Here is a 57,671-nt window from a genome sequence, read left to right on the forward strand (position 1 = left end):
ATTTGAAATAAATACTGCCCCTGAAGACCGACAATGGTCCGACACCAATGCATTTACAAACTTAGTTGCTGTAGTTGGTAATTCGACCTGGGAAGTAATGAAGGCCAAACGGGCCCTTGAGATTGAATGGGAAGAAGATTCTAAATTAGAGAGCAGTATCAATCATGAGGAAACCCTTAGCAACTTTGTCGAAAGCGGTAAAGCCAAAGCAAGCCGTAAGGACGGAAATCCTGCAGCTGCATTTGCCAATGCTGCTAAAGTGGTAGAACGTACGTTCAGTGCTCCTTTTCTGGCGCATAATACCATGGAGCCGATGAATTTCTTCGCCCATGTAACTACAGATAAAGCAGAACTGGAAGGTCCTATTCAGACCCCGGAGTTTATGAGCAAATCGGTGGCTTCTTTACTGGGTATTCCTGAGGAAAATATTTCCATCATGATGACCCGGATGGGAGGTGGATTTGGACGGAGGTTGTACGGACATTTTGGTCTGGAAGCTGCTGCCATATCTCAGAAAGTAAATGCACCCGTAAAGCTGGTATATACCCGTGAGGATGATATGACTCAGGGAACATATAGACCGGCTTATAAGGTTAGCTATAAGGCTGGATTAGATGAGAATAATAATTTGGTTGCCTTTCAAGTGAGAGGAGCCGGAACGCATGGTAGTCCTCTTTTTGCCAATCGTTATCCTGCGGGAGCTGTCGATAATTATATGGTAGAGGAATTTGCCAAAGATTCTAATATCTCTACGGGGGCATGGCGTGCTCCTCGCTCCAATTTTATTGCTTGTGCAGAACAATCCTTCCTGGATGAAGTAGCTGAAGCTGCCGGTAAAGATCCTATTGAATTCCGTTTGGAGCTATTTGATAGAGCGATCAAGAACCCGGTAGGTGAAAAGAATGATTATGATGCGGAAAGATATGCCGGAGTATTGAAACTGCTTAAGGAGAAATCCGGCTGGGGCAAAGAAACACCTGGTGTACATAGAGGAGTATCAGCCTATTTCTGCCATAATTCTTATGTAGCACAGGTTGTAGATGTAGTGATGGAAGATGGGCAGCCGAAAGTCCAAAAAGTTTGGTGTGCGGTTGATTGTGGAATCGTGGTGAATCCGGATGCTGCTCTGAACCAAATCGAAGGAGGTATAGTTGATGGAATCGGTCATGCGATGTATAGCGGACTTTCCTTTACAGATGGGAAATCCGATCAAAGCAATTTTGATAAGTACCGTTTGATTCGACATCGCGAGGCTCCAACAGAGATAGAGACCTTCTTTGTAGATAATGGTATCGATCCTACCGGATTGGGTGAACCATCTTTGCCACCCGTTGCTGCGGCATTAGCCAATGCCTTGTACAAAGCGGATGGAGAAAGGCGTGCTCAGCAACCCTTTATGAATGAAGAATTGAGAAACCGTTACAAATTGAACGTAACGGGTTGATCCTGATACAAATTATCAAAGCCCGGCAATATTGCTGGGCTTTGTTTTTTATTCGATAAAAGAAGGGAAGCGTAATCTTTTCTTTCTGTTTACATTCCTCAAAAGCTATGTCTACTACAAATCACCGAAGAAATTTTCTTCGGAAATTCCCATTTGCTTCTCCCTCAAAAGATAAAAGCATTAAACAGGTAGTCGCTGCCTGGCCCTTCATCAATGCGGGTGAAAAGTGGTCTCCGGAAGTGTTTGTGAAGCATGTGAAAAATCTCGGAGTATCCGGGGTTGAATTGCTGGATATTGAACACTGGAATTTACTCAAAACCCATGATTTGGTCTGTGCCGCTACTAAATCTCACGGTTTTGTAAGAGGGATGAATAATAAGGGACATCATCCCGAATGTTTTCAGGCCCTTGAGAAATCTATCAAGGCAAGTTCAGCTGCTGGCTTTCCCAATGTCATGACCTTTACAGGAATGGCAGATACTTCTCAGGAAAAAAACGGCAGCAAAGTCAGTCCAGAAGAAGGGATGAAAAACTGTATAGAGGGGTATAAAAAAATGGCAAGTCTGGCTGAGAAAGCAGATGTATGCATGATTTTGGAACCCCTCAACTCCAAAGTCACAGAGAACATGAAAGGGCATCCCGGATATCAGGGAGATCATGTGTCTTTTTGTATGGAGATCATCAAGGCTGTTGCTTCCCCATCCCTGAAACTTTTATTTGATGTGTACCATATCCAAATCATGGATGGAGATATAATTAGTCAGATTAGAAAACATATAGAGTATATCGGGCATGTCCAGATTGCAGGTGTTCCCGGAAGGGGAGAGGTAGGCTATCAGCAGGAAGTCAATTATGCGGCAGTTATGAGAGCCTTGCTGGAGGAAGGATATTCGGGTTATGTCGGTCATGAGTGGATTCCAACAGCTGATCCTCTGAAAGGCCTTAAGGAAGGCATTGGAATTTGCGATGTCTAACTTCCCTCTTTATTTTGTTACTCCTCATAAATTGCTTGTAAACATGCTACTACGAACTTTATTAATATGCCTCCTGGCTGCCTTCCTTTCTTCCTGTATTTCGAAAAAGGAAGCAGACAAGGAAATAGACAAGAAGCCTCCCAACATTCTTTTTATTCTGACAGATGATGTCGGTTGGTCGGAAATAGGTTTCAATAGTGAAACAAAGAAATACACCCCCAATATCGACAAGCTCCGGACAGAAAGTCTGAGTCTGACGCAATTTTATGTGCATTCGGTATGTGCGCCCAGTAGAGCTGCCTTTCTTACTGGTAGGTATCCATTCAGGACCTGGTCAGATTGGCGGTCGGAGGACTTTGGGAAACCCAGCTATTTGGAAAAGCTTGAACTCACTTTGGCCACTAATGAAGATGGGGATGAAACCCGTCGGATTCATGGCCTTGATACAGAAGAAAGAACCATAGCAGAAGCCCTAAAAGAAGTAGGCTATACAACTGCAATTACCGGAAAATGGCATGCAGGAGAATGGTTGCCTGAACATCTGCCAATGGGTCAGGGCTTTGATCATCAGTATGGGCATTACGCCTGGGGCATAGATTATACCAATTTTAGTATACCCCATAATTCGCCTGCCAGATATGCGGTTTATGATTGGCATAGAAATCAGCAGCCTGTCTATGAAGAGGGCTATAGCACAGATCTGATTGCTGAAGAAGTAGTCAATCTTTTATCCCGCCATAAAAACGAGCATGGAGAGAAGCCTTTCTTTTATTATGTACCCTTCAATGCAATTCATGGTCCTTTTGAGGAAATCCCCCGATATGTGGAGGAATATGGAAAACGATATGCTGCATTGAAAATCCTCGATGAAGCAGTAGGTTCAATCAATGCGGCTCTGGAAGAGCAAGGCCTTAGTGAAAATACATTGCTGGTTTTCGCCAATGATAATGGCGGGATTCGCGATACGATGAATGCTCCCTATCGCGGAACCAAAAACACCAATTATGAAGGGGGGGTACGTGTGCCCTGTTTGATGCGTTGGCCGGGCAAAATCAAGCCCAATAGCAGTAATGCCGGACTCATGCACATTACAGACTTATTTAGCACCTTCGCCAGCATTGGAGGAGCCAGCCTGGAGCAAACTCGACCTCTTGATGGAAAAGATATGAGTGAAGTAATTCTGGTGGGAAAAGAAAGCCCTCGGGAAGAGATCATTTTTGATGTTTCCGGATGTGTACGCTTTCCTGCCATTCGCAAAGGCAAATATAAATTGACCGGAGAGGAGTTATTCGATCTTGAAGCTGATCCTTTCGAAAAAATGGATATAGCTGCTCAGTTTCCGGATATAGTAAAGGAGCTTAAAGAAAGAGTAGATGCTTTTGGGAAAGAAAGGCCTCCCATGCCTGATATGAATTTGCTGATGTCGCCTGCTTTGCCCTGGGTATATGGGCAAATGGAAAATGAGCAAGTGCCAGATTGGCTCATAAAGCATATGGAAGCTATCCGTGCCAAACAACCTAAAACATGGGCCGAAGGAGAAACTCCCTGGCCTCAAGCTCCCAAGGATGGGAAGATCATTTATAAAGGAGATGGAAGATAGCTAGCACCAGGATTAATTTAAGAATTATGGAAATCCAGAGAGATCTTTCTTTACATCATGAACTCATATCTGATCTTTTCCCTAAAATTTCAGCTAAAAAAGCCTGGGAAAAATATAGACTCAGTGATTCTCAAATTGAGTTTTTCGAGGAATTTGGTTACCTGCCAAATATCAAACTCTTAGAAGAAAAGCAGGTCGACAGGCTAAAGGAAGAATTGGCAGAACTCAGAGAGCCTTCACACCCCGGGCATGATCTTTTTTATGAGTTTCATAGCAATGAATCCGAAGATCCGAATTCTGTCCTCTTCCATTCTCTCGGGCACTGGCGCATAAGTGCTGCTTTTCATGATGTTTTGTGGAATCCGCGTTTTGTAGTGGCTGCCAGCCAGTTGCTGGGAAGTCGGGCGGTAAGATTCTGGCATGATCAACTCTTTTGCAAACCGGCCTATCATGGAGGAGTGGTTGCCTGGCATCAGGATTATAGTTATTGGACACGGACAGGACCTATGCAACATTTGACTTGCTGGGTGGCTCTTGACCATGCAAACTCAGATAATGGCTGCCTCAATTATATTCCTGGAAGTCATAGATGGGAATTATTAGATCGGACCCGTTTAGCCGGAGACATGGATGCTTTGGAGAGATCTCTTACAGAAGAACAAAAAGCCCAATTTGGAAAAAAAGTTGCTATTGAGATGCCTGCGGGTTGTGGCACTTTTCATCATCCCTTGATGGTACATGGATCTTTCGAAAATAAATCCCCACGTTCCCGGCAGGCATTTGTCCTCAATGTGTTTGCAGATGGAACCACTTCTAAGTCAAATGAAGAATTGCTGGCTGGAGTTCCAGTTATTCAGAAAGGGAATAAAATGGAGGGGCAATTTTTCCCTTTACTCTATAATCCTCCCGCAGATGTCAGTAGCATGAAATAAGTTACTTTTTTGTATCCTTACTATTCAATATCTGATTATGACTTCTGAGCAAAGAACCCAATACCTCAAATATTTAAACGAAAGTTCGACATCTGTTTTGCAAGCCCTCGAAGCAATCCCTGCAGAGCTATTTACAAAGAAACCCAGCCCGGATAACTGGTCTGCAGCCGACGTCATGGAGCATTTGCTCAAAGTAGAATCTTTAATCATAGATAATTTAGCTAAGATTGGTCCGGATCCTATCAATTCTGCAATGGTGGTGACACTTTCTGATGAGGAGGTACTGAAAAAAGCCTCAGATATCGAAGAAAGGTCTCAGGCAAGGGAAGGTTCCCTTCCGTCTGGATTGTTCAAAAAGAAAGAAGAAGCTATCGAAGCTTTTAAAGAAAGACGCAGCCAAAGCCAGAAATTTATTGAAGAAACTGATGCAAATCTTGCCTCCTTTAGTTTCCCACATCCCCGTATGGGCCTCATGAGTGGAGGCAATTGGCTAGTGTTTGTTTCAGGTCATAGTCTGAAGCATGTCCCCCAATTGGAATCGATTTATAGAGAGTTGCTCGAAGGGAAATAAAGGAAAAGATATACACATCCACCTAAAATAGGACTTCGAAGAAATTTTCTTTTGTGGAGCACAAAAATAAGCCATCGCAGATTCCTGCGATGGCCCATAATTAAATGTTCTACCTGTCCTAATTTCCTAAGAGATTCCCGAGGACACCATCTCCCAATTCTGAGAAACTGAAGGGATTCATTTTGTCGATGAATTTCCTGTTGCCATCCATGATCAGGAAGTAGCGGTATTTTCCACTATTGTGGTTCTTTACATAACCTGCTCCTCCTATACTTGGGATAGATTTCACCCCATTGAGTAAATCATTCTTTAGCTGATTCAATTCCTCTTCACTAGGCAGATGATCCTTGATTTGCCTGGCTTCGAATACCAAATCACTTGCTGGTTGAATGTATTTCACATTATCAGCGGCTTTTAAAAGCAATGCTTTTTGAGATGCATCAATGACTGTGCGCGTAAATTTTACTTTTTGGGTACGACTCGATCCTACTGCGCACGGTAAATGTTTAAGCGTCGCTTTTACGGTAAAGCTTTTGTCTACACTCAAAACATCCAGAGCAGCTAAATCCCGTAATGCTTTTTCCAGTTGAATACGTGTCTGGGCATCATCTTGCAGCTCAACAGCAGCCTTCAATCGATCCAGGACCTGTATATATGGAGCTGCTTTCGAATCAATATAGTTGTATATCGTGGAGTAAATACTGGTCGTACAAAGCTTATACTTAGTTCCCAGGGCACTTTTAATTTCTTGCTTGGCTCGATCTTTCCCTGCCTGAACCCCTTTGTTGATCTCACTCTTTGCAACATTTACGATTCCCGGTAGTTTAGCTCTCAATCCTCTCAGGCTTACCTCTACTCTAAGGTTTTCCAGAGCGTTATCCAGTCTTTGTCTCGCTGCCAGGATTTCCTGAAATCCAGAGTCAATTTTATGATTTATGAATCCGTCCAATCCATTTAACAGATCATTGGGAGGAATAGCTGTCATATGGGTTTCGTCTTTCAGAAACAAAGCCTCTGCTCCCCATCTTTCTGAACTTTGCTGAACAAAGCCTGCCATTTGGAACGTATCTGTGCGGGCTGAAATTTTACCAGCAGCCTGGATGATTTTATTGGGAACTTCAATGCCTATATTTCCTTCCATCGTGATATCGAAATCTCCTGATTCCTTTACAAAACCTGAGGTTCTCAACTGTCCCAGAGGCTTGAGGGGAAGGAATTTTGGCCACCAACTCAGATCCGGTGCGAGTAATCCATTTACAAAGGCTTGTGCCTGTAGGCCACTATAGGTATCTGCCTGTACAGAGAATGCAGCACTGGCTTCGCCCATAGGAATTTCAAAGGTCACAAAACTTGCAACGGAAAGTGCCAGCTTGAGGCTTCCATTTAATCCTGCCTGATATTCCGCTCCCAGGCGACTTCCCAGCGGATCAGACGAAAGTAATTCACCATTGAATCCTACATTCTGAATGAAGACTACATCTTCTGCTTCAAGTACTTTAAATATCGGCAATGAAAAAGTGCCCTTCCTTACGGTATTTCCTTCAAAACTACTTATTACACCATTGATCGGCTGGAGTGCTTCGTATTTGATTTTTCCTTTAGCTGAAGCACCTACGCCAAATCCGCCCAGTGCATCATGTTTGGCAGAAAAATAGAAGAAGGGGTCTGAATAATCCGCGACATGTACAATTTCTCCTCCTACGGGTGCTTTTATGACAAAAGGCTTGGTTGCATTGGGGTCATCATTGGTACAAACATTCATTTCCAAATTTGCAGCAATTCTGAATACGAAATAGCTTTTCGATGCATCCAAAGGAAATCCCAGATAAAATTCCTCATTGATGTAGCGACCGGTATAGTATCCCAAATTGAATTGGAGCGGATCCTTGATTTCCATACAGGGATCAGGAGAAGGAATTTTTGCAGTACCTGTGATGTTGTCCAGGCTACCATCCGGTTTGAAGGTGACATTCAAGTCTGCATCCGTAAAATTAATGGCCTGTTCTCCTTCACCTACTTCCAGTTCTCCTTTTACGGTAAATCCATCCGTAGTTTCTACGACCTCACCGCTTCCTGTTACATTGTCCCTGCTTACGCCCTGGCCATCTGAAGGACCTTCAATGGTACAATTACACACATCGGGGCGGGCACAAGGATCTGCACAATTTGGGCTGTCTATGTCCGGGATCACATCATCTTTATTGCAACTTTGCAGCAAAAGGCCTGATGCCAGGAGCATCCCAATTATCATAAGCTTTCCGGAAAATGTGAATGCTTGTTGCAAGCTCTGAACAAATGCATAGCTTGAGCTAAGGGAATTTGTGTTGTGAATCTTCGGTCTGATTTTCATAATACTGTGTTTTAATCCAAATTATTAGAAAGTAGAAACCTGTTTCATGGAATGTATTTTGGTGTAAAGGAAAGCTTGAACATAAGCTTCCTCTCAAGCACTAAGGTCTATGCTTTGACTTGCAAATCTTTGTTCAAACTAGATTTTGGTAGGATCTACTGGTTGTTGGTAGATATGGCTGGAATTGTGTAAAGAGCAGGAAGGGGATTTTAGGCCTATCCGATTAGTTTTCGAGCCTTTAATCGATTCCTGCCTTCTCGTGAGACAGGAATTGTCTCTCCATTAGAAAGGGATAATTGACCACCTCCTGCTTGTTTTCCTGTTCGGAAAAAGCCAGGTTTAATGTATTGAGCAATGCAGGCAGGGTTGACGATATGACGATTATGGCAGCGAACAAACTGGTAGAGATCCAGCATTTCCTCCGCTTCTTTTAAACTCCTGGAAACCGCTTTATAGACCTTTTGGTCAATCATGTGCCAATTGGAAAGGTTGTTGTCAGACTCAACCCTGACGATATCCTGAACGGAAATAAAATCACTTCCCTGCATGGTGGGGATAGAAATTTTGGGTTGACTCAAGTATTGGAATAGGTTACTAATCCCTTCAGGCTTGGCCTGATTTGTTGACTTTCCCTCGATAATCTTTACTGCCTTTTCTACTGCCGAAATGAGTTGGAGATCTGTGGGAGGTTTGAGTAAATAATGGCAGGCATTGACTTCAAAAGCCCTTATGGCAAATTCTTCATAGCCCGTTACGAAAATTATCTCGGGAACTTCTTTTAAACTGTTAAAGACTTCTTTCGCCAATTCCAGCCCATTCAATTGAGGCATTTGGACATCTGTAAATAGCAAATCTGGACTTAATTCCTTGATAAGTTGCAAGCCTTCTATAGGATCACTGCTGCTTGCAATTATTTCTACCTGGGGGCAGCGATTCTGGAGTTGATCTGAAAGGGATTTCAGATGCTGAGGATTGTCATCGATCAGTATGCTTCTCAGGGAAATGGCCATGTAGATTGCTTTGTCCGACGAAAATTGATAATTTATCAGAAGCGACTTTATGATTTTCGTAATATAAACCTTTATCAGGCAGCTTCAAGTTTTGCAGGCTTCAAATTACTCATCTGATAAGCAAATCTCCTTGCCGCTAAGCATGAAGTCTGGCCTCAGGCATCTCTTCTTCTGGGTTGCCTATTTATTTTATGATACCATTTCCACGGGTTCCATCCTCGACGATTTTCAATTGGCATTTTCCCGCTCCTTTATCCATGGAATCTTCCTGGCAGCTATGGTATACCTCAATCTCTGGGTACTATATCCAGTCTATTTTAAGTCCAGAAAAATTCCTCAATACATTTTGTATTCTATTCTTCTGGCCAGTTTTGCATTTATCCTCCGAACTCAGATAGATGTCTACATGAGTGTACTTACTTTCGATAAAGAGCGAAAGAGTGCTATTTATGATCCGACTGCAAAAATTCTGGAAAACCTTATTGAGGTAGAATTGTATCCCGCCCATACTTACCAGCTGGATAGTTTGCTTGTCCTTAGGGGAAATTTGGAAAATAAACAGCAGATAAACGAAGCCATTGTTGCTAGAAAAGATAAGGTAGTTCGTGATTGTCTGGAGGCTAAACCTTATGAAAGGATTTGGGAATACGGAAGTTTCTACCTCATAGGCATGTTTCTCGGAACAGGAATTGTCTACGCCATATTTAGCACTTTGAAATTGGTCCAGGACAGCTACCTGCGTTTCGAACATCAGCAGAATTATCTGCGTGCGGAAAACTTGCGATTAAGAACCCAGCTGAATCAGCATTTCTTATTCAACGCTCTTGCAAGCATTCATCATCGATTTCAATCTATAGATGATAAGGAAGGAAGAGAAATGACCCAGGATTTGAAATGGATGATACAGTATGCGATTGAAAAATGTGAGAAAAGTGAATTTGTTTCACTGCATGATGAACTCTCTATGGCAGAAAAGTATATGGGCTTTCATAGCCATTTAGCCGGTAAGATCCATTTCCCTGCCAAAGAAGATGCAACCCAAGACTTGGCACTTATGCCTATGTTGATCAATCCCATTCTAGAGAACGCCCTCAAACATGGGAATCTCTATAAGGAGGATAGTTTTATTCGCTTTGAAATAGACAAAAAAGACGAATTTCTATATCTGGTATTGAAAAATAGCTTTGAAGAAAACCGAAGCAGCTTCTCTTTTCCTTCACGGACCGGTTTTGGTATAGGGCTGAAAAACCTGAAAAATCGATTGAAACTATTCTACCAGGAAGAAGGCGATTTCGAATTGACTTATGGGAAAGATGAGACAGAAATGATTTTCACAGTTAACATCAAAGTACCCCTACTTAAGATGGAGTCGCAGGAACAGGACAGCTAGCAGTCAATTGCCTTTTATCTCTTTAATAAAATCCAATTTACGGCTGGCATATTTTTCTTCTTTTACCAATGCTTTGAACTTAGCTATGGTTTTGAGTGGCCCATAATCCAGGCCCCAATTGACCAACCAGGCGGGAATCGATCCTGCTGGATCCAGAGAGAGAAAATACTCTGCTTCGATCCATCCATTTTTTTGGGGGGTGAATTTCCAGCTGGAGAGGGCATTTTGTATTCGAACGTAGTCCTCTGAATCTGGTAAAAAATTGGGTAAAGCTTTGCATTCTGAATGGGTAATGAGGCTGTTCTTTTCCTGATAGGTTCGACAGCTAAAAATGAGCTCTCTGTCGGTAAAGAGAAAAGGCATGGAAGTTCGATTCACGAAAACAAAGTTTGAATTCGTATTGCCCTGCAACACTTCGGCCTCTTCACACCGAAATACCCAATTGGGCATTTCTGCTATATCATTTACCACACTTACAGCAGCCGAAAGCTTGCATTCGATCAGAGTTGTAATTTTTAATTCCTTGATATCACTCGTCGGACTATCTCTGTAGTAAACCTGAATGTCATCTTTGTCTTTTTTTAGCTCCCAATTTTCCTGGGCAGGTAGCAAAAGACTAAAAGAGAAGGCCAGAATAAAAAGACTGAGTACTTTCATAGGGCTGAATTGTATTGCTATTACCTACTATTGCTAAGAGGCTAATCTCTTATCAATCTTAATAAATACTATCTTTAATCAAAATCTACCAACAGCACCCCAATCTATCGATGAGTAATTTCAAGGATATACTGCTGCATGATCCGGAAGCCCGAGTGAAATCCTACAAAAAAGGAAGTATCCTGCATGAGAAAGGGGAAATTACCAATAGGGCTTTTTACGTAAACAAGGGATTGCTGAGAAGTTATATCATTGATAGCAAGGGAAAAGAACATATTTTCATGTTTGCCTCTGAAGGATGGATCATTGCAGATATTGAATCACAGGAATTTGAACTGGCTTCGGATTTATACATAGATTGTCTGGAAGATTCCGAACTGGTGGTTTTTGATCGCACTCGTCTATTTTCTTCCGGAGCAAAAACGGAAACGTTCGAAGAGCATTTCAAACTTCTGTACCGACGAATGGGAGTGCTGCAAAGAAGGGTGCTCATGCTCATGAGTGCGCCAGCTCCGGACAGGTATAAGTATTTCTTGGATGCCTACCCCAATCTCCCTAATCGTATCCCTCAACATATGATTGCCGCTTATTTGGGTATAACCCCTCAGGCATTAAGTACCATAAGAAAAAAGCTTAGTCAGGCTGAATAGTAGCTGGAACGTTTGGATTTATTAATCTAGATGAATGCATGCCGCTAAATTGAGTATTAACTAGTACTCAGAATTTATCTGTATTATCAATATGTATTTCTTATGGTTAAAGAATATTCAAATGGTGAGATAACCATTAAATGGCAAGCAAAGAAATGCCAGCATGCAGGCATTTGTGTACGAACTTTACCTAAGGTGTATAAGCCCAAAACTAAGCCCTGGATAAGTCCGGAAAATGCTTCAACTGAAGAACTAATCAATCAAATCAACCAATGTCCCTCAGGGGCTTTAAGCTATTATAAAAATGATGGAGAATAAAAGCCTTGCAACCAAATGGCCAAAACTGGATTTCGCCCAGATGCAGGATACCCTGGAAACTTTGCATCAGTGGCTACAGATTGTTGGAAAAATTCGTTTGAAAACGATGCCCTGGCAGAATCATAGCTGGCATACATCCTTGTACATTAGCCCCAAAGGATATTCAACCCAGGGAATCCCATATCAGGGCGGTGTTTTTCAAATCGATTTTGATTTCAGGCAGCATAAATTGATTATTTCCTGCTCAAATACGGAGGATGAAAGCATAGATTTATATCCCAGGACGGTAGCGGATTTCCACAAAGAATTATTTGAGAAACTAGCCGCTATGGGGATAGAAGTAAAAATTCATCCCAGCCCAAATGAGATGGAGCCTGCCATTCCTTTTGCCGAAAACACCCTCAACAAATCCTATGATCCCGCACAGGCTGAAGCCCTTTGGAAAGCTATGCTCAAAGCCAATGGCGTATTCAATCGCTTCAGAAGTGAATTTATCGGCAAGGCGAGTCCGGTACATTTATTCTGGGGTGCCTTTGATCTGGCAGTGACTCGATTCTCCGGTAATCCTGCTCCCTTACATCCGGGAGGCATGCCCAATATGTCTCTGGAAGTCATGCAGGAAGCCTATTCGCAGGAAGTAAGTAGTGCTGGTTTCTGGCCGGGTTCCAAAGACGCTCCTTTTCCTGTTTTTTATGCCTATGCATATCCCAGCGGTGAAAACTTTGGGAAACAGCAAGTGCTACCGAAGGAAGCCTTTTATAGTGAGGATATGGGCGAATTTTTCCTGAAATATGAGGATGTACAAAAAGCTGCAGATCCAGAAACCTATTTGTACGATTTTCTGCAATCTACCTATGAAGCAGCAGCTTTAACTTCAAGTTGGGATCGAGTTAAGTTGGAAAAACAAGCATAAAGTACCCTCTTGATCCCCCTCTCATGCTTTGACAAGAGAGGGGGAAATTGATGAGTACATTTCTTTTGCCGCTTCTTTATTTACCTTCATATTTGACGCTTCCACCTACGATAGTGTAGACGATTTCAGTTTCAGGAATATCTTCCAAAGGAATCGTCATAATGTCCTGGGATAGCACTGTGATATCGGCCAGTTTCCCTACTTCCAGGCTGCCTTTAATATCCTCTTCAAAGGCTGCATATGCATTATCAAGGGTGTAGGATTTCAAGGCTTGTTCCCGTGTCATTCTTTGCTCAGGAGCGAAGATAGAACCATCTCCGAGTACTCGACTCACCGAACAATGAAAGCTTGCAATCGGATCTATATCTTCTACGGGAGGGTCCGTTCCATTCATTACTCTTATGCCACCGTCTATCATACTTCGCCAGAGATAGCCTCTTTCTTTCGTCCTACTTTCCCCTAAACGAGAAGCAACCCAGGGACCATCAGAACAAGCAAATACTCCTTGAATGCCCGCTATAACTTCCAATTCTTCGAACCGCTTGAGATCATCAGGGTGGATGACCTGTGCATGTTCGATCCGCCAACGCCAATCAGATTGATCTGCATGCTCCTTGAAGTTTGCTTCATAGATATCCAGCAATTCCCGGGTAGCTCGATCTCCTATGCCTTGAATAGCCATTTGGTAATCATGTTTGACCGCCAATTCTGCTGAACGTTTGATCTCATCTATGGGCGTTACATTGAAACCTGAAGAGTGAGGAAGATCCACATAGGGTTCCAGTAACCAAGCTCCATGTGTTCCCAGGGCACCATCCAGAACTTTTTCTCCTATGCAGCGATTGGTGAGATAGTTGTTTCCAAAGCCGATCATGCGAAATTCCGCTAGCTTGTCAGCCATAATTTCTGCCGGATCATGAATGGCCATATACAAACGGACGGGCAAATTTCCTTCAGCAGCCATAGTTCTTAAAAGGGCTACTTCTTCAAAAGAGGAACCCATATCCTGAAAGCTTGTGATCCCGTTTTCCAGGGCTTCCTGAGCAGCAAGGGCTACCTGCTGCCTATGCTCCTTTTCAACTTCCTCGGGAGAGCGACTTTTTTGGTAGGCATTGTAAACATCATCAATAAATTGGGCCGCTGATTCTCGCAGCATCCCTAAAGCTTTTCCCTCTTCATCCCGAACAATTTCTCCTCCCTCAGGATTTGGTGTTTCTTCCGTAATCCCAGCCATTTCCATCGCTTTTGCATTGATAAATTCTCCATGACCACTTGTATGAGAAAGCATAACTGGATTATTAGGACTGATTTTGCTCAAGCTATGATGATAGGGAAGTCCTTCAAAGGAAGGAACAGGCTTTTGCTCCCATTTCTCCTGATGCCATCCCCAACCCAATATCCAGTCTCCCTCATCTACTTCCTGGACCTTTTTTGCTACCATGTCTACTATCTCCTCCCAGGATTTTGCATAGCGTAAATCCAAAGCCATAAGCGTTTGTCCCAATCTCATATAATGCCCATGCCCTTCAATCAGTCCAGGAATTGCCAATTGTCCCTGAAGATCAATCATGCGGGTATCCGGACCTTTGTAGGCGCTTAGGTCCGACAAACTTCCTAGTGCAATAATTTTATCTTCGGCTGTGGCAATAGCTTCAACTTGAGGATGGGCGGAATCGACTGTAAGAATCTTCCCATTGAAAAGAATCAAGTCAGCAGTTTCTTTTTTTTCACAGCCAGATAAAAGGAGAAAGAAGAGGAGGGATAGTAGCAAGTTTTTCATTTGGTTTTTTATCAAATATAGGAAAAGGGATGAATCATCTTTAATCTGCCAATTTTGATATGCATTGTTATGGATAAAAAAATGGATGTAATTTTGCGTCAGGGACTCGATACTTGAGACGTATTTTTGGGTCCAAAATTAGCAACTTCAGAATGAAAGAAATTAAGCTAGCTTCCACGATCATGCTTGCCAGAGATCAGGGGAATTCGATAGAGGTACTTTTGTTAAAAAGGAATAAAGCGTTGGCTTTTGCCGGAGGGCTATGGGTCTTCCCCGGAGGAAAAATCGAGGAGGAAGAGAGGAATAGGAGTATGGATGACTTAGCAGCTGCGAAGTTGGCAGCAATTCGGGAAACCAAAGAAGAGACGCATTTGGATATTGAGTTGGAGGATTTGATTTTCTTTAGTCATTGGACTACGCCTGTAATAGAGCCAAGAAGATATGCCACCTGGTTCTTTTTTGGAAAGGTGGAGGAAAGTGATGGCGAAGTGATCATTGATGACAGTGAGATAAAGGATCACCTCTGGATCAATCCGGAAGCTGCTTTAGCTAAAGTTAGAGCCAGAGAGCTGGCCATGATGCCTCCGACTTTGATGAGCTTGCAATTGATCCGAAAGTGTAAAAGTGTGGCAGAAGTTCAGGCAAAATTGGAGAAAGAAGAGGTTGTTTATACCCTGCCAGTCTTGCAAAGAGTAGGCGCTACTATGGTTTGTATGTATGAAGGAGATGCTGGCTATGAAACGGGGGAAGCAGAAACAGCAGGTGCCCGGCATAGACTTTTACTGGATATGAAAGCGGGTAGTTATCAGTTTGAATTTGAAAATTGTCCCGGTGTCCTACCAGTTAATGGAGGTATGCATCTCTAACTTATTCTACAAAGATGCCTAAGAAAGCAAAACCTATCCGTATAGAATTAGCGCTCGGTATCATGTTCCAACATGTAAATTGCTACCTCATGCCGGGGGATGCGCTAAGCCTGATTGATTGCGGTCTTTATACCCAGGAGAATTGGTTCCTTCTTCAGGAGGAATTGAAACAGCATGGATATCAAATCTCCGATTTGGAGCAAGTGATCATCACCCATGAACATAGAGATCATATCGGGATGCTACCGGAAATTATGGCCAATTCAGGCGCAGAGATTCTCGCACCCAAAGCCATAAAGGCTTGGTTCGAAAAACCGATTGATATGAATAGAGAGGAGGTGCGCTTTAACAAAAGGCTGCTTGCTAAACTGGGTTTTCCAGAGGAAGTCTTAAGTAATGCGCATAAATTTTTTGATCAAAGAGAAATCTCTCGACCTATCGAAGAAGTATCTCGTATTCAGTATTTTGAGGAAGGTGATCGCCTTCAATTAGGCAATACAGAGTGGGAGATTTTACATACTCCGGGACATAGTCCAACTCAATATATCTTTCTGGAAGAGGGAGCCGAACGAGTTTTTGGAAGTGATATGCTATTGCCCATAGCACCTATGCCTATCCCTGTAGAGGGCAAAGGAGAAGATGATCCGGAATCGGGTGCTTTGGCAAGTTTGTTAAAGTCTTATGAAAGAATAAAGGCATTTGATATAGGGGAAGTATTTCCAGGACACGGGCCAATCTTCTCAGGGGCCAATGGCACAATAGATCGTCAATTGGCGCGGATTCAGATGCGAAAAGAAGAGTGCTATGAGGCTATAAAGTCTGGCTTTACTACTCCTTATCAGATCAATCGAAAAATGTATCCTTACCAAGAAACTCCTCCCGATTTTAGTGGACTATATATGGTGCTGGGATATCTCCAATTGCTTCAACTGGAAGGGCGGATCAGGAAAATAGAGGAAGAAAAAGGGGAGTTGTCTTTTAGCTCTATTCCCTAGCCAATTCAAAAAATCGCTCCTGGCTATTGAAGGCCGAAAAAACTCCCAAGGCATTTGAAATATTAGAAGGAGGTTCATTCAAGTCCCGTGAGTCCTGCTCTCGGTTTTCATAGAGATCAGCATATTCCTGATTGATGTGATAAACCTTTACTGAGTATCTCCCAAAAGATTCGAGGGTACCTCCCAAAAAACTCAAAGATGAATCATCTGTGGGTTCTGAAACAAAACGAAAACGAGCCAAAGCCTCGACTACCTGGCCAGGGAAAATAGGATCCAGACTATCACTTACACTTTCCACTACCATAAAATAAAGATCCCCATTGGGATTGTCCCAGCTGGCTTCAATGGAAGAATTTCTCAGGAAATTTCCTATAAATGCAACGATGGAGTCCCTACCTGCAGAAAAGGGTAAAGTCGGGACAAAAAGGGTGTCATCAGAAATTTCCAGACCGCTGGTTGGGCTAGGTACCTGGGTCTCTGCTTCTGCCAATATCCCATCGTATTCCACCTCTAATTGAAATACATCTCCGGTTTCTACCTGCAAATCGCTATCTGGATAATGGTAATAACCTTCCTCTCCCGAAGCAATCAAAGCATAACTTTCCCCCTGCTTTATGAGCCTTACTTCCGCATCATTTATGGGCAGAGAATTATCCTCATCCAGGGATAAGGGGAAAGTGGTTTTTATCCGAATATCATCTATGGGTTCTCCGGCATATAAAAAGGCTTCCACCACAAATTGATTGGCTGCAATATTATTCAGGTTTTCTTCTTCGCAGGAAAGGAAGAGAAAAGCTGAAATAAGGATATATATTGAAGAGTATTTCATATACATGATCTTAGGTTGAGAAAGCTTAGAATCGAACATCTGCAGATAGAATAATGGTTAAGCCCAAATATCTGATCTCAGAAATAACGGGTGGTGTTTGGGTGAAATCATACTCCCGATACCAGACATTTTCCCGATTGTAGAAATTGAATACAGATAAGCCAAAATCCATATCAAATCGACCCAGTTCATAAAGGTAATGCGTAGACAGATCGAGGCGATGATAGGCGGGCAAGCGTGATCCATTCTTAGCACCTACGCTGATATAATTAAACGTTCTGCCATCCAGGAGATCGATGGAATATTGCCCGGCAGGTTCGGTGAAAGGTTTCCCCGAGGCAAAGACAAAGGTGCCAGCAAAGCGCCAATCTTCATATTCATAAGAATGAACGGTTTTGAATTCATGTCTTTGATCATGAAGGGCTGAAAATTCGAAGCCATTATTTAGTCCGGGAAAGGTATTCCGAACCCTTGCCAGGGTATAACTTACCCAGCCGGTATATGCGCCTCTTTTCTTTTGGAGTAAAAACTCCATTCCTTCTGCAAATCCATTCCCGAGAAAAAAGAGTCGATCCCGGTCGATGTCTGCTCTCTGAAAACGCAGGGAAAACTCGGCCAGATTTGTGAGGTTTTTTCTATAAGCTTCTACATCAAAAATGAAATCATCGGTTTCATAAGAGGCTCCGATTACAAAATGTTCGGCACTGCTTACTTTCACCAAATCATCATCTGCCAATAACCAAAAATCCCGGGAACCTTCCGTTACATTCTCATTGACAATTCTGTTTACAAATTGAAAATGCTTGCCATAAGCTCCTTTCAGGCGAATTTGATCGCTGAGCTTGTACTCGAAAGAGAAACGGGGAGCCCAGTAAATCTCATTGCTGATGTTGTAATAGGTGCCTCGAATACCAGCATTGATAGATAATTTGGGAGAGGGCTTCCAAATATCCGATACATATAATGCTGCATAACGGCCTTCTTGTTCAAGATCCAGGATGCTTAAGGTGTCATCTCGAACAAATTCATAATCTACTTTTGCCTCAGTAAGTAAACTTCCAAATTCCAGTTTATGTCTGGCGTTTAGTTGAACTTCATTGTCCAGGCGAAAACTAAGGTCTTTCACCTCATTGTCTTCAAAGGTTCTGATTTTTCGGTCTACCACAACCGTGTCATTTTCCGGGATAGAAGCTAAAATACCCAGATCTCGATTGTATTTGCTGAAGTAGTTGGAGGAGGCGAAGAGCAGATTTGAGTACCATTTGGGATTCCATTGCCGGGACCACTTTCCGCTAAAACCTCTATTTCCCCAGTCACTTTGCTCATCCAAATCCAGATCAATTAAAATGGTCGGATTTTCTCCTCTTTCAATGGTAATATCATTGGACTCTATCAAATGGTCCGCACCTGAATAAAACGAAAATGCCAGGACATCTTTTTTCGTAGGATTGATGCTCAATTTGCTATTGAGGTCAAAGAAGTAAAACTCCGGTTCTATAGTAGTTACTTCCAATCCATCTATGTTTGGTAGATTTTCTGTTTGGGTAAAGACATCAAAAATCTCTTTATACAATTCGTTCTGAATAATGTCCGTATAAGATCTTCTTCCGTGTAAAGAGAAAGTAGCTTTTTTGAACAGAGGGATTTGAATTCCTGCTTTAGCATTTAGCAGATTGACCCCAAAGTTTCCATGCAGTTTATTGGGGTCTCCAGTTTTACCCGTAAGATCAACGACACTTGATAAGCGGCCACCATATTTTGCCGGAAAGGCTCCTTTATACAGCTGAACATCCTTTATGGCTTCGGCATTGAAGGCTGAAAAGAATCCAAAAAAGTGATCGACATTATAAACCGTCATGCCATCCAGAAGGACCAGGTTCTGATCCGGCGTCCCTCCTCTGACATACAGGCCAGAGGAACTTTCATTGCTTCCGCTTACTCCCGGGAGCAACTGCAATGATCGAAAAATATCTACTTCTCCTATGTTTGGGAATAGGGCTAATTGTGCAGGCGAGACTTGAATGGTGCTGATCCCATCCGATGCATTCATCACTTTATAAGACTGGGCAGTCAGAACAACTTCTTCCAATTCAAAATTAAAGTTAAGCTCAATTTCCAGATCTTTGATATCATCATTGCCTGCTTCTATCCCCACTTCCATACTTGCATATCCTACATAGGATATTTTCAGGATAAGGGCTTGCTCCGGAACATTGAGTAGAGAGAAATAGCCATCGACATTTGAAGAACTCCCTTGCTTTGTCCCCTTGATAATGATGTCGGCAAACGGCAGGCGTTCCTGGCTATCCTTTCCCAGGATTATTCCAGATATGTTTCTCTGGGCAGATAGAAGATATGGTAATAGCAGTAAAAACTGTAAGAGTAGTATTCGGAAATACATGCTTTCGAGTATTAGGTATGCAGCAGTTTTAATATATTCTAAAATGCTTAAAATGCCATTTGCTCAGGAAAATAAATGGAACCTTTCTGAGTTTATCTGAAAGTTGAAGCAATTCAAAGGTTTTCCCACCCAAAGGGTATTTTGAGTAGGAAATTAGTATTGAAAGTTCAATCCATTTTAAGCTAAGTAGTCATATGGTACTATATGATTCTTGCCTTAGTTGATTTATCCCTAGCTTGAAATTTATCATTTGCCCTAATTCTCCCACATGAAATTCAAGCTAGTTTATACCTCCTTATTTTTGTCCCTGATACTTATTTCACTTGAATCCTCAGGACAAGTTATACCCATTGGTGAGGGCAGTTATACCCTCAATTTTCCCGGGACAGATGCGGCCGGTAGAAATAGTTTTCCTTCGGGAACTCCTTATACTACAGGAATAGCTGCTACAAAACCGGTGCCTACCAATGACTGGTGGTCTCATAAAGTAAAAAATAGCCACTCCGCCAATCTGTTCAATTACCCCTTTACCATGAAAACTGTCAATAGTGGATTGGTTACGACTTATATCCCCTGGGGAGTTATAGATGATATTGAGCCAGTAACTATAGGGGTAAGTGGATTGCAAGCTGCTGCTGCAAATGTTTCAGATTTTTCTGATTGGACAGTGAGTATGGATTGGAAGGACGGGAGCCATCATTTCCAGGCAACTTCCGGCATAGGAATGCCTTTCATTTATTTCAACAAGGATTCCTCAGATATAGCGGAAGTAAAAGTGAGAGAAGGAACGGTTACAGTTCTAAATGAAATACTAATCATAGAAAATCTGCGAAATGGAGCTGACTTTGCCGTTTATGCTCCACAGGGAAGTATTTGGACCCAAAATGGGAATAGCTATACTTCCAGCCTGAACGGAAATAACTATTGGTCCCTGGCTTTTCTTCCTCAACAAGGAGCTAATCTTCAGGCTTCTGCAACTGCCTTTCAACAATATGCTTATGTCTTCCCCACAGATACGAAAGTATCCTGGAATTATGATGAGGCAAGTGCCCTCCTTACAACAGATTTTCTGATTGAAACGGAAGTAAAGGAAGGCACGGATTCCAGTATGCTGATTGGATTACTTCCACATCAATGGGCGAATCTTGCTCCTTCTGCTCCCTCATTTACATCCATTAGTTATCCGACTGTAAGAGGAGAATTAAAGATGATGGAGGCTAATGGATTTCAGGTGGAAAATAGCTTCCACGGAATACTGCCCACTTTGCCCTACCTGGATTACTATAGTCAGGGCTTTAGTCCTGCTGATTTACATAGCAAAATAAAACTGCTGGAAAATGATCAGTTGAATAGCTGGACCGACTCCTATAATGAAGGCCAGGAAATGAATCGCTTGATCCAGACCGCGAGAATAGCAGAATTGAGTGGAGATAGCATTGCCTTGCAGAAATTATTGACGACCGTAAAAAACCGATTGGAAGATTGGTTGGAGGTGAATGGAAGTGAAGTGGCATTCCTGTTTTATTATAATCAAACCTGGTCAGCCCTTTTGGGATATCCAGCCGGTCATGGACAAGATGGCAATATCAATGATCACCATTTCCACTGGGGATATTTTATCCATGCAGCGGCCTTTTTGGAGCAATATCAGCCGGGTTGGGCAGCAGATTGGGGAGATATGATCAATCTGCTGGTAAGAGATGCAGCAAGCAGTGATCGTGATGATGATCTGTTCCCCTTTCTCCGGAACTTTAGTCCTTATGGAGGACATTGCTGGGCAAATGGTTTTGCCAGCTTTCCACAAGGCAATGATCAGGAGTCTACTTCAGAAAGTATGCAGTTCAATTCTTCCCTCATCCATTGGGGAGAAGTAACAGGCAATGACTCTATCAGAGATCTGGGGATTTACTTATATACTACTGAGCAATCGGCAATTGAAGAATATTGGTTTGATGTAAACGAAAGAAATTTCTCTTCTAATCATCCGTATAGCCTGGTTTCAAGGGTTTGGGGCAATAGTTACGACAATGGTACTTTTTGGACCAATGATATTGCCGCCTCCTACGGCATAGAACTCTATCCCATTCATGGAGGTTCTCTATATTTGGGACAAGACACGAATTATGTGCGGAAACTCTGGACGGAAATTGAGCAAAATACCGGCATTCTCAATAATGTCCCCAATGTCAATCTTTGGCATGATATCATGTGGGAATACCTGGCATTTATCGATCCACAAAAAGCCATCGATTTGTATGACAGTTATCCCGATAGAGGCCTAAAATTCGGAGTTTCTGATGCACAAACCTATCACTGGCTTCATAGCATGAATGTGCTGGGAAATGTAGATGTCTCTTTAAGAGCTGATCATCCCCTGGCGGCTGCTTTCAACAAGAATGGAAACATTATTTATGTGGGACAGAATTATGGAACAGACAGCCTGAACGTCAATTTTTCAGATGGTTATAATTTGATGGTTCCTCCCAGAAGTATGGCGACTAGTCTGGACATATCTTTGAAAGGGGAAATCAGTTCAAGTTTCTCGGCTGCTTATCCGGGCGGTAGTGTAGACTTAAGTGTGGAGGTTTTCGGCGGAACAGCGACTAAAGTAGCCTTCTATGATGGGGAGACTTATTTGGGAGAAGTAAATCAGGCCCCGTATGTCTTGACAGCTGACAATCTTACCCTCGGAAGGCATCAATTTTATGCCCGAATCTTTGAAGCTAACTTCTTTAACATCAGCAATAGTGTGAGTGTAATTGTAGGAGAACAGAAGCCTTATGGTGGGGAAAATATTGCTATTCCGGGCTCATTTCAAGCGGCTCACTATGATGTCTTTGAAGGAGGTGTTGGAGAAGGAATAGCTTATCAGGATGCAAATGTTGTTAACGAAGGAAACTTTCGGCTGGACGAGTATGTGGATGCTGAGACAAATGCTGCTGAGGGGGATGTTGTAGGTTGGATTAGAGGAGGAGAGTGGCTGGAATATACGGTGGAAGTTCAGCAAGCCGGGTATTATGATTTAAGTTTTCGCTATGCTTGCGGGAATAATGCAGGAGGAGGACCTTTTCGGATGGAATCTGATGGCCAGATTGTGAAATCAGGCATAGGCGTTACCTATACCGGCGGATGGAATAGCTGGAGAACCAAAACCTTAGCAAATGTTCCGCTGAAAAGCGGCGAACAAGTATTGAGGCTCTATTTTGATCAGGGAGAATTGAATTTGGGGGAATTTGACTTCAGCTATGAATCTCCTCTGACCTATAGCCAGGCAGTTGCAAAAGCGGGCCCTAATCAAATCATTGTATTGCCACAAGACTCGGCCTTTCTGGATGGAAGTGCCAGTTTTGATCCGGATGGAAATAATTTGACTTATCAATGGACACAGCTTTATGGTCCCTCCATTCTTTCCTTTGATAATTCTCAGTCAGCTCAAACAAGAATAGATTCTCTCATTGAAGGGATATATTTGATAAAATTGAGGGTAGATAATGGTAGCTATTCGGATGAAGACGAAGTGTATATTATTTCAAGCTTATCGGATAATGTGCCTCCTACGGTTTCGATTAAGTCTCCTCTCAATAATTCCACTTTTATAGAAGGAGATCTCATCAGTATTTCAGCAATAGCCACTGACCTGAATGACAGCATCCAGTCTGTAAAATTCTTTGTTGATGGAGCAGAAATAGGGACAGATAGTCAATATCCTTATGAATATGATTGGACTTCGATCCCAGGCAATTATAGCTTGTCAGCCGTTGCCTTTGACCATAATAATGCCTCCGATACTTCAGAAACGGTAGTTGTTGAATTTACAGAAGCTCCTTCCTGTAATGGGACTTCCTGGGATGGGGATTTTAGTTATGAATTTTCTGATGATCCAGAAAATCCTACCCTGACTTTTATCCCATCGGGAGCGGGAGTTGGTGACCCGACTTGTATCCTGTATTATGGAACAGATCCCAATGGCCTGCCGGGCTATGGGGTTACACCTAATGTGCCTTTTCGCCTAAATGCAGCGGAAGGAAGTCTGATTTATTTCTATTACACTTATTCCTTTCCGGGGGCAGTTGAAAAAAATAATTCGGCCAATAAGGATAGCTATGTGGTAGGAAGTTGTAGAAGCGTTTCTGCAAAAGACTTTCAGGAGCTGGAATTGACCTATTATCCAAATCCGGTGGATGATGTACTGAATATAGAACTGCCTGAGGGAGAGAATGAGGTTATGGTCTATGATGTTAGTGGAAGCTTGTTGGATAAATCCAGGATCAGGGGAAGTCTCTATTCTTTTGATATGAGCGCTTATGCTAAGGGTATTTATTTTGTCAGAGTTATAAATAAGGATCGTCTGGCTACCCTTAAAGTGATAAAGTAGCAGATTTACAAAAATCAGCATGAAGCTTTAATTTCCCCTGAATGAGTACAAAAGTGCCCTTTAGCCCTTATTAGTATAATAGGATGTTTTATTCCATTTTTATACTAAAAAAAATTAGCGCGCTTTGAAGAACCTACTGCTTTTATTCATACTTATCGTCTCTATCAGCTATCAAAGTAAGGCCCAGGATTTACCTGCTGCCTGGAAGTTATCCGAGGATGGCCGAAGGTTGATCGCTGGAGGTGAGAATCAGGGGGGCTTTTTTAGCCCTGATCAAATTCAGGAAGTGCAACTTTCATTTGCTCAGGCGAATTGGTGGAATTTGTTAGAAGCAAATTATGATAGTGGAACAGATTTGCTGGCAACTTGCTGGATAAATGGGGTTCAATATGATAGTGTAGGGGTACGCTTTAAAGGTGCCACTTCATACCGAAGAAATAATACAGATAAGAAATCATTTAATATTACCCTGGATTACATCATAGATGGCCAGGACATAGAGGGGTATAATACCTTCAACCTCAATTGTGGCTGGGATGATAATTCCTCTATGAAAGAGGTATTGTATAATACTTTAGGCTACCGATATTATATGGGCCTGAAGTCAAATTATGCGAATCTGAGTATCAATGGTCAATATTGGGGCCCTTATCAAAGTGTTCAGCAATTTGACTCGGATTATATCAAAGAATGGTACCTAAGCAATAATGGTACAATCTGGCGAGCGGAGAGAACTGCAGGTACTACAGGCGGTGGAGGTGGGGGAGGACGCCCAAATTTTGGAGCTGGCCGATCCAGCCTCAATTATAATGGGCCTGATAGTAGCGATTATAATACAGATTACACCCTCAAACGCACGGAGCAAGCTGATCCCTGGGCAGGACTGATAGCTGCCTGTGATGTGTTGAATAATGAGCCCTTGATAAGCCTGGAAGAGGAATTATCCAAAGTTCTGGACATAGACAAAACATGTTGGTACCTCGCACATGAGGTTATCTTTTCTGATGATGATAGTTATATCAATAAAGGGGGGAGTGATTATTATGTCTATTTTGAAGCCGAGACGGGCCGGATCATTCCCATGGAATATGATGGCAATAGTGTCTTGGGAGCTAATAATTTGAATTGGGATCTTTTTTATCGGGAAAACGAAACTGACTTCCCTCTCATGAATCGTTTCTTGTCTATCCCTTCTATTCGGCAGCGCTACCTCGCTCATGTTCGATCGATACTTGAAGATTATTTTACTTCTAGCTATGCTGATCCTTTGATAGATGATTGGGCAGCTATGATTGACTCTTCCGTTCAGGCAGATCCAAAAAAGTTTTATACGTATTCAGAATATCAATCTGCTTTAAACTCCCTGAAACAAAGTATTGTGACAAGGAGAAATTTTCTTCTCAATGATGCTGAATTGACCAATATAAATCCTCTTTCTATTGACCAAGTCAGCTATTCTGTAAATGGACAAAATTGGCAGGCTCCGACTTCAACTGAGGAAGTGGATGTTCAATCCCTGATATCCGGAAGTAGTGGAGTTTCTTCTGTCTGGCTTTACTATGGAGAAAGCCTTAGCGGTTCCTTTGAGAAAATTGAGATGTTTGATGATGGATTGCACAATGATGGTGCAGCAGCTGACGGTCAGTATGGAGCCAGCATACCGCCGATGAGTTTGGGAACCTATGTTCGCTTTTATGTAGAAGCCATAGCAAATGATGCAGCCTCTACGAAGAGCTACGAACCCAAAGGGGCCGAACATGATGTATATATATATCAAGTACTCACAGAATCTGCCACAGACAAGCCTATCGTGATCAATGAGCTCATGGCTCAAAATGATGCAGCGGTTGCGGACTCAGCCGGAGATTATGATGATTGGCTGGAACTCTATAATACAAGCGGAACGTCTGTGGATTTAAGTGGCTGGAGTTTGAGTGATGATATAAATGAATTGGACAAATATGTGTTTCCATCCGGAAGCATACTGGATGCCGATAGTTATTTAGTCATTTGGGCAGATGAGGATTTGGATCAAGGAGACTTTCATGCCGATTTTAAACTTTCTGCAGATGGAGAAAGCCTGTACCTTTCCAATAATATGCAGGAATTGGTGGATGTGGTAAATTTCCCTTCAACAAATGCTGATATGGCCTATGCGCGCCTACCCAATGGCAGTGGCCCCTTTATTTTTCAAGCACATACAATCGGGCAATTCAATGGCTCTGCGAATAGTGCTACTGATTTGGATCCTGAGCTAGACTTCAAGCTTTATCCCAATCCAGCCTCAGATTTTATTAGGCTTGAGTTTGAAGTCGGAAATGAAAAGTTGTATACCCTGAAAATCTATAGCATTAGTGGGAAAGTGCTTTATGAAAGTCATGATCTTTTATCAGCAGACATAATCATAGGGCTTTCTGGTTTTGCTCAGGGGATTTATGTGATTCAAGTAGAGCTTGAGGACAGATTGTTCTCCAAAAAATTCATAAAACAATGAGAAGCTAAATGAAAACCCATCTGGATTTTACTGGAATTATTTCCGGGATTCAGAGTTGATTTTTGTGTTGAAATTTAGATTGTGAATTTTTAGCAAGGGAAAGAAACAGAAGAATCGATATAAGTGAATGGATAATCAGCTTGGCAGTTGCAGCTGGCCGCATGACCTTACCGAAAAATTTCTTAACATGAAGGTCAAAATCACATCACTTATAAAAGCGGTTTCCCATGAAAAAATTCATAGCCCTCCTCTGTTTTGTATTTGTTTGTAATTCGAGTTGGGCACAACGGGAGATTTCCCTATATGAAGGAAAGGCTCCCGGATCTGAAGATTGGACCTGGTCCGAGCAAGTCAGTACCCAAAATCCTTTCTATACAAAGTTGGTCTATAATGTTGCAGAGCCAACAATCACGGCCTATCTGCCTCCATACTATCTTGCTACAGGAACAGCAGTAATAATAGCTCCCGGAGGAGCATTTCATGTATTAAGTATTGAGAGCGAAGGCCATGAAGTTGCTAAATGGTTAAATAGTAAAGGAATTGCAGCATTTGTTTTAAAATACAGGTTAACAAGGAGTCTCACTGATAAACCTGTGGAGGAATTGGCGCCCTTGATGTCAGATTTCAAAAAACTCGATGAGAAAAATGCTCCGACAGTTAAACTGGCTCTTGCAGATGGATTAACTGCTATAAAATACGTTCGGGAACATGCCAAAGAATTTGATGTTAATCCCGACAAAATCGGTTTTATGGGCTTTTCTGCAGGTGCCACCCTTTGTATGTCTGTTGCCTACAATGCAAATGAAGAAAATCGCCCCAATTTTATAGCGCCTATATATCCTTATGAAAATGCCATCATTGGATCTGAAGTGCCTAATGCAAAGACTCCCATCTTTGTGGCAGTTGCTGGTGATGATCAATTAAAACTTATGCCGCACAGCCTGAATATTTACCAAAAATGGTTTGAAAAGGGGCAGCCAGCTGAATTGCATGTGTATGAGAAAGGAGGCCATGGATTTGGAATGAGGAAACAAAATCTTCCTACTGATAGCTGGCACGATCGATTCTGGGAGTGGTTGCAACTACATGGGTACCATAAAAAACTTTATCCCAATAAATATGAAAAACTCTATGGGCAAGAGGCAGTGGCCCAGGGGAAAATTGATCAAGTAAAGCAGATGCAAAATGATTATGCCCAATTGGCAAGGTATAAAGAAGCAAACTCAGCAATCCTTCCACGTAAAAATGGCGAAGAGCGGGTCGTGTTTTTAGGAAATTCTATTACAGAGGCCTGGGCCAGAGATGTCCCGGAATTTTTTGAAAAACATCCTTTTATTGGGCGCGGCATTAGCGGTCAAACCTCTACCCAATTGCTGCTGCGTTTTCGTCAGGATGTGGTCGAATTGCAACCCAATCTCGTCGTGCTTCATATAGGAACCAATGATGTTGCTGAAAATACGGGACCCTATGACCCTGAATTCACCATGAGTAATATTATCTCTATGGTAGAAATCGCCCGGGCAAACGGGATCAAAGTCCTGCTGGCTTCAGTTTTGCCAGCTACCAAATTTGAATGGAAGCGGGCTTTAGGAGATCGTTCGACTATGATCCTGGATTTGAATGATCGGATAAAATCCTATGCAAACAAAGAAGAGATCCCTTATGTAGATTATCATTCGGCCATGAAAAATGAGCAAAATGGGATGGATCCCGACATTGCAGCCGATGGAGTCCACCCTTCTTTGAAAGGATATGGCATCATGAAAAGCCTGGTCTTGCCGATAATAAATACGCATCTAAAATAAATGGTTCACATCCATAGGTTTTTGATTGAATTTTGACATATGAAATTGAATACTTCAATATTTATGAAAACGATCGTCGTACTGCTACTGGCAATTCTTTTCCAAATACAAACTCTTTGCGCACAAGAAATACAAAAGCAAAGAGTAATCATCCTAACTGATATTGAAGCCGATCCAGATGATACACAATCATTGGTTCGACTCCTGTTATATGCCAATCAAATCGAGATTAAAGGCCTGATAGCTACGACTTCCTGCTGGCTGACTTCAAGCATTCATCCCGAATCCATTGAGAAAATTCTTCATGAATATGGTGAGGTCCAGCCTAATTTGCTTCTGCATGAAAAAGGCTATCCGGAGGAAAAAGAATTGCTGTCCCTTGTCAAGAAAGGCCTTCCCAAATACGGGATGAACGGAGTGGGAGAAGGGATGGATTCAGAGGGCTCTGATTGGATAATAACAGAACTCGAAAAAGAGGATGAACGTCCTTTGTGGATTTCTGTTTGGGGAGGGGTAAATACCCTCGCACAGGCTCTTTACAAAATCGAAAAAACGAAATCTCTCAAAGAAGCCAATCGCCTCATCTCCAAACTGCGTGTCTATACCATTTCTGATCAGGATGATAGTGGCCTATGGATCAGGAACACATATCCTAAGCTTTTTTATATCGTCAGTCCAGGCGATCATTATGGGAGTGCTACCTGGACGGGAATAAATTCGGTCATAAGAGGAATTGATAACAGAAAGATTGCTAATTCCTGGATTGCTCAGAATATCCAACAGAATCACGGGCCATTAGGGGCCCTTTATCCCGATGTAGCCTGGGGAGTGGAAGGAGACACACCTGCTTTCTTATCCTTAATCAACAATGGCCTGAATAGTCCAGAGCATCCTGAATGGGGGGGATGGGGAGGCCGATATGAATTGTATAAGCCTGAATTTGATCCGACTAAAAAGGGAGGCTCCATTGTCGAAATAGGTTCGGAAACCCGAGCCATTTGGACGAATGCTATTGATAGTTATAGTCCTTATATCCACAGAGAATACGGAAGGACTGTGGGAAGAGATACTACAAATTTCGAGGGTTATAAAGAGACTTTGTGGCGTTGGAGGGATGATTTTCAGCTGGATTTTGCTGCACGCATGGATTGGTGCACAAAAAGCTATGAAGAAGCCAATCATCCACCTGTACCTCTTTTATCTCATCCTGAAGAATTCAGTGTCAAATCCGGGGAGAGCTTTTTCCTGAGCGCTTTTGATTCTCATGATCCGGATGGGGACAATCTGAGTTTTCTTTGGTTTCATTATCCAGAAGCGGGCTCCTACAAAAGAGAAATTAAGATGGGAGCCGAGAATGTGCATGGGGTTCATGTAACGGCACCAAAAGTGGAGAAGGAAGAGACTGCCCATTTTATCCTGAAAGTAAGCGATAAAGGGAGTCCGTCTATAACAAGATATAAGCGAGTGATTGTAACAATCACAGCTGGGTCATGATTTTCTTGCTAGGGATTAGAAAAATAAAGTGCCCTGCAAACCAAATAAAGAAATTAGGGAATAGCTCTGATAATTACCTACGTATTAAAAGCAATATCCCTTCATACAAATGGTATGAAGGGATATAAATCTTTGCTAGTACACTGGGAAGGATTCGAACCCTCAACCTCCTGATCCGTAGTCAGGTGCTCTATCCAGTTGAGCTACCAGTGCATGAAAAAGCTTCGCTTTTTCGTATAGGGATGCAAATATAATAGAGATTTTTTAAAATCTAAATTTTTCGCAATTAAATCTCAACGTGTCTCAAAATAAGGTCCACACAGTCTACGGTAGTTACCTCATCCGCCTCTGCTTCATAATTCAAAATGATGCGATGATTCAATACATCACTTGCGATTGACTTTACGTCTTCTGGCAATACGTAGTTTCTTCCTTCAAGGAAGGCATGCGCACGTGCGCCCAGATTCAAGGCCAAACTCGCACGAGGTGAGGCTCCATATTCGATATACTCAGACATCCGCTGCATGCCATAGTCTTGTGGCTGGCGCGTTGCCATGATGATGTCTATGATATAATCTTCGATCTTTTCAGAAACCTGAATCTCATCGATGATTTCCCTTATTTCCAGAATGTCTTTCTGACTCAAAACCGGATGCACTTCAACCGTATGTTTGGTCTTAGCCATTCTCCGCATGATGGTCTTTTCCTCTGCCTTGGTAGGATAGGAAACGAAGACTTTCATCATGAAACGGTCTACCTGGGCTTCAGGCAATGGATAGGTTCCTTCTTGATCTATGGGGTTTTGAGTGGCCAATACCAAAAAAGGTTCATCCAAATCGAAGGTAGAATCTCCAATGGTTACCTGTTGTTCCTGCATGGCTTCTAAAAGTGCAGATTGTACTTTGGCTGGAGAGCGGTTGATCTCATCTGCCAGGACGATATTGGAAAAAATGGGTCCTTGTTTTACTTCAAAAGAACCACTCTTCTGATTGTAGATAAGCGTACCAATCAAGTCCGCAGGTAAAAGATCCGGGGTAAACTGGATACGGGTAAAATCCATTTGCAAGGCTTTGGCAAGTGTACTTACTGTCAGCGTCTTTGCCAGACCCGGAACTCCCTCAAGTAATATATGTCCATTGGTAAACAAACCAATCAGTAGACGGTGGACCATCTTGTATTGGCCTACCACTACTTTATCCAGTTCCTGAACCAAGAGATTGACTTTTTCTAACTTGTCTGCAAGCATGGGCGCAGTTGAGCTTTGCATATGGTTTCTAAGGAGATTATTTGTTTGTGTTAAAGATGGACTAAGCCGGTTTTAAACTCACTTTAAACTGAGGCTAAATTACATATCATTTGGCACATTTGTTACTACTTTGTTTCTGCTGGTCTAATTTCTCCATAAACGGTTTATTATACCTCCTAAAAGCAATTGGCAGAGTGTTTGTTTTAATGTACATTTGAAATTGATGCAGAAACCTGGTGCCTATATAATTACCTTGCTAACGATTGGAATAAGCCTCTTATTTCAATCGGGCTGCGCCGATCGCATTCCTCCCAAGAGTGAACTTTTCTATAGCGTCTTCCTGGATGATTCCAGTACCTTTCGACATACTTTTTTAGGAGAAGCTATAAAAGAAGTCATGAAGCATGAAGAAGGGATGCGGCCGATTCATCAGGATGCTTTTGGCTTGAAATATGAGCTTGAACTTTCTCCTGATTGTAGAATGATGATTCACTATTTGCCGCAAAGCATGAAAAGTGGAGGAGCCGAATCCCGTAGAATTGCATCGATTGTGGCTAATGTCAATTTGAATTCAGAGGTTGAAACTGCAAGACTATACAATGAGATTGAAGAGCATTTTAATCTTTTGTATGGAAGAGAAAATTTGACTGGGAAATACGGAAATTACATCTGGAATTGCAGCAAAAATTATATCAGCAGCATGGAAGTTCGATTGAGTCTGGGAAATGACCAGAAAAATATCCTGATGAACTTTGTTGATACCCAAAGCGGGCAAATCATCGATAGCCTGGAAAACAAGAACCTCATGGTGAATCCCTAAGGAGATTCCTCTTATCAAAGCAAACAAGTATCGGACTTCTTAGTTCCATTTATTTATACCAAACAATAGCTATCCTTCAGTTTTAGGAAGAAAAGCATGAAAATCTATACGAAAAAAGGCGATAAGGGAAAGACTTCACTCTTGGGAGGCACACGTGTTCCGAAATACGATCTGTGTATTGAAGCCTATGGAACCGTGGATGAACTCAATTCCTATATGGGGCTAATTGGGGATCAGGAATTGGCCCTGGAGCATATCGGAATCATCCGAAATATACAGGACCGTTTGTTCCGACTCGGTTCTATTCTGGCCGCTGATCCGGAGAAAAATAAATTTAAGCTTCCTTCTATTGAGGAAGGGGATATAGAGATTCTGGAAAAATCAATGGATGTAATGACCAAAGATTTGCCGGAATTGAAAAATTTTATCCTGCCCGGAGGACATATGGCTAATTCTTTGGCTCATGTTGCAAGATGTATTTGCAGGAGAGCTGAAAGAAGGGTGGTAGAACTTAGCGAGCAAAGTGAGATTGATCCTTTAATCCTCATGTACCTTAACCGCCTTTCAGACTGGTTATTTGTCCTGAGTAGAAGCCTAAGTGCAGAAGCCGGTGCTGCTGAGGTCATTTGGAATGCCTAATTTGGCAGCATGAAAAGAGAAGTTAAAATTGGTTTGACCCTGATTTCAGCCCTGGCGATGTTTTATCTGGCATTGACCTGGCTGAACAGAACCCAATTATTCGCTCCGGAAGAAAAGAGCTATTTTCTACATGTTGATAATGTCAATGGATTGCTGGAAGGCGATCCTGTACTGATCCGAGGATATACTTCGGGCAGGGTATTGAACATTCTTCCCAAATCTGATAAGGTCGAAGTACAAATTTCCCTGGATTCTCAAATCAAACTCTTTGAGGATGCTGTGGGTGAAATTCAGATTAAGGAGATCATGGGGGGAAAGCAAATCGCCATTCAAACGGGTAAAGAAGGTCAGGTTCTCACAGATGGGGCAACTATTCCCGGACGTATATCCATGGATTTTAGTTCGAGTTTCTCCCGTTTTGGTAAATTGATGGAAGGGGTGGATGCTGAAAGAATGAGAGATGTCCTGCTGAAAGTTGATCGCCTGCTCACAGGCTTTGAAGAGCGTTTAGAAGGAGTTAGTAGCGAAAGGATAGACAATGCCTTCAGTCAAACAGAATTGGCTCTTAGCAGGCTGAATCGGACCCTGGCAGATATGAATGCTCAGCTGGATTTTCGAGATATAGATACCTTAATGGAAGGCTTGAAAACGGGAGTTGAGCAGGGAAATGAACTGCTAAGCCAGGCAAGTGAAATGACGCAAAGGATAGAAGATGAAAGTTTACCCAAAATCGAGCAAAGCTTGAATGATTTGCCCGAACTGATGGAGGGGGTGCAACATAGCCTGAATCAGGTCAATGATCTAATGGGTAAACTCAATAATGAAAATTCTATTGTTGGCAGAATATTGACGGATGAAGAGTTAAGCAGGCAATTGGATACCACTTTATTCAACCTGAATAAGACCCTGGAGCAAATCCATTCCAAGCGTGTGATCGTAGGATTGAAGCGAAAGAAGAAAGATTTGTAGGGGGACATAAACCACAACTGTCAGCCTGACTACAGTGGAAGAGTCTACAATACTTGCCCCAGGCCTCGGCAATTATCATTTTGAAGAAGTTATTGGACTCCTAATTAAGGTCCCTCGACGGAGCTTGGCATGACAAAGATTTTGTTGTTAAACATAAAAAAAGCCCTCAAAATGCTTGAGGGCTTTTTTTAATTCTATTTTCTCTTTACTGCAATTCTTCCAAACGCTTGAAAGCATCCAGATAATTGAGTTCAGCAGCGCGATTGAGGCTCTGCCTTGCAGTAATTGTATCTCTTGGATTATTTCTCAGGAGAAGTAGGTGAGCATAGAGGTAATGTCCTGCAGGCCAATTCTTTAAGGCAGCTTTTTGTGCAAACTTCAAAGCTTTGGTATTGTCCACATCTACTCCAAGTCCCATATGATATACATAAGCGAGAAGGTAAGCCCCGGAGCCATCCAATACCGTAGCTGCTTGCTCAAGTTGTATAGCACTTTGGCGATATAAGTAATCAGAATCCTGAGATTTGGCCTGGCTGTAAAAACGCTTTCCGTCTGAAAGGGCCTTACGCATACGGCTTTCATCTTCCGGACTTAAATTGGTGGAGTTGATTCCCGATGTAGGTGCCAAGCGCTTGCTTGAATTATCCTCGCCAGATCTACTGGTCCCTTGATTTTTAGGTTGAGTCTGTGTTTTGGGAGGGGTCTTTTTTACCTCTTTCTTAGGTTCAGCAGTCTTCTTATTGGCATCCGGATTCAAATCAAGGCCTCTGGAATTCTGGGCAATTTGATTAGGATCTCCTGCGGTTCTTCCTAAGGCAAGGTTACAGCTTCCAGATCTTCGGAGAGATTGGGTATAAATGCTGTTTCCCTGATCCAGAATTTTGCTGTCTGTATAGGTAAATGCCTTATTGAAATAAGCCAGTACTTTATTGCAATCTCTATCATCTGCATCGAAAAGCTCATTTCCCAACATCAAATATGCGAGTGCCAGGCTATCCTGAGGGATAGCTGGTTCAGCAGCTTCCCCTCTTTTGATCTTCGCTTTTTCATAATTGTCCAGCGCCAATTGATAGTTTTTCAATCGCATGGCTTCATGGGCCCACTCAAGGTATTCTTCCGGCGTGCTTTCCAGAGATGCCAGATCAAATCTTCGCTCTACGCCAGAATTTCTGGCAATCAGGGTTCTGATCTCTGTTTTTCGCTTATTGGCTTCTGCGATCATACTTGCAGCCTCAGATCGGGTCATACTATTACTGGCAATTTCCCGATCGATGTGGTTCAAGGCTGAATCAATTTGATCGAGAGCATTATGGTAATTTTTCTGGCTAATGAGCTGCTCGGCATTGGCCATATATTTCTCGTACTTATTCTCTCGGTTTCCAACCCAAAGAGCTACAAGAACCCATACAAATGCTACTGCAAGCACACCTATCACTACATTCGTCCAGAAATTGCCATTGCCTTTTTCTTCATATATATTTTCTGAAGCTGTCATAGTAGCAGCAGCCATTTCTTTTACTGGTTCAGTCTTGGCATCTACCGCATGTAAGGCCTCTCCAGCTTCTGTTACTACCATATTTCCCACGACATTATCCACCTGAATGAGGTAGCAGGAATAATTGTCTTTGGTAAATCCTTCGCTCAGGCTATTTATTTCCCCAGCGATAAACTCAGGCTCAGGCTTATTTTTGGCGCTGAACATAGCCGAAAGGGTAGTGCTACCTACTTGTTCGGCGATCCCTTTGGAACCCAAAAAGAAATAATCTTTTTCTGAGATATCATCATAGGAGATGTTCACACAATTGATCGTAGCAGGTTTATGTGAGCCTTCAATAAACTCATCATCTTCTGCCCCAGGCCCTGAATTATTGGACCCAATCAATTCGGACTTTCCATGACTATAATAATAAGCTTGTGAATCACCTACCCAGGCAAGACATACTTCACTTTTCCCAAAATGTAAGAGGGAAAGGGTAGCCTTCATTTGCTTTTTATCTTCGTGATCCTCCTTATAAGCTGTCAATGCAGCTTCAGCTTTCATGAGAGCTGCTTCCAGATAGGCTTTTTGTGTGTTTTCAACCGGAGGTGTACTTGCATAGAATTTAGCGAAAGAAAGGCCAATAAGCTTAGAGGCATTTTCTCCTGCATTGGGTCCTCCTTCTCCGTCGCATACAATGAACAACTCCTCTTCTACAGATGCCTTATCCTTAGTGGGCCAGATGAAATCCTCATTGAGAGATTTTCCACCGGCTTCATGCAAGGCTACCGGACGTTTAATTTGGATTTTCATTTATATTCTGCTTGTAATGTTGTGGTGCTAAATATAAGCCAAAATAATGAATATTTCACGGATTTGAGGATTTTCCGATCTTAATTTCCAGAATTATTAAGGTAATTTCAATGCTTGCAAAATCTTTATAAGACTGAACAGCATTGGAATATTTCATCTTTATGTCAAGCAATATCGAAAGAGTTAATGGGCCCTAATGCTATCAGAATTCGCCAAAAGAAACTATAGCCAATTTACTCAATCCAGAGAAAAGCCCCGGACTATTTACCACTGTCGTTTCGAGAGTTTAAACTATATTTAGAGGTAAACAATCCACTTTTTAAATAAAGGAGTCTGGTGCTCAAAACAATTTAGAAATGTAGGGCTTTGTTTTTGCGGATAAATAATCACAAATATAGTCTCTCGGGTATTGATGCTTTAAGCTATATTTCAATATTTTATTGTATTTATTATAACAACTTTTTCAAGTAAGACTAACCTTGCCCAATTCCCCGCAAATTTATTTCCAGGCTAATCAGCTAAGTGACCCGGATGGGGACAATATTTTATCTGACATTTCCGGATATAGATAGGTGGGATAAAGAACTTCGGATAATCGATATATCTGGACAGGAAGTTATCTCAGATAAAATTCCTGTACAAAGCCAGGAAATGATGATTAATACCCAAGAATTAGCAGAGGGGATTTATTTTGTCCGGATTGAAATGGGACTCAAACTTGGAACACATAAAATAGTTGTTCGCCATTAAACTCCCTTTGCATTTAGTATAAAATAGACCAGCCTCATCCCTAAAGATGAGGCTGGTTTTTTTTAGAATGCTTGTTGTTATTCCTAAAATTTCTTCCCTAGGGAAGATCTTCTATGGAATTGATCTTGTTCCGAAAGTAGGTGAGGGACTTACTTCTGGTATTGTCTCTTAGGTTGGGAAACTCAACCAGAATTTGTTGTACCTCAGATTCATTGAGCAGGCGACTTTTACCGGTATAGTTATTATGCACCGCCCAGCTTTCTGCAAATTTTCTGATATAGTACATGCCTTAATGATTTAGTATAAAACAAATAAAACGAATTCCTCTGAGCTGAGTTACAAAGGAAAGTTGAAATTTCTAACATCAGACAAATTTTATAGAAACATGAGTCAGAAAATGCAGTAAGGAATTGTCAAGTAAAAAAGTGAATATATAGAAGCTTTGCGATTAGGGGGAATGCGCATATGGTCATAAAAGCTTGATTAACAGTAGGGGCAAAGGATCGAATTAAATTATTTGACTATTCCGAAAAGTGGAAAAGATTGAATAATTGGTGAAGAAATAATTATGGATAAAAGGTAAGATGTAAGAAATTGGACTAAAAAAACAAGGAAAATCCTGCAGTCTAAACTCGCAGGATTTTCCTTTTACCAAAAACGAATGCCCCGTTAAAATTGGGAGTCGGCCCTTGGCTATTGAGCCAGAATCCAGCCGTTTTTCAGGACACCGTTTTGTTTAAGTTGTTTATTTCTCTCTGAGGCAGCTGCTCTGCTCGTAGCGCGGAATACAGATACCCGATAGTTTCCTCCATCTTTCTTTGGCCAGAGGATTTCAGCATTGATGCCTTTACGGGCCATGCTTTCTTTGAAATCACCGGCTTGTTCAAAATTATTGAAACTTCCTCCAATGATGTAATAGTTTCCTACAGGAATGGCCTGGCCCAGATCTTTGATCTCAGGTGAAGAAGCACTGATGACCTTGGCAGCATCATTGGAACGGCTTACCATAGCAGGACTTGCTCCTGCAAAAGCTCCATTTTCTGAAGTGAATATCCAATTGGAAGTTCCCCTACGCTTGAGAAGGGCACTATAGGTTTGTGCCATCTTCTTGGTGCTGGAGGGTAGAACAGATACCTTATAACTTCCTCCTTCTTTTTCGGGGAAAAGTATTTCAGCATCAAATCCATCTTCAATCTTTTTCAAGCGGGCTCTATCAGCCTGCTCATAGGTTTGGAAGCTTCCTGTTATGACATAATAAGTTGGGAGCCCATTTCTATAGGCAGCAGAGTTTTCACTTAGCCTTTGCGTGGCGCCTGATCCTCTCATAACTGCAGAGGGTACTGTCGGTCTGGCCATAGAAAGAATCCAGCCTCCATCCATTCCTTTTCGCTTAAAAGAAGTGGATACCTGACTTACTTCAGAGCGATTGTTGGAGCGATAAACAGATACGCGATATCTGGAAGATCTGTCGCGGGAATCAGGGAGAAGGAGCTCTGCCGGGCGATTATATTTCGCTTCTATCTTAACTTTGCCAGATAGTGCGGACTCATAGCTGTTGAAACTACCCACAACCAGGTAATAAGAACTCCCATTCTGGGCAAATAGGCCACTCACTGGCAAAAAAGCCAGGAGACAGCTAACAATAAAAATGCGGTAAATTTGCTTCCCTACGAACATGCTTAACGGTACATTCATGGTAATAAATGTTATTTAATAGATTGTCAATATCTATCATGTACTTTCGGAGGGAGCCTATGCTCAATGTCATGTTTCGGTGCATGACATTGTAAATATACGCTATTTTTTTAATTCTGTTTTTTATCCTCAAAAATCCAGGTGGATTTTTTTCCTTTTGCCTTCAACTTGTTGGCAAAACTCTCTACATCCGAGCGAGTAAAGCTTTTATAAACAGATACTCTATGCGTCAAAGATGAACCTGCAGCTGGAAATAATACAATGGCATCATAGCCTTGGGTTTTCCATTTTGACACGGCTTTGTTGGCTGAATTAAGAGATTTAAAACTCCCAACAATCAAATGGTATTGGGTGGCTTCAGTATCTTCATCAGCGCTTCTGCTAAGCCTTGCATTGGCGTCCGCAGGGATGTCATCCTGACCACGGCTTCTTCCGAGGGATGGATTATCAGTTGCGGGTCCTTCTGCAAGCAAATCTTCAATTGCAGGAACAACTTCTTCTTCCTGAGGGCTTGATTTCTTCTCAGGAATTTCACGGCTTGTAGATGTTGCTGGTTCAGTTTGAGTTGAACCGGCATCTTCAACTTCTTGAGCAGGAATCTGCTCCGCTTCTGTAATTAATAACTCTTCTTCTGTATCTGATCTTTTTTCAGCCGGACGACGAGCGGCAAGTCGATCTTCAACGCTTTCAGGAGCATTGAACCGAACTTTCACACCCTGGCTTAGGCTGGAACGGTGAACAGTTATAGGACTTTCACTAATAATGAAGGCACAAAGTGCAGTAAGAAGAGCAACGAGCAAGATAGACTTTAGTCCAGTTAAACTGAGAATTTTTTTGGACTCAGGACGGTCTGGTTTCTTCATGTCTGTGTTTTTGCGATAAGTCGCGATTTCAGTAGTGGGTTCTTTAATGTTGATTGGACTCAGGCCAAAGTAATCTTCAGATAAATTATTTGATTTATTTTCGTAGTGTTCAAATGTTAATATATGATTATCGCCTTTCTTTAACAAGCCAATTTCCGCGATTTCAAACTTTCCCTTCTGCCGTAGCTCATGCAGGATAACTTGCCTGATCTGTGTACTGATTTGCTCCGCGACTTCCTCCTCTAATTTAATCTTATCAGTAAAATAAGTTGATAATAATATAGTGGGATCAATTTCCGTGCTAAACTCAATATCTGTTCCAGGAGGATGCAAATGAAGACCAGATTCATCAATCCAGGAGCCTCGATTTATCTTGCGAAAAGTTCCTATATCAGGGATTGAAAATGCAGACAATTCCTGAAAGGCGCCTCTGAGATATATGTCGATATTAATATTCATAAGAGCAAAGGAAATTATCTAGAAAGAACGAAGAGATCCCGATAATATTATCAGGATCTCAGTTTTTTTTGAAAAATCGAATGTCTCGGAAAATTGAAAGCTTTCTCTTCTTATGTTATTCGATTTTTTCATCTTTTTATAATGACAGGGTGATACCCCCTCTAAAGTCTAATTGTCTCTCAGGATAATTATGCCAACGTTGGTAATTACTATTGAGTAAATTATACAAGTTTAAAAATACTGAGAAATTTTCATTTATTCTATAATCCGCACCAAAACTTATATCAACAAACAATCCATCACGTAATATTTCTCCAGTATCTGACAGTGCCATAGGTCGAGAACCATAGGTTGTCAGATTAGCGGTGACACTCAATTGATCCTGATAAAGGTACTTCGCAAATACATCCAGCCTTAAAGGAGCGGCATTATAATATTTGGGCAAAGTGTTTGTCGTATAGTTGTTTACGGTTACTGCTGCACCTGCTTTGAAGTCTTCTTCCAGGTCATAATTTACTTCAGCATGGAAACCGAATACGGTTACCAAAGAATCATAAACCACATCAAAAGTTGAGCCTTGTGCTGTGTTTACATATATGGGTTGGTCGGTAATTCTTTTGTAATAAATTCGACCAGAAAAATCAATTTCCCGGGCGATATTCCCCTTGATTCCACCATAAACATTCAATCTTTCTATGCTGGGCCTTAGGTTGATCAACCTTTGCATATAAGGATTTTGGTAGATCATATCATAGTAGGTGTTGTTGGTCATACCACTCAGATAACCTGCCTGGATGGCAAATCCATCTGGTACAATCTCATAGCTGACCTCTGCTACGATACCCGCAAAACCTACCGAACTTGTGTCAGCATTATTGTTGAAAAAGTTCAATTGAGGACCAATGCGTAGTTGGAGTTGATCGCCTTGTAAGGAGAAGTAGGGGAGGGCATCCAAAAAGATTCGGGCCTGATTGAGGTCCTCCGTCTTTCCGGTCATGAATTCAATATTGGTTTCTATACCTATTTTGGCTTTTTCTCCCAGAAAATATCCGGCATTGGGAGATAAATTCAGAATCAGATCCCGATTCCCATTATTTCCGTTAAAGAATTTTAGATTTGTTCCAATATCATAATCATAGACCGCTCTGGGGTCATAATTACTCACCACATTTCCTCCAATCTTTACTCGTGTAAATCCATTTCTTAAGGCATCCTCTCTTAATTCCTCTGTTGCAAAATCAGCCGTATCAGCATAATTGAAATAGGAGGTATTGTAAATATGGACTCCTCCATTTACGGTAGCGGCATCCGAAATGTACTTCAGTTTTGCATTTGCCTCATTCCGCCTGAATTTCCGCAGCGGTATTTGGGCATCTTTGTGTGCTGAAATATGGGTGAAATCAAAGCCATAGTCGACATTTTGATCTCGTCCATTATTGAGGTAGAGTTTGGCATAAGGGGTTACAAATCTTCCCAATCCCAGTTTCAGGTAATTGTTGAGCAATTGTTCCTTGCGTGTTCTGGGGAGTGGTTTGATCTGAGGAGGTGCAGGCTCAAAATCCGTCTGGATATAGAAATCCCTGGAAAAATAATTTTGAGGACCTGACTGGCCTTTTTTGATCTCCTGATAAGGAGGCGCTACAAAAGGCTTATTGCTGTCTTTTACATCTTCAACCCTTTCGTTTTCCAGGGTAAGGGTATCCTTACCGGCCAGAGGATCAGGTTGAGCGATCATTTGGTTGAGTCCTATGCAGCTGAATAGGATGAATATGCTAAGAATTCGAAAATTCATAATTCTGGTTTTGATAGATTAAGGCTTGGGTAGAGGATTAATTATTATTGTTGTTGCCACCGAGGTCTTCAACACCCCCTGAATCAAGGGCATTCTCTTCAGCCTCAATCTTATCCAATCGATCCTGGGCTGCTTTTTGTATATCGGGGAATCTATCCTCTGCGATCAAGCTTTCCAGGGTTCCTTTTGCCTGGAAGGTATTTCCAAGAGCCATATAAGCGTCAGCCGCAACCAAAAAGGTTCTGGCTTTCCATTCATTAAAGCTCGGATAGTTATTTTTCATATAGATGGCAGACTCTGTTACCTGGGTAAACTTGTCATCTGCATCCTGAAAGAATCGTTCTGCATCAGAATTGCCCTGGCGATCCAGAGATTCGGCTCTCCTATAAAATGCCTCACCCTGATCCAGCATAATTTTGGTAATCATGAACTGAGACTCTGCACCAAAGGCATTTTTAAATTCTCCTTCTATATCAGTGAAAGTATCCAGAGCTGCATTCATTTGCCCATCGAGATACTGGCTATTCCCTATGCCTACCAAAGCTTTGGTGCGTGAATAGGCGGATGCTTCCTGATTTTGGGCAATGCTGCGAAAAATATTGATGGCAAGACCGTAATCTTCCATGGCACTATAATTCTTGGCAATACCAAATTGAGCAGTTACCCGATTCTGAACTTCATCTGCAACGGTTTCCAATTCCTGGTAAAGGGCCAAACTGCTTTGGTAATCTCTCTGATTGAAGCGAATCTCTCCGGCTTCCTGTAGCGCCAGGATAGTGAAATCATTCTTGGAAGGAGTTTCGTAGACTCGCTGATAATCATTGAGTGCTTTGTTGAATTCTCCTAGTTCCCGATAACATCTTGCTCTAAATAAGAATGATTCATAATAATTAGGACCATTTTTATAATCCTTTATGTAGGTAGAAAACTGTTCAATGGCAGAACGATAATTCTGGGCAAAGAATCGGTCCTGACCTGTATTGAATACCAGGCCAGCGAGGTTTTCACTTACATCCGGATTGCTATTTCTGTAATCTCTGAGTATACGGTCGAATTCCCTTTCAGAAAGGAGGGCAGAAAGGTTGTCCAAAGCGACCTGGGCATTGTCCTGATCCTGCGGATAGTCGGTTACGACTCTTTTGAAATAGCGGATTGCCGCTTTTTCATCTCCAGAATTGTAAGAAGCCAGTGCCAATCTGTTATAGGCTGGAGCTGCCAAAGGACTTTTTGGATATTCATCAACCAGTTTCTTGGAATAATAGGCGGCTTTGTTATTGTCTTCCAGCCAGGTTCCATAGATTTCAGAGATTCTGTCCAAGGCATCATCTCTATAACTGGACTTGCGGAAACTCCTGATCAATCTGTCAAATTGTCCCACGGAACCCTGATAATTGTTTTGGCGGTAAAAGGATTCTCCCATTTGGTACATCGCATAATCCGCCCCTTTGTATTTAAAGTCTACTACGCGATTGTAATAGGTATTGGACTCTCTGTATTGTTTCAAAAGAAAAAGGCAGTCACCTGAACGAAGGAAGGCATCAACTACCTGGTCTTTCTTTCCATTACGTCCCGCATTGCTGATATAATCTTTAAATCCCTGGAGAGCGTTTCTATAATTTTTCTCTTTGAACCAGGTCCAGGCTACCCCATAATAGGCCTCTGCATAAAACTCATTCCTGTTTACATTTCTGGTTCTCAGAAAATCTCTAAAGGTATTGCGAGCTCCGGAGAAATCTCCCTGGCGGAACTGAGTTTCAGCCAGCCAATATTTAGCACTCAGGCTCATATCGGGATCGACATTATTGCTTATAGCTTTGCTAAAATACCTCCCCGCTTTTGGGAAATCCGGTCTTTCATATAGCTCAAGCCCATAAAAGTAAGTTACCGTTTGATAGGCCTTTTGGGCTCTGTCTGTTCTGGGGGGATAGTTCTCAAAATATTGAATAGATCGAGGGTAATCCCGGGTATATAAATAGGCTTCACCTATCATGGCTCGAGCCTCATTGGTATTTTCTGATCGGGGAAAATCCTGCGTCAGTCGAGTCAGGGATTGCAAGGCTTCCTGATAGTCTTCTGTTGCAAAACTCACTTTTGCCGATTGGAACAAAGCATCTTCTACAATTTCCGGATTGGCATAAGAGGTTTCCTGAGAAGCTCTTTGGAAGGCAAATTTGGCGCTAGCCTCATCTTTGGGATTCTTTTTCAGAAAACAGAATCCGAGATAATAAGAAGCGACTTGCTCCAGCGAATCCTTGGAGCCGAGGGCTCTTTCAAAATGTGGAACAGCCTCTGTAAATAAACTTTGTTTGTACTCACTATATCCAAAACGGAAATAGTCAGTTTTATTCATCCGACCTCTACTTTTTGTATAGCGTCCGAAATATTCTGAGGTCCTTCGGTAGTCTTTTCTTTCAAAAGAGGCATTTGCTACTACATAGAGGACCTGTACGTCCTTATTGGAAATCCTTCCCCGGATGAGCTCATCAGCCAAAACAAAGAGTTCGTCGTATCTCTTTAATTTTAGCAGAGAATTTGCCAGATATACGCGGGTTTCCTGTGCATATTTTTTTGAAGATTTGAGTTCGTCAAAAGCGATAACTGCTTCTTCCCAGTTTCTTTCTTTGTACAAGATTACCGAAGCATAGTAGTTGGCATCTTCCTGGTATTTGCCGGGTTTTCTTGCAGCCATTTGAAAGAAGCGAGTTGCATCTCTATTTCTTCCATCCATGAAATAGCTGTATCCCAACATAAATACTACCTCATCAAATCTTTCTTGATCGAGGCTACCACTTTGGTAGGCCTCAATTAGAGGCGAGATTGATGCCCCGTAATTTCTTCTTTCGTAGTAGAATTTTCCGAGGTAATAGCGCATCACACTGGATTTGGTGTTTGCGCCATAGGTGCGTAGGTAATTGGTCATTAAGACCTCTGCATCTTCTCTTTCGAGATGATATGCGCCGAGTGCCTGCATGTATTTTGCATTGGCGTGGAGGTCATTATAGCTTGCATTACGAATGTCTTCCTCAGCATTCAGGAAGGCTTCTACTTTTTTCTGGGCTGCTCCATATTTCCCTTTGTCAAAGAGTTCAACTGCATCATCATAGAGCGGTTGAAAAGGGTAAAAAGGAGAGAGTTGTGCCTCTGCCAGACCTACTGAAATCAGCAGAATAAAAATGCATACGGCATGTGGTAATCTCATGTTCTAAGAAACGTTTTTGAGTGTGGAATTAACGGATTAGTAGCAAAAGGGTGTAATTTATCAAGCTTAAGATTCTAGACAAAATTACGACCGGATCAAAATTAAATTACGGATGCTTCACCATTACGTTTATTTCGAGGGGAATTCAGGATCGTTTAAAAAGACAAGGAAATGTACAAAAGGTTGATTCGGTCCCCAATTTTTTTCGGTGAAGGGCACAAAGGTAGTGCCAACAAGCCGATATGAATCGGCATTGGTCAAATAATATTCGCATTTATGAAATATAAAATGCGAATGCTTGAAATTTTCTTGAAAACTATCCTTCCTGATTCAGGATATCATGCCCCATTTTAAGCTTTTTCGTCCACAAATAGGCTTCATTATGCTTATTTGGACTAATCTCAATAGGGACGTTGTCTACAATCTCTAATCCATAGCCCATCAAACCAGCTCTTTTGGTTGGATTATTAGTCATGAGCTTGAGTTTGCGTACCCCTAGATTACGAAGAATCTGGGCTCCCACTCCATAATCTCTTTGATCACTTTTGAATCCCAGCTCAAGATTGGCTTCAACGGTATCCCTGCCCATTTCCTGAAGTTTATAGGCTTTCAATTTATTTACAAGTCCAATCCCTCTTCCTTCCTGTTGCATATAGAGAACTACGCCTTTTCCTTCTCTGTCTACCATTTCCAGAGCTTTTGCAAGCTGAGGGCCGCAATCACAGCGACAGGAACCAAAAATATCTCCGGTGACACAGGATGAATGTACACGGGTCAAAACGGGTTCGTGCTCTTCCCATTCACCTTTTACCATTGCCAGATGAATCTCGCCTGTATCTAATTGTTTAAAAGCGACCATTTCAAAGTCCCCGAACTCTGTGGGCATCTTCACATCAATCTCACGCTTTATTAGAGATTCTGTTTCCAATCTATACGTGATCAGATCTTCAATGGTAATCAATTTAAGGTCAAATTTATCCGCAATAACTCTCAACTCCGGTAAGCGAGCCATACTCCCATCTTCATTCATGATCTCAACTATTACTGCGGCAGGCTCAAATCCACATATGCGAGAAAGGTCAACACCCGCTTCCGTATGACCTGCTCTTCTCAAAACTCCACCATCTTTAGCTTTCAATGGAAAGATATGGCCGGGTTTGGCAAAATCTTCTTTCTTGCTTTCGGGATTTAAAAGGGCCTGAACGGTTCGGGATCTATCTGCAGCTGAGATGCCTGTAGTTCCCCCATTTTTTAAATAGTCTACAGAGACTGTAAAGGCCGTCTGATGCGGGTCTGTATTTTTACCAACCATCATATCCAGGCCAAGGTCTTCGCATCTCTTTTCCTCCAGGGGAACACAGATCAAACCTCTGCCATGGGTTGCCATGAAATTGATCACCTGAGGGGTTGCAAATCGAGCCGAAATAACAAAGTCGCCTTCATTCTCCCGATTCTGATCATCAACCACAATGACCATTTTGCCATTTCTGAAATCTTCAATGGCTTCTCTTATAGTGTCTATTTTTATTTCCTGCATATGTGATTCAGCTTAGCCAAAATTACACAATAATTTGCCTATTCTTATATAATGCGTTTAAGTAATGAATGTTTCAAAAATCTTCCTTTTTAAGGAAAAATCTCGACCATTTTCCCATTTTTCAATCAGGGCAATCTTTTTTCAAAACCTCTGCCTTTTTATCCGATCGAATACAATTCCCTCATAGCAAGAGAATGGGCCACTTTTTTCTCAAAAAGTGCCTTTTAGGAGGACATATGGAGCTTTTTCTATGTTAAACAATATTTGTTTTTTGTTGAGAAAAAATGCAATATCGAGTACTAGGAGTATTCCATTGCCTTGGTAGAATGGAAAATGTTTAACAAATGGTCGTTCTAATTGCGAACTCATGACAACAATTGGTACACAATTTAATAAAGCAATACTTGAGAAGACGGCCAGTAGCCTCAAAGCCATTGCTCACCCCATTCGTCTGGCTATGATTGATCTGTTAAAAGACGGTCGCAGGATGAATGTTACTCAAATCTATATGGCGCTTGATCTGGAGCAAGCAGTTGCTTCCCAGCATTTGAGCATTTTGAAAGACCGTGGGATACTTGCTTCAAAAAGGCAGGGTAAGCACTCTTATTATTTTATAAGACATGCTGCTATCTCAGAGGTTATAGGATTGGTCATGGACGTTATTGAAGACTGATCATTCCCTCCTTAATGATTCTTTGGCTTTCCGGGCCTTCATTGAATAGCAAATCCAGGGCTGATAAGCCTGGCTCAAAGCCCTCAAAAACCTGAGGGTAGCTTTTTGCATTATACCAATCCGGACTATCTGAAGGCTGACTGCCAAAATCCCTTCTTAAATCCTTTTCCCCATAATAATTCTCTTCCTGATACTCATTCGTGTAACTGTAAGCTATACTTAAGTTGAGTTTCTGTAGGAGGAAATCCAGACAAGTTTGCTGAAATTCCAAAAGATAAACCGGCTTTGATTGATAAATAGCCTGAAGCTCATCTTCGTAATACAGGAAGTATGGAGAATTTCGGTATGCACTCAGCAAACTTATCCAGTGTTGCTTTTGCCAGTCTTCCTGATAGGAGATTTTTTTGTCTTTGATAGACATTTTCCTTCCTCGTCTGGCTACCGGAATGCTTAAGGGAAGTACTCGATTTGCTGAACGGATAAACATCCGGCTTGTATATTGCTGCTTTCTATAGTGCTGCCAGATTTCAATTAAGACCTCTTTTTTCCCTAAAACAGCCCCAAACCAGGGAATGGGAGGAAAATATGCAGCAGGTAGAACAATCATTCGATTTGAAATTCGTAGCTATGTTAGATGCCTGGCAAATAAAGCAAGGGCAAAATAAGCTATAATTATTCAGATTTGCTGTAAATTAGCCTTTGCACAAAATGAAAGATCAGAGGATTCGCTACATGCCCAAATACATCCTGCTCCTATTTCTTGCTCTTCCCAGTCAATTCTTTGCCCAGAATTCCGGCAAGATCAATTTCTATATGGACATCTGTCGATTTCGAGAGATTACCCGTGCAGGAAACCTGGTGGAACTCTACTTTTCCATTGATGGCAATTCAATTGTCAACAAAAAGGGGCCAGATGGGAATTTTCATGCTAATGTTGATTTGTCCTATTTCTTGCAAAAGGTAAATGGAAGAGATTCTATACCTGTAGGCGGAGATAATGTGAATATGGATTGGCCGGATGGAAGGTGGCCGGAAGATACCTCTCAAAGTACGCTCGCGAACTCTCTTTATCTTACCCTGCCAAAGAGACTCAAGCCCGGAGAATATGTTTTGAGGGGTTTTGCGGAAGATAAAAATTCCAGTAAACGCTCCTATCAAATGTCCACCTATAGTTTTGAAGTACCTGAATATCCTTCCCTGGGATTTTCATTTAGTGATATAAAGTGGATATCGGCCCGAACCAGTGGAAGAGGTTCGGGAAGTGATCGGGGAGGAATCCCACTCATCAATAATGACATTTTTGTGAATCCGGATTCCCTGGTATTCTTTCAGCAGCTTTACAATATGAATACCCTGGTAGGCAATAATAAATTTTTTATCAGATGCCGATTGATGCGTGATGACCAATATCTGATGGGCTATCGAGCGGAGATTCAATCCAGAACCCCCTTTCCCTTTAGTATACCCGGTCAAACGCGAAAGGGATCCTCCAATGCTTTCCTCAACCAATTGAATATCCGCAGTCTGAAGACGGGTTATTACTATCTGCAGGTTGAGGTACTTGAAAATGAAGACGATAAAATTCCCATCCAGCGATACCGAAAGAAGTTTTTTGTCCATAATTCCCGGATTGACCTTGAATTGGGAGCTTTTAGTAGAGAGACGGATATCTTTAACGAATATGATGAAGAAGAACTGGATTACTTCCTAAGTACCCTTGTACATACTGCCAATAGTCAGGAAAAAAACTTCATCAAAGTGCTCAATGACTATGAGCAGAAAAAGAATTACCTCTATAGCTTTTTTGAGAAGAGGCGGAAAGCAGATCAAAGTGTATTGGCCTTATGGGAAAAACATTTACTGACCCTTAAATATGTCAATAGCAAATATCCTTCGAAAAGCAGAGAGGGATGGGAAACGGATCGCGGACGTATCACCCTTAAGTATGGAATTCCCAGCGATATAGAAGTGAGAACCGACGAGAGAAATCTTCTCCCTCATGAGATTTGGAAATACGATCGTCTAGGGGTTCAAACCAATGTCATTTTCGTTTTTTATGAAAGTGATTTAACAAGCGGAGAATATTTCCTCTTGCACTCTTCTAAATACGGAGAAAAAAGCAATGCTCAGTGGAGAAGTCTGCTGAATATTCAGAATGCGACAGGGATTCGGAATTGATTCTTTGCTCCTTTTCGTGTACTTTATATTGAACGTGTGTTTAGCATGATTCAATGAGCCTTTATGCCAGAATACTGTCCGCACTGCTTAGCATTCCTATTTATTTGCTAAGTCTACTACCACTCTTTGTCCTTTATCGAGTGAGTGATTTCATCTTCTTTATTTCCTTTAATTTCTTCCCCTACAGAAAAAGGGTTTTGCTAAATAATCTCTTGAATTCTTTTCCAGAGAGTGATAAAGCGGAGATTATGGCTTATGCAAAAGAATTCTACCGACATTTCTGTGATTTATTTGTCGAATGCTTAAAGGCAATTTCCATTTCATATCCTTCCTTAAAAAAGCGAGTAAAAATTCTGAATGAAGAAGTGCTGGAGGAAGTCTTAAAAAAGGAAGAAGGCTTGATCTTTATTTCCTCTCATTATGCAAACTATGAATGGAGTTTTTGCAGAGTGGGAATTCTGTTTAAAGAAAAATTTGTGGGTGAAACTCGACTGAATGGCCTGTATAAGAAATTCAAAAACCGGGTATTTGATAAACTGGTTCGGCTTCATAGACAAAGGTGGGGGTGGAATTTGATTCCGATTTCGGCCAGTAGTTTTTCCATCTTTCGTCTCCTAAACAAGGGGGAAATCCTTGGATTGCTAATTGATCAAAGCCCTTCTCGAAGACAAGCCAAATATTTCACTCCTTTCCTCAATCAGCTGACTCCTTTTTCTACCAGTACAGCGAGATTATGCTTTGCAAGTCAGGCACAATTGATTTTTGTTCATACAGAAAAGCTGGGCCGGGGTAAATATCAAATAACTTTTAAAAAGCTGGATAGGGAAAAATACGAGCAAGATGAAAATGCTGTACAAAGATTGACTGACGAGATTGCCCGGCTTCTTGAAGAAAAAATTCAGAAAGATCCTCCATATTGGTTGTGGACCCATAAACGGTGGAAACATAAATTCCGTAATTCGGATAGCTTGTCAGAAAGAGCCCTAAAAGAATTTCATAATCGTTTGTCATAGGGCTATTTATGTTCTAAATTCGAAAAAAATAAAAGAAAAAGACCATGTTTAATTTGTCGGATATGATGGGGAAATTTCAGGATATGCAAAGTCGCCTGAAAGAAGTGAAGGAAAGATTGGATGATATTACGGTGGAGTCTGAAGCCGGAGGAGGGATGGTTCGCGTTACCGCAAATGCAAACCGTAAAGTCCTGAAGATTCATATTGATCCGGATGTGATTGATAAAGAGGATCCAGAGATCATGACCGACTTGATTACTGCAGCCGTAAACAAAGCCCTGGAGAAAGCAGAAGCTCGGGGTAGGGAAGAAATGGAGGCTGCTACAAAAGGAATGCTCCCCAATATTCCGGGTCTTGATCTGGGTCGTTTTGGATTATCATGAATCAAGCCAAAGTCAGCATTGCCATCCTCAACTGGAATGGCAAGTCCTGGTTAGAAAAATTTTTACCCTTTGTTCAGGAAAGTAGTTATCCCAATCACGAGATCATTGTGATTGACAATGCTTCAACGGACGATAGTATCCCATTTCTTAAGGAGAACTATCCGAATGTAAAGCGTTTGATTTGGGACAAAAATTATGGCTTCGCCGAGGGCTACAATAAACTGATCGAACATGTCGATGCGCCCTATGTCATTCTCCTGAATAGTGATGTGGAAGTACCAAAAGGCTGGATCGAGCCCCTGGTCCAACGCATGGAATCTGATAAAGAACTCATTTCCCTTCAGCCCAAGATTCTGGCTCATTATAAAAAGAGCTTATTTGAATACGCGGGAGCCTGTGGAGGCTATATGGACTATTTTGCCTATCCCTTTTGCAGGGGAAGAATATTTGATACAGTTGAGGAAGATAAAGGCCAACACGATAGCTTTCAGGAGGTGTTTTGGGCCACGGGAGCCTGTTGTATTCTACGGACTGATTATGTGCGAAAAACAGGCCTCTTTCAAGCAGAATTTTTTGCCCATATGGAGGAAATAGATTTTTGCTGGAGGGCGAAAAATTTTGGATACAAAGTCGGCTGTGAGCCCGCTTCCATTGTTTACCATGTCGGGGGAGGTGCCTTGCCGCCAAGTAGCCCTTTTAAAACCTACCTAAACGTCCGAAATAGTTTGGCGGCTATGTTGCTTAACCTTCCCGCTTCTCAGCTTGTACCTAAAATTTTCGCACGTTTATGCCTGGATGGGATATGGAGTATAAAGGCAATTCTCGGCGGAGATGTGAAAGGAGTCCTTTCTGTACTGAAAGCCCATTTTCATTTTTACCAGAAAATTCCATTCTGGTTAAAACGCAGAAAAGAAATTTATAAAGAATTTAAGCCTATCCAGCAAAGGATTGGCTATCATCCCAAAAGTGTGATCTGGCAATATTTTATCAGAGGAAAAAAGACATTCGGAAAGCTATAAAAAAAGGCGCTGTTCGTACAGCGCCTTTTTTATTTATTTCTTTTTACTCGCCCGCTTCTTTTTGGGCTTGTTTTTACTTTCTTCCAGTAAACGTTCGCAATCCTCAAGGGTAAGGTTATCTGCTTCTACATCCTTGGGAATCTTGACATTTTTGCCATGGATCTTGATGTAAGGGCCCCATCTTCCCTGCAGGATAGCCGCATCATCATTAAATTTCTTAATGACTTTTTTGGCTTCTGCTTCTCTTTTCTTGAGAATAAGTTCGATGGCTCTGTCCAGTAAGACCGTGTAGGGGTCGTCTCCTTCTTCCAGAGAGGCAAATAAACCACCCAACTGTACATATGGACCAAAGCGACCAATATTGGCCTTTACAGGCTGTTCTTCGAACTCACCCAAAACTCTTGGGAGTTTAAAAAGTTCAAGGCCTTCTTCAATACTGATGGTTTCAAGTCGCTGATTGGAGCGAAGCTTTGCATAACGAGGCTTCTCTTCATCGTCCTGACTACCAATCTGGATCATCGGTCCAAATTTGCCGAGTCTGGCGATTACTTTCCTGCCGCTTTTGGGATCAACTCCCAATTCTCTTTCTCCGCCTGCTCTTTCTGCATTCTTGGCAATATCCTGTGCCAGGGGAGCAAAATCTTTATAGAAAAGCTCCAGCATTTTCTGCCACTCCTGCTTTCCGTCAGCAATATTGTCAAATTGCTCCTCGACTTTGGCGGTAAATTTATAATCCAGAATTTCAGGGAAGAACTTCACCAGGAAGTCGTTCACAACAATTCCCAAATCTGTAGGGAAGAGTTTGGATTTGTCAGCTCCAGTCCTTTCCTGGACTACTTCTTCGCTTAAGTCTCCCTCTTTCAGGATAAATTTATTGAGATCGCGAAGAACTCCTTCACGAGACTCTTTGCTCGCGTATTGCCTACGTTGAATAGTTGAAATGGTCGGAGCATAGGTAGAAGGTCTACCGATTCCCAGCTCTTCCAATTTCTTAACCAGGCTGGCCTCTGTATATCTGGGTGCAGGTCTGGAATATCTTTCCAGTGCTTCCATTTCAAAAAGACCCAGTTCTTCTCCAATAGAAAGGGGAGGAAGAACCTTGCTGTCTTCATCTTCTACCTCATCTTCCTGATCCTCATCTGTGGATTCCATGTAAACTTTTAGGAAGCCATCAAACTTCAAGACCTCTCCGGTGGCAACAAAAATGGCATCATTGCTTGAAACTGTGATATCAACCGTAGTCTTTTCCAATTGCGCTTCAGACATTTGAGACGCAAGCGTCCTTTTCCAGATCAATTCATAGAGACGCTGTTCATTGCGCTCCATATCTGAAACTTCGGTGAGGGAAAGATCTGTTGGGCGAATAGCTTCGTGAGCTTCCTGTGCCTTTTTGTTTTTATTCTTAAACTGGCGAGGCTTGCTATATTCCTCTCCATAGGATTTGAGAATAACTTCTTTTGCCTGCTCCTTGGCTACCTCCGAAAGATTTACCCCATCTGTTCTCATATAGGTGATGCGACCCGCTTCGTAGAGCGTTTGGGCAACTCTCATCGTTTGAGCTACAGAAAAGCTCAATTTTCTACTTGCTTCCTGCTGGAGGGTTGAAGTAGTAAAAGGAGCAGAGGGATTTCTCTTGGATGGCTTTTTAACCAGATTGCTAATGCTATAGCTCGCACCTTTGCAAGATTCCAGAAATGCTTTCGCATCATCAAAGGTCGCTAGTTTTTTAGCAAGAACACCTTTGATTTTGGTTCCGGAACTCAAGGTAAATACAGCACTCACCTTATAGGTGCTTGTAGGTTTGAAAGCGATGATCTCTCTTTCCCTTTCAACAATGATCCGTACTGCTACCGATTGAACACGGCCTGCAGAAAGTCCGGTTTTGATCTTTCTCCAGAGAATAGGGGAAAGTTGAAATCCAACTATTCTATCGAGAATTCGACGGGCTTGCTGTGCATTTACCAGATCCTGGTTGATCGATCTGGGATTTTCTATAGCTGCTGTAATAGCAGGCTTTGTAATCTCATTGAATACAATGCGATGGGTTGTATCAAGATCCAGTTTTAGCGCGTTAGCCAGGTGCCAGGAAATCGCTTCTCCTTCCCGGTCTTCATCCGTTGCTAACCAAACCGTTTCATGTTTCTTGATAAGGTCCTTTAATTCCTTGATAACAGTTTTCTTATCAGGGATTACCTCGTACTTTGGGGTGAAGCCATTTTCAACGTCAATGGCATCATCTCCCTTAGGCAAGTCTCTTACGTGTCCGTAACTGGCTTTGACTGTAAACTCTTTGCCAAGATACTTTTCAATGGTTTTTGCTTTTGCCGGTGATTCGACTATCAATAAGTTTTTGCTCATAACCAACTCTGCGGATTCTCTATATTTTGCTGCAATAATAACAATATCTGTGAAAAGAAGATTGTTAATTCTTAAATTTCACCCCGATGAAGCTTACAAATGGCTCTCTTCGTTAGTAATTTTCAAAATATGTCCAAAAGCGGTGCCAAGTCCATCGAGGTAATTAACGCAAATACCGATGAGTTGTTCAATTCGGTATTTATTATCCGAACAAAAGTCTTTGTTGATGAATCAAAAGTTGATCAGGAAGACGAATATGATGGTTTCGATCATTTATCCAATCACTACCTGGCTGTGGTAAATGGAGATCCTGCGGGTGCTGCTCGTTGGAGAGTGACTCAAACTGGAGATCGAATCAGGCTCGAACGGATTGCTGTTCTCAAAGAGTTTCGAAGAACAGGAGTAGGAAAAGCCCTGGTCGAAAAAATGATTTCAGATGCCCCCAAAGGTCTGGAAGTCTTCGTACATGCTCAATCTACTAATCAGGGATTCTTCAAAAGTATGGGCTTTTCAAGTAAAGGAGAAGAATTTGAAGAAGCAGGAATTCCTCATTTTGAAATGATTCTATCCAAAATGTGATAGTTGGCAGTTCTGTATTAGTTAAAATAAAACATATAACTTACCTTTACGTTAGATAAGTCCTATTACTTAACCCAAAGAATACATGCAGCCGCAGGAATTATTGAAACAGGTAAAAGAGCTCCACCGAATCATGGGGGAAGCTAAAGTCATTGTTGAGGGTATGCAGGCAAAATTACCAGAACTAGAAGAGCCTGCAATGAGTGCCCAGTGCAGTGTAATTCGGCATTTTCTCCATCAAACCGAACGTCAGGAAGAGCTCCTGAAGGACATGCTTACAGCTAAAATGGCCAGCTGAAGTATGCATGTTAAGTCTTTATAAATCCTCCGCCGGCTCAGGGAAAACGCATACCTTGGTACTGGAGTACCTGAAAATAGTGCTGGCAAGACCCGAAATCTACCGCAGTATCCTAGCTGTCACCTTTACCAATAAGGCGACAGATGAAATGAAAGGAAGAATTATTTCTTCTCTTTCTGATCTTTCTACCCAATCCGATGAAGCCCTGCTGAAAAATCCCATGTTTTTGGGCTTGCAGGAATACTTCTCTACTACAGATCAAAAATTAGCTCCTAATTTTTCTATTCGGAAAAATGCACGTAAGGCACTGAGTCTCATCCTAAATGATTACTCGAACTTTTCCGTGAGTACCATAGAAAGTTTCTTTCAACGCATCCTTCGTGCCTTTGCCCGGGAACTAAATATTCCTCTGGGCTATGATGTAGAAACCAAAAATAGCCTGGTTCTGGATCAACTGGTGGATGGAATTCTCATGGATGTAGGGAAGAAGGAAAAGCTTAGAAAAATTCTGGAAAGCTTTGTAGATCGAAACCTGGAAGAAGAAAAAACCTGGAACCTGGAAGGTTATATTCGAGAAGTTGGTAGCGAGATTTTTAAGGAAAAATACCAGGCCCTCGATAATGAAAGAGAAAAGAGTGATCCCGAAGAGGAAAATTACATAGAAAAGACCCTGGACCTGGCGAATAAAATTCGTGCGATAAGAAAAAGGTTTGAAGGGGGAATGGAAGAATTGGGCAGACAGGGACAAGAGCTTATGCAGTCCCATGGGCTAAGTGTGGAAGATTTTTCCTATGGGAAATCTGGAGTAGCCAACCATTTTTTTAAAGTTCAGGATAATAAGCTCTCCGTCAGTAAAAAATATGAACCCACGAAACGAGCTCTCTCAGCCAGAGAGGATATAGAAGCCTGGATCCCCAAAAAATCAGATAAGCAGGAGCAATTACGAGCTTGTGTCCAGGGAGGTTTACTTGATGTACTGGATAATATGATCATGCTCTTTGAAAATGAGTATGCTACCTATAATACAGCCTTACAGGCCTCTATGAGTATCTATTCTTTTGGACTCCTCACAGAGTTGAAAGAAAGACTCACAGCTTACAGAAAAGAAAATGGCCAATTGATCATTTCAGATACAGGCCTGCTTTTGCAAAAAGTTATCAAAGATCCCTACCATGCTCCCTTTATTTATGAAAAAGTAGGGACTCGATTTCAGCATTTTCTCCTGGACGAATTTCAGGATACCTCCAATATGCAATGGCGGAATATGATGCCTCTTCTGGCAGAAGCTCTGGCATATGACAACTTTAGTATGCTGGTGGGAGATGCAAAACAATCGATATATAGATGGAGAAATGGCAATATGGACTTGCTCCTGAACAAAGTGGAGAAAGATATTAAATCCATTGTCAATCAGGACGTAACTACAGAGAATCTGGATAATAACTGGCGGACAGCTCGGGAGATCGTGGAGTTTAATAACTGGTTATTTCTTTCTGCGGCAGATTATCTGGCCAAAGACCGGGAAGATCCGGCTTTTGGGCAAATGATGCTGGCAGCTTATGGAGGAGTGACTCAGCATCCCAAAAAAGAAAAATATCCAGGCTATGTCTCCGTGGAATTTCTGGAAGACTTATCCAAAAGAAGAGATGATCCTGGTCCAAAGTGGGAAGAACAGGCCGAAAGGCGATGCATGGAACTGATTTGGTCTCTGGGGAATGAAGGCTTTGAGCCTCATGAGATCACCCTTTTGGTGCGCAATAATATCCACGGCACCCGACTGGCAACTTATCTGCAAAGAGAAAGTGCCAGAGAAGCTAAACCCATCAAGGTGGTTTCAGCAGACTCCCTCCTGATTGCCAGTGATCCCAAAGTTCAGTTTCTCTATGCCCTGCTTCAATACCTCAATTATGAATCTAATGAGGTGAATTCTGCAGCGCTTTCCTATTACTACAACCTGGTAGTAGAAGGAGAAGCTTCTCATCATGCCGTATTCCTCAAATCAGATGAGGAAATCCTGCCTGAATTTGAGAAGTACAAAAAGGAACTGAGAAGAAAATCCATATACGAATGCATAGAAAGGCTTTGTAACCTTTTCTCTCCCTTATTGGATGCCAATGCTTATATCCAGGGTTTCAAGGATGCAGCTTTGAGCTATGCAGCCGAAAATGATCCGGGGATAAGTTCCTTCCTCGAATGGTGGGAGACTGAAAAAAATAGCCGGGCCATCGCGAGTGCAGCTAGTAGAGATGCGGTCCAGATTATGACCATTCATAAATCTAAAGGCCTGGAATTTCCCATTGTTATCCTTCCTTATGCAGAATGGGAAATGCCTCCCAAAGCTCGGGGATATTTATGGGTAAACCCCCAAAAAGCTCCTTATCAAAGTTTTGAATTCTTTCCCATGAAGCTTTCGGGTCAATTGGAAAGCAGTTGGTTCAAGGAAGAGTATCAACAAGAGGAACAAAGTTCTTATTTGGATAATCTGAATTTGCTTTATGTTTCCTTGACTCGTCCCAAATACAGACTCTATCTTCTGAGTAAGGCTCCTTCCATTGACAAAAGAAGTGGACAGCCCAAAATGCCGACAGACTTCAAGAGTATTTCAAAACTATTATATCGAATTTTAAAAGAAGATCCCCTGGATGGATTAAAAGAAGATGAAGATTTCCATTTTAGTTACGGTCAACTAATGGGACGAGAGGAAATTCGCAGCATTGAAGGAAGCAAGGAATCTTCCTTAGGGAAATCCCTGGAGATGAAGCGAAATGAGGAAAGCATTCCCAATTGGAATGATATGCTTAGGATTCGCTTTAGCAGCAATCAATTTCTCAATACAGAAATCCGAAAACGAGACGAAGTCATCAATCGGGGAGAATTGCTTCACGAAGGTCTGGCATTTATAGAGGAAAAGGGCGATTTGGATAAAGCCGTTCGGAAACTGGTACTGAGAGGAATGCTAAAAGAAGAGGAATTTGAGAAAGCAAAAGCCGAATTGCAGCAAATCATCAGCAATGATAAAGTCAAACACTGGTTTGAGGGAGCCTATGAAGTGAAAAATGAAGC

At 41.8% G+C, this 57,671-nt stretch carries 43 protein-coding genes and 1 tRNA gene (2 of these 44 only partly in view); 27 read left to right on the forward strand and 17 right to left on the reverse strand.

The features are described 5' to 3' along the window. The 5 genes from R8P61_09650 to R8P61_09670 all read left to right on the forward strand — a co-directional run. On the forward strand, window positions 1–1,444 hold the 3' portion of the coding sequence (locus R8P61_09650) for a molybdopterin cofactor-binding domain-containing protein (GenBank protein ID MDW3647318.1). 767 nt of this gene lie to the left of the window's left edge; the window shows 1,444 of its 2,211 coding nt (coding positions 768–2,211); its start codon lies off the left edge, out of view; it ends in the stop codon at window positions 1,442–1,444. Window positions 1,445–1,551: 107 nt separating this feature from the next. Beyond that, a complete protein-coding gene (locus R8P61_09655) occupies window positions 1,552–2,418 on the forward strand; it encodes a TIM barrel protein (GenBank protein ID MDW3647319.1) in 867 nt (288 codons plus the stop codon). A gap of 43 nt (window positions 2,419–2,461) precedes the next feature. Further along, window positions 2,462–4,018, forward strand: a complete 1,557-nt coding sequence (locus tag R8P61_09660; GenBank protein ID MDW3647320.1) for a sulfatase-like hydrolase/transferase — start codon at window positions 2,462–2,464, stop codon at window positions 4,016–4,018. A 26-nt stretch (window positions 4,019–4,044) separates the two neighbouring features. Then, the gene (locus tag R8P61_09665; GenBank protein MDW3647321.1) at window positions 4,045–4,950 is read left to right on the forward strand and encodes a phytanoyl-CoA dioxygenase family protein; all 906 of its coding nucleotides are present in this window, start codon (window positions 4,045–4,047) and stop codon (window positions 4,948–4,950) included. Window positions 4,951–4,987: 37 nt separating this feature from the next. Next, window positions 4,988–5,521 carry a DinB family protein gene (locus R8P61_09670; GenBank protein ID MDW3647322.1) on the forward strand — a complete coding sequence of 178 codons (534 nt, stop codon included), beginning with the start codon at window positions 4,988–4,990 and terminating at the stop codon, window positions 5,519–5,521. 118 nt (window positions 5,522–5,639) lie between these two features. Here the strand turns inward: R8P61_09670 and R8P61_09675 are convergent, their stop codons facing one another. Both R8P61_09675 and R8P61_09680 read right to left on the reverse strand, forming a co-directional pair. Further along, entirely contained in the window at window positions 5,640–7,871 is a 2,232-nt protein-coding gene (locus tag R8P61_09675; GenBank protein ID MDW3647323.1) for a hypothetical protein, read from the reverse strand. Window positions 7,872–8,086: 215 nt separating this feature from the next. Further along, window positions 8,087–8,881 (reverse strand): response regulator, encoded by a 795-nt coding sequence (locus R8P61_09680; protein MDW3647324.1) that lies wholly within the window; start codon window positions 8,879–8,881, stop codon window positions 8,087–8,089. 142 nt (window positions 8,882–9,023) lie between these two features. Here R8P61_09680 and R8P61_09685 point away from each other — a divergent pair, with 142 nt between their 5' ends. Beyond that, window positions 9,024–10,271 carry a histidine kinase gene (locus R8P61_09685; protein ID MDW3647325.1) on the forward strand — a complete coding sequence of 416 codons (1,248 nt, stop codon included), beginning with the start codon at window positions 9,024–9,026 and terminating at the stop codon, window positions 10,269–10,271. 3 nt (window positions 10,272–10,274) lie between these two features. Here R8P61_09685 and R8P61_09690 read toward each other — a convergent pair whose 3' ends face one another. Next, the gene (locus tag R8P61_09690) at window positions 10,275–10,928 is read right to left on the reverse strand and encodes an START domain-containing protein (protein ID MDW3647326.1); all 654 of its coding nucleotides are present in this window, start codon (window positions 10,926–10,928) and stop codon (window positions 10,275–10,277) included. Between the two features lie 110 nt (window positions 10,929–11,038). On the opposite strand from R8P61_09690, the gene R8P61_09695 reads away from it, so the two are divergent. The 3 genes from R8P61_09695 (at window position 11,039) to R8P61_09705 (ending at window position 12,809) form a co-directional block, all read left to right on the forward strand. Beyond that, entirely contained in the window at window positions 11,039–11,578 is a 540-nt protein-coding gene (locus R8P61_09695; GenBank protein ID MDW3647327.1) for a Crp/Fnr family transcriptional regulator, read from the forward strand. A 102-nt stretch (window positions 11,579–11,680) separates the two neighbouring features. Beyond that, window positions 11,681–11,896 carry a (4Fe-4S)-binding protein gene (locus R8P61_09700; protein ID MDW3647328.1) on the forward strand — a complete coding sequence of 72 codons (216 nt, stop codon included), beginning with the start codon at window positions 11,681–11,683 and terminating at the stop codon, window positions 11,894–11,896. Then, window positions 11,883–12,809 (forward strand): DUF5996 family protein, encoded by a 927-nt coding sequence (locus tag R8P61_09705; protein ID MDW3647329.1) that lies wholly within the window; start codon window positions 11,883–11,885, stop codon window positions 12,807–12,809. The genes R8P61_09700 and R8P61_09705 overlap by 14 nt, the downstream gene beginning before the upstream one ends. Window positions 12,810–12,885: 76 nt before the next feature. Here the strand turns inward: R8P61_09705 and R8P61_09710 are convergent, their stop codons facing one another. Further along, a complete protein-coding gene (locus R8P61_09710; GenBank protein ID MDW3647330.1) occupies window positions 12,886–14,589 on the reverse strand; it encodes an amidohydrolase in 1,704 nt (567 codons plus the stop codon). Between the two features lie 152 nt (window positions 14,590–14,741). Here R8P61_09710 and R8P61_09715 point away from each other — a divergent pair, with 152 nt between their 5' ends. Together R8P61_09715 and R8P61_09720 are read left to right on the forward strand one after the other, a co-directional pair. Further along, window positions 14,742–15,455 carry an NUDIX hydrolase gene (locus tag R8P61_09715; GenBank protein ID MDW3647331.1) on the forward strand — a complete coding sequence of 238 codons (714 nt, stop codon included), beginning with the start codon at window positions 14,742–14,744 and terminating at the stop codon, window positions 15,453–15,455. 14 nt (window positions 15,456–15,469) lie between these two features. Next, window positions 15,470–16,450 carry an MBL fold metallo-hydrolase gene (locus R8P61_09720; GenBank protein MDW3647332.1) on the forward strand — a complete coding sequence of 327 codons (981 nt, stop codon included), beginning with the start codon at window positions 15,470–15,472 and terminating at the stop codon, window positions 16,448–16,450. Here R8P61_09720 and R8P61_09725 read toward each other — a convergent pair. After that, window positions 16,440–17,279 (reverse strand): DUF4249 family protein, encoded by an 840-nt coding sequence (locus tag R8P61_09725; protein ID MDW3647333.1) that lies wholly within the window; start codon window positions 17,277–17,279, stop codon window positions 16,440–16,442. The genes R8P61_09720 and R8P61_09725 overlap by 11 nt on opposite strands. Before the next feature lie 25 nt (window positions 17,280–17,304). Further along, window positions 17,305–19,680 (reverse strand): TonB-dependent receptor, encoded by a 2,376-nt coding sequence (locus R8P61_09730; GenBank protein MDW3647334.1) that lies wholly within the window; start codon window positions 19,678–19,680, stop codon window positions 17,305–17,307. Between the two features lie 268 nt (window positions 19,681–19,948). Between R8P61_09730 and R8P61_09735 the strand changes: the two genes are divergently transcribed. The 4 genes from R8P61_09735 (at window position 19,949) to R8P61_09750 (ending at window position 29,848) form a co-directional block, all read left to right on the forward strand. Further along, window positions 19,949–24,055: a glycosyl hydrolase gene (locus R8P61_09735; protein MDW3647335.1), complete on the forward strand. Its 4,107-nt coding sequence runs from the start codon at window positions 19,949–19,951 to the stop codon at window positions 24,053–24,055. Between the two features lie 124 nt (window positions 24,056–24,179). Next, a complete protein-coding gene (locus R8P61_09740; GenBank protein ID MDW3647336.1) occupies window positions 24,180–26,549 on the forward strand; it encodes a CotH kinase family protein in 2,370 nt (789 codons plus the stop codon). Between the two features lie 227 nt (window positions 26,550–26,776). Beyond that, window positions 26,777–28,354, forward strand: coding sequence for a GDSL-type esterase/lipase family protein (locus R8P61_09745; protein ID MDW3647337.1), 1,578 nt, complete (start codon window positions 26,777–26,779; stop codon window positions 28,352–28,354). A 63-nt stretch (window positions 28,355–28,417) separates the two neighbouring features. After that, window positions 28,418–29,848 carry a DUF1593 domain-containing protein gene (locus R8P61_09750; protein ID MDW3647338.1) on the forward strand — a complete coding sequence of 477 codons (1,431 nt, stop codon included), beginning with the start codon at window positions 28,418–28,420 and terminating at the stop codon, window positions 29,846–29,848. Window positions 29,849–29,987: 139 nt separating this feature from the next. Here the strand turns inward: R8P61_09750 and R8P61_09755 are convergent. Both R8P61_09755 and R8P61_09760 read right to left on the reverse strand, forming a co-directional pair. After that, window positions 29,988–30,061: transfer RNA gene (locus tag R8P61_09755), tRNA-Arg, on the reverse strand. 73 nt (window positions 30,062–30,134) lie between these two features. Then, window positions 30,135–31,115 carry an AAA family ATPase gene (locus R8P61_09760; protein MDW3647339.1) on the reverse strand — a complete coding sequence of 327 codons (981 nt, stop codon included), beginning with the start codon at window positions 31,113–31,115 and terminating at the stop codon, window positions 30,135–30,137. A gap of 202 nt (window positions 31,116–31,317) precedes the next feature. On the opposite strand from R8P61_09760, the gene R8P61_09765 reads away from it, so the two are divergent. From R8P61_09765 to R8P61_09775, 3 genes are all read left to right on the forward strand, one after another. Next, window positions 31,318–31,914 carry a hypothetical protein gene (locus R8P61_09765; GenBank protein ID MDW3647340.1) on the forward strand — a complete coding sequence of 199 codons (597 nt, stop codon included), beginning with the start codon at window positions 31,318–31,320 and terminating at the stop codon, window positions 31,912–31,914. A 96-nt stretch (window positions 31,915–32,010) separates the two neighbouring features. Next, on the forward strand, window positions 32,011–32,553 hold the full coding sequence (locus R8P61_09770; GenBank protein ID MDW3647341.1) for a cob(I)yrinic acid a,c-diamide adenosyltransferase: 543 nt from the start codon (window positions 32,011–32,013) through the stop codon (window positions 32,551–32,553). A gap of 9 nt (window positions 32,554–32,562) precedes the next feature. Beyond that, window positions 32,563–33,522: an MlaD family protein gene (locus R8P61_09775; protein ID MDW3647342.1), complete on the forward strand. Its 960-nt coding sequence runs from the start codon at window positions 32,563–32,565 to the stop codon at window positions 33,520–33,522. A gap of 205 nt (window positions 33,523–33,727) precedes the next feature. Here the strand turns inward: R8P61_09775 and R8P61_09780 are convergent, their stop codons facing one another. After that, a complete protein-coding gene (locus R8P61_09780) occupies window positions 33,728–35,812 on the reverse strand; it encodes a protein phosphatase 2C domain-containing protein (GenBank protein ID MDW3647343.1) in 2,085 nt (694 codons plus the stop codon). A 531-nt stretch (window positions 35,813–36,343) separates the two neighbouring features. Between R8P61_09780 and R8P61_09785 the strand changes: the two genes are divergently transcribed. Beyond that, on the forward strand, window positions 36,344–36,562 hold the full coding sequence (locus R8P61_09785) for a T9SS type A sorting domain-containing protein (protein ID MDW3647344.1): 219 nt from the start codon (window positions 36,344–36,346) through the stop codon (window positions 36,560–36,562). 97 nt (window positions 36,563–36,659) lie between these two features. On the opposite strand, the gene R8P61_09790 is transcribed toward R8P61_09785, so the two are convergent. The 6 genes from R8P61_09790 to R8P61_09815 form a co-directional block, all read right to left on the reverse strand. After that, a complete protein-coding gene (locus R8P61_09790) occupies window positions 36,660–36,848 on the reverse strand; it encodes a hypothetical protein (GenBank protein ID MDW3647345.1) in 189 nt (62 codons plus the stop codon). Window positions 36,849–37,255: 407 nt separating this feature from the next. After that, the gene (locus R8P61_09795; GenBank protein MDW3647346.1) at window positions 37,256–38,257 is read right to left on the reverse strand and encodes an SPOR domain-containing protein; all 1,002 of its coding nucleotides are present in this window, start codon (window positions 38,255–38,257) and stop codon (window positions 37,256–37,258) included. Window positions 38,258–38,367: 110 nt separating this feature from the next. Beyond that, the gene (locus R8P61_09800; protein MDW3647347.1) at window positions 38,368–39,579 is read right to left on the reverse strand and encodes an SPOR domain-containing protein; all 1,212 of its coding nucleotides are present in this window, start codon (window positions 39,577–39,579) and stop codon (window positions 38,368–38,370) included. 136 nt (window positions 39,580–39,715) lie between these two features. Beyond that, on the reverse strand, window positions 39,716–41,371 hold the full coding sequence (locus R8P61_09805) for a hypothetical protein (GenBank protein MDW3647348.1): 1,656 nt from the start codon (window positions 41,369–41,371) through the stop codon (window positions 39,716–39,718). A 37-nt stretch (window positions 41,372–41,408) separates the two neighbouring features. Next, entirely contained in the window at window positions 41,409–44,570 is a 3,162-nt protein-coding gene (locus R8P61_09810) for a tetratricopeptide repeat protein (GenBank protein MDW3647349.1), read from the reverse strand. 316 nt (window positions 44,571–44,886) lie between these two features. Further along, window positions 44,887–46,107 carry a bifunctional 3,4-dihydroxy-2-butanone-4-phosphate synthase/GTP cyclohydrolase II gene (locus tag R8P61_09815; protein ID MDW3647350.1) on the reverse strand — a complete coding sequence of 407 codons (1,221 nt, stop codon included), beginning with the start codon at window positions 46,105–46,107 and terminating at the stop codon, window positions 44,887–44,889. 367 nt (window positions 46,108–46,474) lie between these two features. Between R8P61_09815 and R8P61_09820 the strand changes: the two genes are divergently transcribed. Beyond that, the gene (locus R8P61_09820; GenBank protein ID MDW3647351.1) at window positions 46,475–46,780 is read left to right on the forward strand and encodes a metalloregulator ArsR/SmtB family transcription factor; all 306 of its coding nucleotides are present in this window, start codon (window positions 46,475–46,477) and stop codon (window positions 46,778–46,780) included. Here R8P61_09820 and R8P61_09825 read toward each other — a convergent pair. Beyond that, complete coding sequence (locus R8P61_09825; protein ID MDW3647352.1) at window positions 46,767–47,387, reverse strand: WbqC family protein; 621 nt, start codon at window positions 47,385–47,387, stop codon at window positions 46,767–46,769. The genes R8P61_09820 and R8P61_09825 overlap by 14 nt on opposite strands. Before the next feature lie 101 nt (window positions 47,388–47,488). Between R8P61_09825 and R8P61_09830 the strand changes: the two genes are divergently transcribed. From R8P61_09830 to R8P61_09845, 4 genes are all read left to right on the forward strand, one after another. Then, a complete protein-coding gene (locus R8P61_09830) occupies window positions 47,489–48,958 on the forward strand; it encodes a GWxTD domain-containing protein (protein ID MDW3647353.1) in 1,470 nt (489 codons plus the stop codon). Window positions 48,959–49,062: 104 nt separating this feature from the next. After that, window positions 49,063–49,971, forward strand: a complete 909-nt coding sequence (locus R8P61_09835; GenBank protein ID MDW3647354.1) for a lysophospholipid acyltransferase family protein — start codon at window positions 49,063–49,065, stop codon at window positions 49,969–49,971. A gap of 44 nt (window positions 49,972–50,015) precedes the next feature. Continuing rightward, complete coding sequence (locus tag R8P61_09840) at window positions 50,016–50,354, forward strand: YbaB/EbfC family nucleoid-associated protein (GenBank protein ID MDW3647355.1); 339 nt, start codon at window positions 50,016–50,018, stop codon at window positions 50,352–50,354. After that, window positions 50,351–51,373, forward strand: a complete 1,023-nt coding sequence (locus R8P61_09845) for a glycosyltransferase family 2 protein (GenBank protein MDW3647356.1) — start codon at window positions 50,351–50,353, stop codon at window positions 51,371–51,373. The genes R8P61_09840 and R8P61_09845 overlap by 4 nt, the downstream gene beginning before the upstream one ends. Before the next feature lie 33 nt (window positions 51,374–51,406). Here R8P61_09845 and topA read toward each other — a convergent pair whose 3' ends face one another. Further along, window positions 51,407–53,731 (reverse strand): type I DNA topoisomerase, encoded by a 2,325-nt coding sequence (topA, locus tag R8P61_09850; GenBank protein ID MDW3647357.1) that lies wholly within the window; start codon window positions 53,729–53,731, stop codon window positions 51,407–51,409. A gap of 129 nt (window positions 53,732–53,860) precedes the next feature. On the opposite strand from topA, the gene R8P61_09855 reads away from it, so the two are divergent. The 3 genes from R8P61_09855 to R8P61_09865 form a co-directional block, all read left to right on the forward strand. After that, complete coding sequence (locus tag R8P61_09855) at window positions 53,861–54,310, forward strand: GNAT family N-acetyltransferase (GenBank protein MDW3647358.1); 450 nt, start codon at window positions 53,861–53,863, stop codon at window positions 54,308–54,310. Between the two features lie 85 nt (window positions 54,311–54,395). Continuing rightward, window positions 54,396–54,608 (forward strand): hypothetical protein, encoded by a 213-nt coding sequence (locus R8P61_09860; GenBank protein ID MDW3647359.1) that lies wholly within the window; start codon window positions 54,396–54,398, stop codon window positions 54,606–54,608. 7 nt (window positions 54,609–54,615) lie between these two features. Then, window positions 54,616–57,671, forward strand: partial view of a UvrD-helicase domain-containing protein gene (locus tag R8P61_09865; protein ID MDW3647360.1) — the 5' portion only. It continues 244 nt past the right edge of the window; the window shows 3,056 of its 3,300 coding nt (coding positions 1–3,056); it begins with the start codon at window positions 54,616–54,618; its stop codon lies off the right edge, out of view.

The organism is Bacteroidia bacterium (genome assembly GCA_033391075.1).
Classification (GTDB): Bacteria; Bacteroidota; Bacteroidia; order J057; family J057; genus JAWPMV01.

Excerpts from the sequence above, each read along its gene's own strand:
- R8P61_09750 (MDW3647338.1), top strand. The coding sequence starts at position 28,418 with ATGAAAACGATCGTCGTACTGCTACTGGCAATTCTTTTCCAAATACAA.
- R8P61_09690 (MDW3647326.1), bottom strand. The coding sequence starts at position 10,928 with ATGAAAGTACTCAGTCTTTTTATTCTGGCCTTCTCTTTTAGTCTTTTG.
- R8P61_09660 (MDW3647320.1), top strand. The coding sequence starts at position 2,462 with ATGCTACTACGAACTTTATTAATATGCCTCCTGGCTGCCTTCCTTTCT.
- R8P61_09770 (MDW3647341.1), top strand. The coding sequence starts at position 32,011 with ATGAAAATCTATACGAAAAAAGGCGATAAGGGAAAGACTTCACTCTTG.
- R8P61_09820 (MDW3647351.1), top strand. The coding sequence starts at position 46,475 with ATGACAACAATTGGTACACAATTTAATAAAGCAATACTTGAGAAGACG.
- R8P61_09800 (MDW3647347.1), bottom strand. The coding sequence starts at position 39,579 with ATGAATATTAATATCGACATATATCTCAGAGGCGCCTTTCAGGAATTG.
- R8P61_09795 (MDW3647346.1), bottom strand. The coding sequence starts at position 38,257 with ATGAATGTACCGTTAAGCATGTTCGTAGGGAAGCAAATTTACCGCATT.
- R8P61_09790 (MDW3647345.1), bottom strand. The coding sequence starts at position 36,848 with ATGTACTATATCAGAAAATTTGCAGAAAGCTGGGCGGTGCATAATAAC.
- R8P61_09680 (MDW3647324.1), bottom strand. The coding sequence starts at position 8,881 with ATGGCCATTTCCCTGAGAAGCATACTGATCGATGACAATCCTCAGCAT.
- R8P61_09705 (MDW3647329.1), top strand. The coding sequence starts at position 11,883 with ATGATGGAGAATAAAAGCCTTGCAACCAAATGGCCAAAACTGGATTTC.
- R8P61_09785 (MDW3647344.1), top strand. The coding sequence starts at position 36,344 with ATGGGGACAATATTTTATCTGACATTTCCGGATATAGATAGGTGGGAT.
- R8P61_09670 (MDW3647322.1), top strand. The coding sequence starts at position 4,988 with ATGACTTCTGAGCAAAGAACCCAATACCTCAAATATTTAAACGAAAGT.
- R8P61_09710 (MDW3647330.1), bottom strand. The coding sequence starts at position 14,589 with ATGAAAAACTTGCTACTATCCCTCCTCTTCTTTCTCCTTTTATCTGGC.
- R8P61_09700 (MDW3647328.1), top strand. The coding sequence starts at position 11,681 with ATGGTTAAAGAATATTCAAATGGTGAGATAACCATTAAATGGCAAGCA.
- R8P61_09765 (MDW3647340.1), top strand. The coding sequence starts at position 31,318 with ATGCAGAAACCTGGTGCCTATATAATTACCTTGCTAACGATTGGAATA.
- R8P61_09725 (MDW3647333.1), bottom strand. The coding sequence starts at position 17,279 with ATGAAATACTCTTCAATATATATCCTTATTTCAGCTTTTCTCTTCCTT.
- R8P61_09685 (MDW3647325.1), top strand. The coding sequence starts at position 9,024 with ATGAAGTCTGGCCTCAGGCATCTCTTCTTCTGGGTTGCCTATTTATTT.
- R8P61_09855 (MDW3647358.1), top strand. The coding sequence starts at position 53,861 with ATGTCCAAAAGCGGTGCCAAGTCCATCGAGGTAATTAACGCAAATACC.
- R8P61_09720 (MDW3647332.1), top strand. The coding sequence starts at position 15,470 with ATGCCTAAGAAAGCAAAACCTATCCGTATAGAATTAGCGCTCGGTATC.
- R8P61_09655 (MDW3647319.1), top strand. The coding sequence starts at position 1,552 with ATGTCTACTACAAATCACCGAAGAAATTTTCTTCGGAAATTCCCATTT.
- topA (MDW3647357.1), bottom strand. The coding sequence starts at position 53,731 with ATGAGCAAAAACTTATTGATAGTCGAATCACCGGCAAAAGCAAAAACC.
- R8P61_09830 (MDW3647353.1), top strand. The coding sequence starts at position 47,489 with ATGAAAGATCAGAGGATTCGCTACATGCCCAAATACATCCTGCTCCTA.
- R8P61_09715 (MDW3647331.1), top strand. The coding sequence starts at position 14,742 with ATGAAAGAAATTAAGCTAGCTTCCACGATCATGCTTGCCAGAGATCAG.
- R8P61_09760 (MDW3647339.1), bottom strand. The coding sequence starts at position 31,115 with ATGCAAAGCTCAACTGCGCCCATGCTTGCAGACAAGTTAGAAAAAGTC.
- R8P61_09730 (MDW3647334.1), bottom strand. The coding sequence starts at position 19,680 with ATGTATTTCCGAATACTACTCTTACAGTTTTTACTGCTATTACCATAT.
- R8P61_09675 (MDW3647323.1), bottom strand. The coding sequence starts at position 7,871 with ATGAAAATCAGACCGAAGATTCACAACACAAATTCCCTTAGCTCAAGC.
- R8P61_09780 (MDW3647343.1), bottom strand. The coding sequence starts at position 35,812 with ATGAAAATCCAAATTAAACGTCCGGTAGCCTTGCATGAAGCCGGTGGA.
- R8P61_09775 (MDW3647342.1), top strand. The coding sequence starts at position 32,563 with ATGAAAAGAGAAGTTAAAATTGGTTTGACCCTGATTTCAGCCCTGGCG.
- R8P61_09825 (MDW3647352.1), bottom strand. The coding sequence starts at position 47,387 with ATGATTGTTCTACCTGCTGCATATTTTCCTCCCATTCCCTGGTTTGGG.
- R8P61_09815 (MDW3647350.1), bottom strand. The coding sequence starts at position 46,107 with ATGCAGGAAATAAAAATAGACACTATAAGAGAAGCCATTGAAGATTTC.
- R8P61_09735 (MDW3647335.1), top strand. The coding sequence starts at position 19,949 with ATGAAATTCAAGCTAGTTTATACCTCCTTATTTTTGTCCCTGATACTT.
- R8P61_09860 (MDW3647359.1), top strand. The coding sequence starts at position 54,396 with ATGCAGCCGCAGGAATTATTGAAACAGGTAAAAGAGCTCCACCGAATC.
- R8P61_09845 (MDW3647356.1), top strand. The coding sequence starts at position 50,351 with ATGAATCAAGCCAAAGTCAGCATTGCCATCCTCAACTGGAATGGCAAG.
- R8P61_09840 (MDW3647355.1), top strand. The coding sequence starts at position 50,016 with ATGTTTAATTTGTCGGATATGATGGGGAAATTTCAGGATATGCAAAGT.
- R8P61_09805 (MDW3647348.1), bottom strand. The coding sequence starts at position 41,371 with ATGAATTTTCGAATTCTTAGCATATTCATCCTATTCAGCTGCATAGGA.
- R8P61_09810 (MDW3647349.1), bottom strand. The coding sequence starts at position 44,570 with ATGAGATTACCACATGCCGTATGCATTTTTATTCTGCTGATTTCAGTA.
- R8P61_09695 (MDW3647327.1), top strand. The coding sequence starts at position 11,039 with ATGAGTAATTTCAAGGATATACTGCTGCATGATCCGGAAGCCCGAGTG.
- R8P61_09665 (MDW3647321.1), top strand. The coding sequence starts at position 4,045 with ATGGAAATCCAGAGAGATCTTTCTTTACATCATGAACTCATATCTGAT.
- R8P61_09745 (MDW3647337.1), top strand. The coding sequence starts at position 26,777 with ATGAAAAAATTCATAGCCCTCCTCTGTTTTGTATTTGTTTGTAATTCG.